The 56,832-nt window shown below is 58.5% G+C and carries 55 protein-coding genes and 2 tRNA genes (2 of these 57 only partly in view); 30 read left to right on the top strand and 27 right to left on the bottom strand.

Features of this window, described 5'->3' with window-relative positions:
- The 7 genes from HMPREF3169_RS04250 to HMPREF3169_RS04220 all read right to left on the bottom strand — a co-directional run.
- A protein-coding gene (locus HMPREF3169_RS04250) for an NAD-dependent succinate-semialdehyde dehydrogenase (RefSeq protein WP_062036580.1) crosses the window boundary here: on the bottom strand, window positions 1-1,160 show its 5' portion. The gene continues 316 nt to the left of window position 1, outside the view; only the first 1,160 of its 1,476 coding nucleotides appear in the window; its start codon is at window positions 1,158-1,160; its stop codon lies beyond the left edge, outside the window.
- Between the two features lie 8 nt (window positions 1,161-1,168).
- Window positions 1,169-1,948, bottom strand: a complete 780-nt coding sequence (locus tag HMPREF3169_RS04245) for an HpcH/HpaI aldolase family protein (RefSeq protein ID WP_062036578.1) — start codon at window positions 1,946-1,948, stop codon at window positions 1,169-1,171.
- On the bottom strand, window positions 1,933-2,718 hold the full coding sequence (gene hpaH / locus HMPREF3169_RS04240) for a 2-oxo-hept-4-ene-1,7-dioate hydratase (RefSeq protein ID WP_062036576.1): 786 nt from the start codon (window positions 2,716-2,718) through the stop codon (window positions 1,933-1,935). Before hpaH ends, HMPREF3169_RS04245 begins: the two co-directional genes overlap by 16 nt.
- A gap of 107 nt (window positions 2,719-2,825) precedes the next feature.
- Window positions 2,826-3,902 carry a 3,4-dihydroxyphenylacetate 2,3-dioxygenase gene (gene hpaD / locus HMPREF3169_RS04235; RefSeq protein WP_062036574.1) on the bottom strand — a complete coding sequence of 359 codons (1,077 nt, stop codon included), beginning with the start codon at window positions 3,900-3,902 and terminating at the stop codon, window positions 2,826-2,828.
- 41 nt (window positions 3,903-3,943) lie between these two features.
- Entirely contained in the window at window positions 3,944-5,458 is a 1,515-nt protein-coding gene (hpaE, locus tag HMPREF3169_RS04230; RefSeq protein ID WP_062036572.1) for a 5-carboxymethyl-2-hydroxymuconate semialdehyde dehydrogenase, read from the bottom strand.
- A gap of 31 nt (window positions 5,459-5,489) precedes the next feature.
- The gene (locus tag HMPREF3169_RS04225; RefSeq protein WP_062036570.1) at window positions 5,490-6,161 is read right to left on the bottom strand and encodes a GntR family transcriptional regulator; all 672 of its coding nucleotides are present in this window, start codon (window positions 6,159-6,161) and stop codon (window positions 5,490-5,492) included.
- Complete coding sequence (locus HMPREF3169_RS04220) at window positions 6,158-7,636, bottom strand: fumarylacetoacetate hydrolase family protein (RefSeq protein WP_062036568.1); 1,479 nt, start codon at window positions 7,634-7,636, stop codon at window positions 6,158-6,160. Before HMPREF3169_RS04220 ends, HMPREF3169_RS04225 begins: the two co-directional genes overlap by 4 nt.
- 124 nt (window positions 7,637-7,760) lie before the next feature.
- On the opposite strand from HMPREF3169_RS04220, the gene HMPREF3169_RS04215 reads away from it, so the two are divergent.
- Window positions 7,761-9,122 (top strand): MFS transporter, encoded by a 1,362-nt coding sequence (locus HMPREF3169_RS04215; RefSeq protein ID WP_062036566.1) that lies wholly within the window; start codon window positions 7,761-7,763, stop codon window positions 9,120-9,122.
- A 156-nt stretch (window positions 9,123-9,278) separates the two neighbouring features.
- Window positions 9,279-11,129: an FAD-dependent monooxygenase gene (locus HMPREF3169_RS04210; RefSeq protein WP_062036565.1), complete on the top strand. Its 1,851-nt coding sequence runs from the start codon at window positions 9,279-9,281 to the stop codon at window positions 11,127-11,129.
- Window positions 11,130-11,216: 87 nt separating this feature from the next.
- On the opposite strand, the gene HMPREF3169_RS04205 is transcribed toward HMPREF3169_RS04210, so the two are convergent.
- Window positions 11,217-11,858, bottom strand: coding sequence for a hypothetical protein (locus tag HMPREF3169_RS04205; RefSeq protein ID WP_062036563.1), 642 nt, complete (start codon window positions 11,856-11,858; stop codon window positions 11,217-11,219).
- 295 nt (window positions 11,859-12,153) lie between these two features.
- Between HMPREF3169_RS04205 and HMPREF3169_RS04200 the strand changes: the two genes are divergently transcribed.
- From HMPREF3169_RS04200 to trpA, 6 genes are read left to right on the top strand one after another with little or no spacing between them, the layout of a single operon-like run.
- Window positions 12,154-13,689, top strand: a complete 1,536-nt coding sequence (locus HMPREF3169_RS04200; protein WP_070455778.1) for an anthranilate synthase component 1 — start codon at window positions 12,154-12,156, stop codon at window positions 13,687-13,689.
- Window positions 13,686-14,336 (top strand): anthranilate synthase component II, encoded by a 651-nt coding sequence (locus HMPREF3169_RS04195; protein ID WP_062036559.1) that lies wholly within the window; start codon window positions 13,686-13,688, stop codon window positions 14,334-14,336. Before HMPREF3169_RS04200 ends, HMPREF3169_RS04195 begins: the two co-directional genes overlap by 4 nt.
- Window positions 14,337-15,359 (top strand): anthranilate phosphoribosyltransferase, encoded by a 1,023-nt coding sequence (trpD, locus tag HMPREF3169_RS04190; RefSeq protein WP_062036557.1) that lies wholly within the window; start codon window positions 14,337-14,339, stop codon window positions 15,357-15,359.
- The gene (trpCF, locus tag HMPREF3169_RS04185) at window positions 15,352-16,728 is read left to right on the top strand and encodes a bifunctional indole-3-glycerol-phosphate synthase TrpC/phosphoribosylanthranilate isomerase TrpF (protein WP_062036555.1); all 1,377 of its coding nucleotides are present in this window, start codon (window positions 15,352-15,354) and stop codon (window positions 16,726-16,728) included. Before trpD ends, trpCF begins: the two co-directional genes overlap by 8 nt.
- Window positions 16,729-16,765: 37 nt before the next feature.
- Complete coding sequence (gene trpB / locus HMPREF3169_RS04180) at window positions 16,766-17,980, top strand: tryptophan synthase subunit beta (protein ID WP_070455776.1); 1,215 nt, start codon at window positions 16,766-16,768, stop codon at window positions 17,978-17,980.
- On the top strand, window positions 17,980-18,798 hold the full coding sequence (trpA, locus tag HMPREF3169_RS04175; RefSeq protein ID WP_070455774.1) for a tryptophan synthase subunit alpha: 819 nt from the start codon (window positions 17,980-17,982) through the stop codon (window positions 18,796-18,798). Before trpB ends, trpA begins: the two co-directional genes overlap by 1 nt.
- Before the next feature lie 118 nt (window positions 18,799-18,916).
- Here the strand turns inward: trpA and HMPREF3169_RS04170 are convergent, their stop codons facing one another.
- Window positions 18,917-20,134 carry a dicarboxylate/amino acid:cation symporter gene (locus HMPREF3169_RS04170; RefSeq protein WP_062036549.1) on the bottom strand — a complete coding sequence of 406 codons (1,218 nt, stop codon included), beginning with the start codon at window positions 20,132-20,134 and terminating at the stop codon, window positions 18,917-18,919.
- Between the two features lie 167 nt (window positions 20,135-20,301).
- On the opposite strand from HMPREF3169_RS04170, the gene HMPREF3169_RS04165 reads away from it, so the two are divergent.
- Window positions 20,302-20,757: an SdpI family protein gene (locus tag HMPREF3169_RS04165; protein WP_062036547.1), complete on the top strand. Its 456-nt coding sequence runs from the start codon at window positions 20,302-20,304 to the stop codon at window positions 20,755-20,757.
- Window positions 20,758-20,993: 236 nt separating this feature from the next.
- Window positions 20,994-21,365 carry a Rieske (2Fe-2S) protein gene (locus HMPREF3169_RS04160; RefSeq protein ID WP_062036545.1) on the top strand — a complete coding sequence of 124 codons (372 nt, stop codon included), beginning with the start codon at window positions 20,994-20,996 and terminating at the stop codon, window positions 21,363-21,365.
- 86 nt (window positions 21,366-21,451) lie between these two features.
- Here HMPREF3169_RS04160 and HMPREF3169_RS04155 read toward each other — a convergent pair whose 3' ends face one another.
- The gene (locus tag HMPREF3169_RS04155; protein WP_062036543.1) at window positions 21,452-21,814 is read right to left on the bottom strand and encodes an oxidoreductase; all 363 of its coding nucleotides are present in this window, start codon (window positions 21,812-21,814) and stop codon (window positions 21,452-21,454) included.
- An 84-nt stretch (window positions 21,815-21,898) separates the two neighbouring features.
- Between HMPREF3169_RS04155 and HMPREF3169_RS04150 the strand changes: the two genes are divergently transcribed.
- Both HMPREF3169_RS04150 and HMPREF3169_RS04145 read left to right on the top strand, forming a co-directional pair.
- Complete coding sequence (locus HMPREF3169_RS04150; RefSeq protein WP_062036541.1) at window positions 21,899-22,858, top strand: bile acid:sodium symporter family protein; 960 nt, start codon at window positions 21,899-21,901, stop codon at window positions 22,856-22,858.
- The gene (locus HMPREF3169_RS04145; RefSeq protein ID WP_061925465.1) at window positions 22,855-23,166 is read left to right on the top strand and encodes a hypothetical protein; all 312 of its coding nucleotides are present in this window, start codon (window positions 22,855-22,857) and stop codon (window positions 23,164-23,166) included. Before HMPREF3169_RS04150 ends, HMPREF3169_RS04145 begins: the two co-directional genes overlap by 4 nt.
- A gap of 20 nt (window positions 23,167-23,186) precedes the next feature.
- On the opposite strand, the gene HMPREF3169_RS04140 is transcribed toward HMPREF3169_RS04145, so the two are convergent.
- Genes HMPREF3169_RS04140 through HMPREF3169_RS04125 form a run of 4 tightly spaced genes read right to left on the bottom strand, consistent with a single transcriptional unit; the run spans window position 23,187 to window position 26,244 of the window.
- On the bottom strand, window positions 23,187-23,519 hold the full coding sequence (locus tag HMPREF3169_RS04140) for a branched-chain amino acid transporter permease (RefSeq protein WP_062036539.1): 333 nt from the start codon (window positions 23,517-23,519) through the stop codon (window positions 23,187-23,189).
- The gene (locus HMPREF3169_RS04135) at window positions 23,519-24,223 is read right to left on the bottom strand and encodes an AzlC family ABC transporter permease (protein ID WP_062036537.1); all 705 of its coding nucleotides are present in this window, start codon (window positions 24,221-24,223) and stop codon (window positions 23,519-23,521) included. Before HMPREF3169_RS04135 ends, HMPREF3169_RS04140 begins: the two co-directional genes overlap by 1 nt.
- 17 nt (window positions 24,224-24,240) lie before the next feature.
- Window positions 24,241-24,837, bottom strand: a complete 597-nt coding sequence (locus tag HMPREF3169_RS04130; RefSeq protein WP_062036535.1) for a YqgE/AlgH family protein — start codon at window positions 24,835-24,837, stop codon at window positions 24,241-24,243.
- Between the two features lie 3 nt (window positions 24,838-24,840).
- Window positions 24,841-26,244, bottom strand: a complete 1,404-nt coding sequence (locus HMPREF3169_RS04125; RefSeq protein WP_070455773.1) for a CCA tRNA nucleotidyltransferase — start codon at window positions 26,242-26,244, stop codon at window positions 24,841-24,843.
- Between the two features lie 28 nt (window positions 26,245-26,272).
- On the opposite strand from HMPREF3169_RS04125, the gene HMPREF3169_RS04120 reads away from it, so the two are divergent.
- From HMPREF3169_RS04120 to HMPREF3169_RS04080, 9 genes are all read left to right on the top strand, one after another.
- On the top strand, window positions 26,273-26,857 hold the full coding sequence (locus HMPREF3169_RS04120) for an NUDIX hydrolase (RefSeq protein WP_061925480.1): 585 nt from the start codon (window positions 26,273-26,275) through the stop codon (window positions 26,855-26,857).
- Window positions 26,854-28,860 (top strand): DUF6049 family protein, encoded by a 2,007-nt coding sequence (locus HMPREF3169_RS04115; protein WP_062036531.1) that lies wholly within the window; start codon window positions 26,854-26,856, stop codon window positions 28,858-28,860. The genes HMPREF3169_RS04120 and HMPREF3169_RS04115 overlap by 4 nt, the downstream gene beginning before the upstream one ends.
- 12 nt (window positions 28,861-28,872) lie before the next feature.
- Entirely contained in the window at window positions 28,873-32,049 is a 3,177-nt protein-coding gene (gene murJ, locus HMPREF3169_RS04110; protein WP_070455771.1) for a murein biosynthesis integral membrane protein MurJ, read from the top strand.
- Window positions 32,050-32,206: 157 nt separating this feature from the next.
- Window positions 32,207-32,734, top strand: a complete 528-nt coding sequence (locus HMPREF3169_RS04105; RefSeq protein WP_070432476.1) for a YceI family protein — start codon at window positions 32,207-32,209, stop codon at window positions 32,732-32,734.
- 227 nt (window positions 32,735-32,961) lie between these two features.
- Complete coding sequence (gene pepN / locus HMPREF3169_RS04100) at window positions 32,962-35,445, top strand: aminopeptidase N (RefSeq protein ID WP_070455770.1); 2,484 nt, start codon at window positions 32,962-32,964, stop codon at window positions 35,443-35,445.
- 81 nt (window positions 35,446-35,526) lie between these two features.
- Window positions 35,527-36,066: a sigma-70 family RNA polymerase sigma factor gene (locus HMPREF3169_RS04095; protein ID WP_070455768.1), complete on the top strand. Its 540-nt coding sequence runs from the start codon at window positions 35,527-35,529 to the stop codon at window positions 36,064-36,066.
- Between the two features lie 142 nt (window positions 36,067-36,208).
- A complete protein-coding gene (gene trxB, locus HMPREF3169_RS04090; RefSeq protein ID WP_070455766.1) occupies window positions 36,209-37,138 on the top strand; it encodes a thioredoxin-disulfide reductase in 930 nt (309 codons plus the stop codon).
- Between the two features lie 2 nt (window positions 37,139-37,140).
- A complete protein-coding gene (gene trxA / locus HMPREF3169_RS04085) occupies window positions 37,141-37,470 on the top strand; it encodes a thioredoxin (protein WP_061925502.1) in 330 nt (109 codons plus the stop codon).
- Between the two features lie 62 nt (window positions 37,471-37,532).
- A complete protein-coding gene (locus HMPREF3169_RS04080; RefSeq protein WP_070455765.1) occupies window positions 37,533-38,714 on the top strand; it encodes an N-acetylmuramoyl-L-alanine amidase in 1,182 nt (393 codons plus the stop codon).
- Here HMPREF3169_RS04080 and HMPREF3169_RS04075 read toward each other — a convergent pair.
- The 8 genes from HMPREF3169_RS04075 to rpmH are packed head-to-tail and all read right to left on the bottom strand — an operon-like array spanning window position 38,711 to window position 43,552.
- Entirely contained in the window at window positions 38,711-39,286 is a 576-nt protein-coding gene (locus HMPREF3169_RS04075) for a hypothetical protein (RefSeq protein ID WP_061925507.1), read from the bottom strand. The two genes, HMPREF3169_RS04080 and HMPREF3169_RS04075, sit on opposite strands and share 4 nt — an antisense overlap.
- A complete protein-coding gene (locus tag HMPREF3169_RS04070; RefSeq protein ID WP_070432480.1) occupies window positions 39,286-40,296 on the bottom strand; it encodes a ParB/RepB/Spo0J family partition protein in 1,011 nt (336 codons plus the stop codon). The genes HMPREF3169_RS04075 and HMPREF3169_RS04070 overlap by 1 nt, the downstream gene beginning before the upstream one ends.
- 8 nt (window positions 40,297-40,304) lie before the next feature.
- On the bottom strand, window positions 40,305-41,153 hold the full coding sequence (locus HMPREF3169_RS04065; RefSeq protein WP_061925513.1) for a ParA family protein: 849 nt from the start codon (window positions 41,151-41,153) through the stop codon (window positions 40,305-40,307).
- A 10-nt stretch (window positions 41,154-41,163) separates the two neighbouring features.
- On the bottom strand, window positions 41,164-41,772 hold the full coding sequence (gene rsmG, locus HMPREF3169_RS04060) for a 16S rRNA (guanine(527)-N(7))-methyltransferase RsmG (RefSeq protein WP_070432481.1): 609 nt from the start codon (window positions 41,770-41,772) through the stop codon (window positions 41,164-41,166).
- A 15-nt stretch (window positions 41,773-41,787) separates the two neighbouring features.
- The gene (gene yidC, locus HMPREF3169_RS04055) at window positions 41,788-42,774 is read right to left on the bottom strand and encodes a membrane protein insertase YidC (protein ID WP_082787647.1); all 987 of its coding nucleotides are present in this window, start codon (window positions 42,772-42,774) and stop codon (window positions 41,788-41,790) included.
- A gap of 9 nt (window positions 42,775-42,783) precedes the next feature.
- Entirely contained in the window at window positions 42,784-43,059 is a 276-nt protein-coding gene (yidD, locus tag HMPREF3169_RS12630) for a membrane protein insertion efficiency factor YidD (protein ID WP_201057347.1), read from the bottom strand.
- Window positions 43,047-43,406, bottom strand: a complete 360-nt coding sequence (rnpA, locus tag HMPREF3169_RS04050; protein WP_062036513.1) for a ribonuclease P protein component — start codon at window positions 43,404-43,406, stop codon at window positions 43,047-43,049. The genes yidD and rnpA overlap by 13 nt, the downstream gene beginning before the upstream one ends.
- Before the next feature lie 2 nt (window positions 43,407-43,408).
- Window positions 43,409-43,552 (bottom strand): 50S ribosomal protein L34, encoded by a 144-nt coding sequence (gene rpmH, locus HMPREF3169_RS04045; protein ID WP_005530694.1) that lies wholly within the window; start codon window positions 43,550-43,552, stop codon window positions 43,409-43,411.
- Window positions 43,553-44,169: 617 nt separating this feature from the next.
- On the opposite strand from rpmH, the gene dnaA reads away from it, so the two are divergent.
- From dnaA to gyrB, 5 genes are all read left to right on the top strand, one after another.
- Entirely contained in the window at window positions 44,170-45,714 is a 1,545-nt protein-coding gene (gene dnaA, locus HMPREF3169_RS04040) for a chromosomal replication initiator protein DnaA (RefSeq protein ID WP_062036511.1), read from the top strand.
- Window positions 45,715-46,259: 545 nt separating this feature from the next.
- Window positions 46,260-47,441 (top strand): DNA polymerase III subunit beta, encoded by a 1,182-nt coding sequence (gene dnaN, locus HMPREF3169_RS04035; protein ID WP_082778674.1) that lies wholly within the window; start codon window positions 46,260-46,262, stop codon window positions 47,439-47,441.
- On the top strand, window positions 47,441-48,607 hold the full coding sequence (gene recF, locus HMPREF3169_RS04030) for a DNA replication/repair protein RecF (protein ID WP_070455763.1): 1,167 nt from the start codon (window positions 47,441-47,443) through the stop codon (window positions 48,605-48,607). Before dnaN ends, recF begins: the two co-directional genes overlap by 1 nt.
- Window positions 48,600-49,121, top strand: a complete 522-nt coding sequence (locus tag HMPREF3169_RS04025; RefSeq protein ID WP_062036507.1) for a DciA family protein — start codon at window positions 48,600-48,602, stop codon at window positions 49,119-49,121. Before recF ends, HMPREF3169_RS04025 begins: the two co-directional genes overlap by 8 nt.
- 143 nt (window positions 49,122-49,264) lie before the next feature.
- A complete protein-coding gene (gene gyrB / locus HMPREF3169_RS04020; RefSeq protein ID WP_070432485.1) occupies window positions 49,265-51,319 on the top strand; it encodes a DNA topoisomerase (ATP-hydrolyzing) subunit B in 2,055 nt (684 codons plus the stop codon).
- An 85-nt stretch (window positions 51,320-51,404) separates the two neighbouring features.
- Here gyrB and HMPREF3169_RS04015 read toward each other — a convergent pair whose 3' ends face one another.
- The 5 genes from HMPREF3169_RS04015 to HMPREF3169_RS03995 form a co-directional block, all read right to left on the bottom strand.
- A complete protein-coding gene (locus HMPREF3169_RS04015; RefSeq protein WP_082787646.1) occupies window positions 51,405-52,091 on the bottom strand; it encodes a nitroreductase in 687 nt (228 codons plus the stop codon).
- A gap of 32 nt (window positions 52,092-52,123) precedes the next feature.
- Window positions 52,124-52,561 carry a DUF6918 family protein gene (locus HMPREF3169_RS04010; RefSeq protein ID WP_062036503.1) on the bottom strand — a complete coding sequence of 146 codons (438 nt, stop codon included), beginning with the start codon at window positions 52,559-52,561 and terminating at the stop codon, window positions 52,124-52,126.
- A gap of 33 nt (window positions 52,562-52,594) precedes the next feature.
- Window positions 52,595-52,951, bottom strand: a complete 357-nt coding sequence (locus HMPREF3169_RS04005; protein WP_062036501.1) for a hypothetical protein — start codon at window positions 52,949-52,951, stop codon at window positions 52,595-52,597.
- Window positions 52,952-53,077: 126 nt separating this feature from the next.
- The gene (locus HMPREF3169_RS04000; protein ID WP_062036499.1) at window positions 53,078-53,347 is read right to left on the bottom strand and encodes a hypothetical protein; all 270 of its coding nucleotides are present in this window, start codon (window positions 53,345-53,347) and stop codon (window positions 53,078-53,080) included.
- A complete protein-coding gene (locus HMPREF3169_RS03995) occupies window positions 53,344-53,556 on the bottom strand; it encodes a hypothetical protein (protein WP_062036497.1) in 213 nt (70 codons plus the stop codon). The genes HMPREF3169_RS04000 and HMPREF3169_RS03995 overlap by 4 nt, the downstream gene beginning before the upstream one ends.
- A gap of 78 nt (window positions 53,557-53,634) precedes the next feature.
- On the opposite strand from HMPREF3169_RS03995, the gene gyrA reads away from it, so the two are divergent.
- From gyrA to HMPREF3169_RS03975, 4 genes are all read left to right on the top strand, one after another.
- Complete coding sequence (gene gyrA / locus HMPREF3169_RS03990; RefSeq protein WP_062036489.1) at window positions 53,635-56,199, top strand: DNA gyrase subunit A; 2,565 nt, start codon at window positions 53,635-53,637, stop codon at window positions 56,197-56,199.
- 3 nt (window positions 56,200-56,202) lie between these two features.
- Window positions 56,203-56,547: a DUF3566 domain-containing protein gene (locus HMPREF3169_RS03985; protein ID WP_062036487.1), complete on the top strand. Its 345-nt coding sequence runs from the start codon at window positions 56,203-56,205 to the stop codon at window positions 56,545-56,547.
- A gap of 166 nt (window positions 56,548-56,713) precedes the next feature.
- Window positions 56,714-56,790: transfer RNA gene (locus HMPREF3169_RS03980), tRNA-Ile, on the top strand.
- Between the two features lie 9 nt (window positions 56,791-56,799).
- A tRNA-OTHER gene (locus HMPREF3169_RS03975) sits at window positions 56,800-56,832 on the top strand; it runs 50 nt beyond the window's last position.

Here is a 56,832-nt window from a genome sequence, read left to right as displayed (position 1 = left end):
GCCACGCGTGATTCACGTGAAACATTGGTCAGGACGGTCGGCTCGTAGAAGTAGCCAGCACCCTCACCACGGCTGCCGCCGACGAGAACTTTGGCACCCTTGGCGACGGCGTCTTCGACGAGCGCGGCGACGTTGTCCTGGGCCTTTTTCTCAATGAGCGGCCCACAGGTAACGCCCTCGTCCATACCGTTGCCCACCTTGAGCTCAGAGATCTTGGCTGCAAACTTCTGTGCGAACTCTTCGGCCACGGACTCGTGCACAATAAAGCGGTTAGCTGCGGTGCAGGCCTCACCAATGTTGCGCATCTTCGCGCCCATCGCACCCGCTACAGCTTGATCCAAGTCTGCGTCCTCGAAAACAATGAACGGCGCGTTGCCGCCGAGCTCCATGGAGGTGCGCAGAACGTTGTCCGCAGCAGCCTTCAACAAGGTCTTACCCACCGGAGTAGAGCCAGTGAAAGACACCTTGCGGAGGCGCGAGTCAGCCATGACCGGCTCAGAAATGGCGGAAGCGGACTTGCCCGCCACGACGTTCAGAACGCCCTCCGGAAGACCCGCGTCAATCATGGTCTGGGCGAAGTACTGAGCGGTCAGCGGAGTCAGCTTCGCTGGCTTGAGCACCATGGTGCAGCCCGCAGCAACCGCCGGCGCAACCTTGCGGGTGGCCATGGCGAGTGGGAAGTTCCACGGGGTGATAAGCAGGCACGGGCCCACCGGCTTACGGCGGGTCACCATCTGAAGGGTGCCCTCCGGTGCGGGCAAGCTGCGGCCATAGTCACGCACGGCTTCCTCAGAGAACCAGCGCAGGTACTCCGCACCATAAGTGACCTCACCGTAGGCCTCAGCCAGAGGCTTGCCCATTTCCAAGGTCATCAACGCAGCGAATTCATCCTTGCGCTCGGTAACAAGCTCGAAGGCACGACGCAGGATGTTAGAACGCTCGCGCGGGGTTGTGCGCGCCCACTCGTCCTGGACGGCACAGGCGGCATCCAGTGCGGCCACGGCATCCTCCGAGTTACCCGAAGCCAATGTGGCTAGTACCTCGCCGGTGGCGGGATTCTCCACGTCGAAGGTCTCACCTGACGCAGCATCGCGCCACTGCCCGTTAATCAGCAGGCCGGTCGGAACCTTGGCCAACAGTTGCTCAACATTGATAGTCATAAAAGTTGCTAACCTTTCTTCGAGAATTTGTCCGCCAGCGTACGCGCCGCACCGGACAACAGCTGGACATCAGCTCCTACCAGTGCAAACGACGCACCTGCGTCAAGATAACGCTGCGCCTGCTCCAGATTGAAAGCGTTGACGCCCACCGGCTTGCCCGCGGCACGGACCGCATCGAAAGTACGCTGCACTGCGTCCAGCACGTCTGGGTGAGTCTGCTGTCCCAGCAGCCCCATTGAGGCCGCCAAATCCGATGGGCCGACAAATACTTGGTCAACACCATCGACTGCCGCGATCTCCGCCGCGTTCTCCACAGCGGTGAAGGACTCAATCTGCACGGTCAGGCTGACGGTCTCAGCGGCCTTCTGCAAATACCCCTCCACACCATTCCAGCGGGAAGAACGAGCCAACGCACTGCCGACGCCGCGCACACCGCGCGGTGGGTAATACATTGCCGCTACAGCCTTCTCGGCCTCGGCTGCAGTATCGACCATAGGCACCATCAGATTCTGGGCACCAACATCTAGGTATTGCTTGATAAGTGCGGTATCATTAACCGGAACACGCACCATGCGGGTTGGCCCATACACATCTGTGGCCCGAAGCAATTCTGCGATGGTCTCCAAGCTATAAGGGGAGTGCTCGCCATCAATGAGCAGCCAATCGAAACCGGCGGAAGCAACAATCTCCGCCGCCACCTGGGAGCCGGAGCAGATCCAGGCGCCGATCAAGGGGGCGTCGTCAAGCGCGCGCGTGAAGGTTGGCGGAAGTTCTACTGGAATCGGCATGTGATTGCTCCCAACTTTCCGTAATCGGCGTGGACGGCATCGCCCGGCTCCACCCACATCGGCTTGGTGAAGGAGCCGGCGAGGATGATGTCGCCCTTCTTCAAAGTGTCGCCGTGGGCATGCAGCTTGTTCGCCAGCCAGGCGACGCCCATCGCCGGATGGTTGAGCACCGCCGCGGCGACGCCGGTGTCTTCGATGGATTCATTGCGATAGAGGAGGGCGGAGACCCAACGGAGGTCAACGTCTTCGGGACGGACTGGGTTGCCGCCATAAACCATCGCACCGAGCGCCGCGTTGTCAGAGATGGTGTCCACGATGGTGCGGCCCTTCATCTCAATGCGGGAGGAGAGGATCTCCAAGGCTGGCACCACGTAATCGGTCGCGCGGAGCACGTCAAAGATGCTGCAGTTAGGCCCCGCCAGGTCCTCCTTGAGAACAAAGGCGAGCTCCACCTCGATGCGCACGTTCGAGAACTGCGCGTGCTCGATAGCGGATCCGTTCTCATAGACCTGGTCCGCAAAGATGGCACCGTAGTCCGGTTCGGTAATACCGGTTGCCTCCTGCATCACCTTGGAGGTCAGACCAATCTTGCGGCCAACGAGGCGCCGCCCACCGGCGATGCCGCGCTTTACCCACTCACCCTGGATGGCATAAGAATCCTCCACACCCATGTCCGGGAAACGAGTGCTCAGCAGAGGAATCATCGTGCGGTCGCGCTCGGCCTGCGCCAGCTCATCCGCGATGGCTATATGTTGCTTGCTATCTAACATTGTCGAATTCCTTAGTTCGTTGTTTCACGTGAAACATGCAGAAAAGCTGGACCGCATTTCTGGGTTTTAATCAACCTTGAAATCACAGTCCAGCATCCATGAGAGCTTTAGAGCTGGTTGCCGAGCTTGAACTCGCCCTGCTTCCACTCCGGCATCTCCTCGGAATCTTCCTTGCGGGTGTAGGAGAAGCCATCCGCGCCGATGGTCTGCGCCATCTCGGACTCATCGGTGCGCTCGACCAGCGGAACCGGATTGCCATCGAGGTCGAGGACGGTGGAGCCGTCGCGGTACCAAGAAGGAACAACCGGGGTACCCCACCAGTCGCGACGCTGGTTGTCGTGGACGTCCCAGGTGACAACCGGGTTGTCTGGGTCGCCGGTGTAGTAATCCTGGGTGTAGATCTCCACGCGGTGACCATCCGGGTCGCGCAAGTAGAGGTAGTAGGCATTGGAAACACCGTGACGGCCTGGGCCGCGCTCGATAGCGTCAGACTCGCGGAGAGCGCCAAGCTTGTCGCAGATGGCGATGATGTTGTGCTTCTCGTGGGTAGCGAACGCGATGTGGTGCATGCGCGGGCCGTCACCACCGGTCATTGCGGTGTCGTGGACGGTCGGCTTACGGCGCATCCATGCGGCATAGACGGTGCCCTGTTCATCGCGGATATCCTCAGTGATACGGAAGCCAAGATCCTCCATGTAATCCACGGCCTTCGGAACATCCGGGGTGATCTGATTGAAGTGATCCAAGCGAACCAACGCGCCCGGGATATGAGCGTCATAGCTCCACGCCAGACGCTCGCGGTGCTCTACCTCGTAGAAGAACTCGTACGGGAAACCGAGCGGATCCTGCACACGAACGGAATCGCCGATGCCCTTGACAAAGCCGTCCTTGTTGCGACGAACCTCGCAGCCGCGGGCCTTGTAAAACTCCTCAGCACGGTCCAGATCTTCGGGGCTACGCACGCGGTAGGAGAAGGCCGCCACTGCCGGAACAGGGCCCTTGCGCAGCACCAGGTTATGGTGGATGAACTCCTCGTAGGTGCGCAGGTAGATTGCGTTGTCATCTTCCTCGGTCACGACGAGGCCTAAGGTATCCACGTAGAACTTACGGGAAGCCTCAAGATCGGTGACAACGATCTCCATGTAGGCGCAACGCAGGATATCCGGTGCTTGAACGTTGGTCATGATGTGCTCCTTGGGTGAAAAGTAGGTGAGAGAAAAAGGATTTAGTCCTGCTTGCCGAAGACCGGGTTGTGAACCTTATCGAGGTTGATGTGGACTGCCTGCTGGTCGGTGTAGAAGTCGATGGAACGGTAGCCACCCTCATGGCCCAGGCCGGAAGCCTTCACGCCGCCGAATGGGGTACGTAGGTCGCGGACGTTATTCGAGTTCAGCCAGACCATGCCAGCCTCAACGTTCTGTGCGAAGTTGTGCGCACGCTTGAGGTCGGAGGTCCAGACATATGCGGCCAGACCGTACTTGGTGTTGTTGGCCAGCTCGAGCGCTTCCTCGTCGGTGTCGAACGGGGTGATGGCAACGACTGGGCCGAAGATTTCTTCCTGGAAGATGCGGGCGGATGGGTCGACGTCAACGAAGACGGTCGGTTGCACAAAGTTGCCCTCTTCGAAGCCCTCTGGGCGCTCGCCGCCGGCTGCCAGCTTTGCTTCCTGCTTGCCGATCTCGATGTAGGAGGTGACCTTCTCGTAGTGCTCTGGGTGAACCAGGGCGCCAACCTCGGTCTTCGGATCGGAAGGCAGGCCCACCTTTACGCGCTTGGCGACGGCCGTGTAACGCTCAACGAATTCATCGTAAATGTCGCGCTGGACGAGGATGCGCGAGCCGGCGGTGCAGCGCTCGCCATTCAGGGAGAACACGCCGAAGATACAGGCGTCGATTGCGGTGTCGAGGTCCGCGTCGGAGAAGACAATGGCAGGGGACTTGCCGCCCAGCTCCATCGACAGACCCTTCAGGTGCGGTGCCGCGTTTCCGAAAATAATCTGACCGGTGCGGGACTCGCCGGTAAAGGAGATCAGCGGGACGTCTGGGTGCTTGACCAGTGGGTCGCCCGCGTAGCCTTCCTCGCCGAAGCCGTTGACTAGGTTGAAGACGCCCTTCGGGAGGCCAGCCTCCTCAAAGATGCCTGCCCACAGCTGTGCGGAAAGCGGGGTGAACTCAGCCGGCTTCAGGACAACGGAGTTACCAGTGGCGATAGCAGGGGCGAGCTTCCAGGACTCCAGCATGAAAGGAGTGTTCCACGGGGTGATAAGACCTGCGACGCCGATTGGCTTGCGGTTGACGTAGTTGATCTGGCGGCCCGGAACCTTGTAGGCGTCGTCGGCCTGCGCAACGATGAGGTCAGCGAAGAAGCGGAAGTTCTCCGCCGCGCGCTTGGCCTGGCCATTGGCCTGGGTGATTGGCAGGCCGGAGTCGAAGGACTCCCAAGCAGCCAGCTTGTCTGCGCGGGTCTCGACGATGTCTGCGATTTTGTTGAGGACGCGAGCGCGCTCGCGGGGGAGAGCCTTGGACCACTCGCCGCGCTCAAAGGCAGCCTTGGCGGCAGCAACGGCTTTGTCGATGTCGGCCGGCTTGCCGGAGGCGGCCTTGATGTAGTTCTGGTTGGTTACCGGATCGAGTACCTCGAACTCGTCGCCATCAATAGAGGCAACGAATTCACCATCGATGTAGTGGAGGATCTTCTCTGGCAGGTCGTTTGGCTTCGCGGCGTCGTTGTTGATGCTCATGGCTTTAGGGTTCTCCTTTAAGTCTGGGTATCTAGGTTGCGTTTGCAGTGTCTGTTTCGGCGTTTTTTGCCCGATAGCTCCGGGAGGTTTGCAAGCGGTGTTCCCGTGCAACCTTTTCCACGTATGCTTCCTCGGCGCCGATCTCAATGAGGGTGATTAGCTTTTCGTGTTCTTCCACCGAGTCCAACGCCCGCTCCGGGATGTAGCGGAAGGTCGAAACGCGGTGATATTCCAGTTGGTCCCATTGCTCGTAAACCAGCTTTACAAGCCTTTCGTTGGGACACTTGGCAAAGAGCACGCTATGAAATTCTTTGTTGAGCTTGGTGAACTCGTCTGGGTCGTGGGTGACAACAAGCTCGCGCATCTGCTGATTAAGCTCTCGCGCCTTGGCGACGTCCGCGGCTTCGAGGAAGGGAGCGGACTGGGCGGTTGCCCGGGCCTCGAGTGTGGCCACGATCTCCATGGATTCGTAGTAGGCCTCGCGGTTGTGGGTGGTTACTCGCGCGCCCACATTGCGTTCGTAGGTAACCAGCCCTTCGGCTTCGAGCTGCCTGATGGCCTCGCGCACCGGCACGACGCTGACATCGAGTTCTTCTGCAATTGTTGTAAGAACCAAGCGGTGGCCTGGCTCGTATCCGCGGGTGCGGATCTGCTGGCTTATCCAGTTATAGGCCTGTTGGGATTTGCTCTCCGCGAGGCTCATTGACCACCCCCATTCTTGAAGGCGAGGTAGGCCTCCTTGTTGGCGCCCTTTGGCGGGAACATGCCGTCGAGGCTTGCACCGGCCTTGACCTGCTCGGCCACCCACTCATCCTCGTGCTCCTTGGCAAGCGCAGCGTCTGCTACCTCCTCAGCCAGCTCGCGCGGGATGACGATGACGCCGTCGTCATCGCCGACGATGATGTCTCCCGGGATAACGGTGGCGTTGCCACAGGAAACAGCAATGTCGCTATCCCACGGAACGTGCTTGCGGCCGAGCACGCATGGGTGTGCGCCTTGGGTGAAGACGGGCAGGCCGATCTCACGGACCGCCTCGTAGTCGCGCACACCACCATCAGTGACAACACCGGCCGCGCCGCGGGTCTTCGCGCGCAGTGCAAGGATGTCGCCCAAGGTGCCAGACCCCGGCTCTTGGCGAGCCTCGATAACGATTACTTCGCCTTCCTTTACGGTGTCGAAGACTTTCTTCTGCTCGTTGAAGCCGCCGCCGTGGCTCTTGAAGAGATCTTCGCGCCCGGCAACGAAGCGCAGGGTGCGGGCGACGCCCACCATTTTGGTGCCCGGAGTCTGTGGATAGACGCCTTCGATAACGGATTGGTTGATGCCGCGATTTCGTAACTGTGCCGAAAGTCCGGCGGTGGGCGCCTCCTCCAATTTCCGTTTCAATTCCGCGGAAAGTTCGGAAGAGGAGGAAGAGGGAAGCGGCGGAAGCCCAGCGGACTCACGGTCGCCGTAGGCATCCTCGCGCTGCTTGTCATCAACATTCGGCAGGTTGCCCAGAGCTGAATCGAAGGAAGCCGGGATTTCTACGACTGCCGTCTTAAGACGTCCGGAGGTCTCGCCACCCGGTACGTCAACCTCGACCTCGACGACATCGCCGGGCTTGATCACGGTGGAGCCCGCCGGGGTGCCCGTCAGGATGATATCGCCAGTCTCCAGAGTCATGTGCTGGGAGAGGTCCGCGACAAATTGCGCGAGAGGGAAGATGAGGTCCTTCTCAGACGAGGTACCCTCCTGCGCCAGCTCGCCATTAACCCAGGTGCGCAGGCGCAACGAGGCGGGGTCGATCTTCTGGGCGTCGATAAGCATGGGCCCAATCGGCGTATAACCATCGCGGGACTTGGAACGGGTATTAGATCCCTTATCCTGCGCGCGATAATCATAAAGCCCCAGGTCATTGGACGCAGTTACATAGGCAACATGACCCCAAGCCTCATCCAAGGTGACATTGCGAGCCGGCTTGCCAATGATGAGCGCAATCTCGCCCTCAAACGCCAACAGCTCAGTGCCCGCCGGACGCTCGACGACGCCGCCGGATTCCGCCAGGGTACTGGTCGCCTTCAGGAAGTAACTCGGGGTCTTGGGCCAGCGACCACGTTGAGCGGCACGGGACTCAAAAGCCACGTGCACGGCAATAATCTTGCCCGGTTTCTCAGGCAGAAATTGGGGTACAGCCATGAAAAATCCTTCTTTTCTCTCAAATGTTTGCCCAAATCGTATATTATCCCTACCAACGCCGCAAGTGGTTCAACTCACAATAAGTGGTTAGGTATACGACAAGCCACAACTAGAAAGGGAAAACATGTCGCAAGCAACTGCCGCCCCGACAATCACGACGGCCGAACGCCGCCGTGTTGTCGCCGCGACCACCATCGGTACCGCCATCGAGTGGTACGACTACTTCCTCTACGCCGCAGTAGCTGGCCTCGTATTCAACAAGCTCATGTTCGGCCCGCTGGAAGGCGGCCTGGCCACCATCATCTCCTTCCTTACGGTTGGCCTTTCCTTCCTCTTCCGCCCAATCGGCGCTTTCCTCGCCGGCCACTTCGCCGACCGCCTTGGCCGTCGCGTGGTTCTCATGGTCACCCTCTTTGCCATGGGCGGCGCCACCACGCTAATCGGCGTCCTGCCCACCTTCGATAGCGCTGGCGTTTGGGCGCCGATCCTGCTCATTGCCCTGCGCATCATCCAAGGAATTTCCGCAGGCGGCGAGTGGGGCAGTGCGGTGCTGATGGCGGTGGAGCACGCACCCGTCGATAAGCGCGGGCTCTATGGCGCCGGACCCCAGGTGGGCGTGCCGGCTGGCCTGCTGCTTTCTTCCGGAGTTCTTTCAATCATGAACACCATCGCGCCTGGCGACGCCTTCATGGCCTGGGGTTGGCGTGTACCGTTCCTGCTTTCCTTCGTTCTGGTTTTGGTGGGTTACCTAATCCGCATGGGCGTTGACGAATCCCCAGTCTTCGAGGAAATCGCCGAGCGCCAAGAGGAAGAAACGCCACATCCTTTCGCCGTTCTGTTCAAGAAGTTTTTCCCACTAGTCTTCACCGCAGCACTGGTTTTCGCAGGCAATGGCACCGTGGGCTACATGACCACGGGCGGCTACATCCAGAAGTACGCGACCGACCCGGACGGTCCGGTTGCGCTCGCGCGCGGCGACGTCCTGAATGCCGTCACGCTTTCCGCGTTTACCTGGGCACTTTTTACGTTGTTTGCCGGTGCCATCTCCGATCGAATTGGTCGCCGCGCGACTTATCTCATCGGCTTTATCGCTCAGACGCTCGGCGCCGCAGCGCTTTTCCCTCTGGTCAACACTGGCGATCTCAAGCTGCTCTATCTGGCACTGACCTCGCTAACCTTTGGCCTGGGCCTGACCTACGGCGCCCAGTCCGCCATGTATGCCGAGCTTTTCCCGGCATCCATTCGCGCCACGGGCGTTTCCATCACCTACGCCCTCGGCTCGGTCCTAGGCGGAGCTTTCGCCCCGATGATTGCGGCTTCCCTGGTCGAAGCAACGGGCACCACCTTCGCGGTATCCGGCTATCTAGTCACGGCTTCGCTGGTTGGCCTCGTGTGCACCTTCATCCTCCGTGAGCGCAAGGGAATCCCTCTTGGCCCAGAGCACGAAGCCGCGCAAGCGCGCGGGCACTTCATCTTCAGCAAGTAAATCCCCAGCGTTTCCACGCAAATCTGAATGCTCATTGTAGAAAACTGCGGCATCATATATGATTCCGCACATAGGACTTAGATCACACTCCCTAAATGCATTGAGTTAAGTCACCTGCATCCCATCCACTTCATCTTGGCCAACAAGGAGATCACAGTGCAGTTCCACCACAATGGTTATGTTTCCCAAGACCCCCGCGTCCTCGAGCCCGCAGGTTACGGCGTCGACCGCGCCAGCGAACTGCCAGACACCATGGACGTCCTCATCGTAGGCTCCGGGCCGGCGGGCATGATCACGGCTGCACAGCTGGCAATGTTCCCGAGCGTCAACACTCGCATCATCGAGCGCCGCCCGCACCGCCTCATCCTGGGCCAGGCAGACGGCATCCAGTCCCGTTCCGTGGAGACTTTCCAGGCTTTCGGCTTTGCCAAGGAAATCACCGAAGAAGCCTACGAGATCACCGAGATGTCCTTCTGGAACCCGGATCCAGAAAACCGCGAGCACATTATCCGCGGCGCCCGCCCCGTCGATGACGAGGGTGGCATCTCCGAGTTCCCACACCTCATCGTCAACCAGGCCCGCGTTCTGGATTACTTCGCCCGCTTTGCCCACCGCGCCCCGGGCCGCATCGAACCGGACTATGGCTGGAAGTTCATCGAGCTCGAGGTAGGGGAGGGCGAATACCCCGTTGCCGTCAAGCTCGAAGATGAGAACGGCAATCCCCGCACGGTCCACGCCAAGTACGTCGTTGGCTCGGACGGCGCCAAGTCCCGCGTGCGCAAGTCTATTGGCCGTTGCTTAAACGGCGATCAGGCCAACCACGCGTGGGGTGTCATGGACGTCGTGGTCGATACCGACTTCCCAGATTGGCGCACCAAGTGTGCCATCCACTCCAAGGCTGGCTCGATCCTCCACATCCCGCGCGAGGGCGGCTACCTCTGCCGCATCTACGTCGACTTGGGCGTCGTCCCAGAAGGTGACAACGGCAAGATCCGCGAGACGCCAATCGAGAAGATCATTGAGAAGGCCAACGAGATCTACTCTCCTTACTTCATCGATGTGAAGATGGTGGCTTGGCACTCCGTCTACGAAGTAGGCCACCGCCTAGTCGATGCCTTTGATGACAACAACGATTCCCCGCGCGTCTTCCTCACCGGCGATGCTTGCCACACCCACTCCGCGAAGGCGGGCCAGGGTATGAACGTTTCCATGCAGGATGGTTTCAACATCGGCTGGAAGCTTGGTCACGTCTTGGATGGCCGCGCGCCGGAGGAGCTGCTGAGCACCTACCATGGCGAGCGCCAGCCAGCCGCACAGAACCTCATCAACTTCGATAAGGAATGGTCCACCCTTATGGCCACCCCGCCGGAGGAACTCGAGGATCCATGCGCGGTGGAGAAGTACTACGTCGCCGCCGAGGAATTCGCCGCCGGCATGATGACCCAGTACGAGGAGAACATCATCGTCGGCGACACCCAGCATCAAGAACTGGCCACTGGCTTCCCGGTGGGCAAGCGTTTTAAGTCCTTTGAGGTTCTCCGCCGCTGCGACGCAGTTCAGCAGCACCTGGGCCACCAGCACTTCGCAGACGGCCGCTACCGCATCTACGCTTTTGCCGACGCCCCGAAGGCCGGCGAGGAATCCAAGTTCAGCGCCTGGGCCGAGCGGATGAAAGAGGTTCTGGCCAAGTTCACTCCCGCTGACGCCGACGAGAACACCTACTTCGACGTCAAGGCCATCTACCAGCAGACCAACCACCACGATTACGAGATCTTGGACGCCCCGCGTCTCTTCCGCCCGTTCAACGGCAAGTTCCATATCCCCAATTGGGAGAACGTATTCAACGCCCTGCCCGAAGAGCGCGACATCTTCCAGGCCCGCGGAATCTCCCGCGACGGCGCCGTTATCATCGTCCGCCCAGACCAATACGTCGGCGCGGTCCTGCCGCTTGACGACGCCGCGGCTGTCGAGGCTTACTTCAACAAGGCGCTGTTGCCAACCAAGTAAGCAACAGCTCTAAATAGTAGCCACAAACAACGCCCCGCGTAGTGTTTCACGTGAAACACTACGCGGGGCGTTAAGCGTTAGCAGCGCCTAGGAGTGCTTAGCCAGGAGCGCTTCCAGACGCTCCGCGAGCGGCTGGCGGTTCAGCTCCGCTCCCTTCTCGCGGAGATCGGCAGCTTCAAATTCTGGAAGGACCTTATCCAAGACCTCGCTAGAAGATTCTTCTGGGTGCTTCAACGCGCGATAGAAAGCGGCACTCAATACGATTTGTTCCATCACCGCTATGGGCTTGCCCGGAGCATATTCCGGAGCATCCGGCTCAAAGTCCCAGACCTGGACCCAGTCGAGGCCGAAGAACTTGGGACAATTTCCTTCCACGATTTCGCGGGCGTAGTTGCGGGGAACGGCAGCGCTACGGCGGCCCGGATCGAAGATAGCGAGGACTGGCTCGCCATCGTCCTCTCCAACCACGAGCCAATCGCTGCCGTGGTATTCCACCAGCGATTGGCCGAGCACGAGCTCAACCTCATCGACACTGAGCTTCGGAGCGACCTCATGGGCGAAGGCGTCGACATATGGCGCTTGCCATGTCTTGTGCTTCTTCAGCTTCTCATCGTCGCCGTGAACTTCCATGAAACGCTTGAAGGTCTCGGCCGCTTCCTCACGGCGCTTGGCTAGTTGTTCCGAGTACTGTTCCTGAAGTGGTGCGAGTTTGGATTCAAGTGTGCCCATGGTCGCAACCGTACATCGGAGCATTCATTTTGTTCGTGCATAAAATGTGCTCGAAACCACACACGTAGCACACACTCATGCTAAGGTGTGTCTCATGCAACTTCTGACCAATAAATCCCAGAACTGGTGGTGGCTCGCGTAACTGCGGGCCGGTTCACTCGAACCCAGAAGATTTAGGCTCGCGCTATGCGGGCCTTTCGTGGTTTTATAACCACCACGGCGCACGCGGCGCGAATCTAAAGCTTCAAAACTTTAAAAGCTACAGACAACATTTAGCCGCGAAAGGCCACCACGAATGCCACCAACCCCTACCTCCGGAACGGTCTTCCATACCGCCTCCCGAGCGATACCTTATGAGCAGGATGCATCCCTGCTTTTCCAACGGCTCGCGCAGCCGAAGGATAGCCTCCTCCTTGAAGCCGCCGACATCGAGTCGAAAAAGAACCTCAATTGCATCGCAATTCTCCAGGCCGCACTGAAAGTTACCTGCCGGGGACAGCGTGTCACAGCCACGCCACTAACTAAAGTGGGCGAGGCAATGATGGAGCGCCTCAAGGATCAGCTTGGCGAGTACTTCGATGGCGAGGCGTTCGTCTTTAGCCTTTCCGCGAAGAGCGACGAGCGCGAGCGCCTCCGCGACGTTTCGACCGCCGCCGTACTTCGTGCCCTTCAATTAGATGCCGGATACTCCACGCCGGATGGCGCCCTTCCATTCGTCGGAGGCGGCTTTGCTTATGACTATCTCGAGACCTTCGAGAAGCTCCCGGCCGTAGGGGAGGGGCCGAACGATTATCCGGATTATGAGTTCGTCGTCGCACAGACTCTCCTCACCATCGACCACGCCGCAGAGACCGCCGCGTTGCATGCGGTCGATCTGAGTGAGGACGCGGCGTCGGCAAGCTTGGCAGAGCTCGCATCCATCGAGCCGCAAGCGATAGAACCCGCGCCGGACCGAGATCGCCTCGTTGCGGAAGCTTCGATGCCCAACTCCAAGTTCCGCGCAATTGTGTCACAGTTACAAAATAACGTGACTGCGGGGGACATCTACCAAGTGGTGCCATCCCGCGCATTTTCCCTCGATTGCCCCGACGCCTTCGCCGCCTACCGCCAACTGCGCGAGACGAACCCTTCGCCATATATGTTCTACGTGCGCGGCGCGGACTACGAACTTTTCGGCGCCTCACCAGAATCCAACCTAAAGTTCGACGCCGCCAGCCGTGAGGTTCAGCTTTATCCCATCGCCGGCACTCGGCCGCGCGGGCTCAACAAGGATGGCAGCATCAACCACGAACTCGACATCCGCAATGAGCTCGAAATGCGCACGGATAACAAGGAAGTTGCCGAGCACACGATGCTCGTGGATCTGGCCCGCAACGATCTCGCGCGCGTGGCCGTCCCACAGACCCGCAAGGTCGCCGAGCTCCTCCAGGTGGATCGCTACTCCCGCGTGATGCACTTGGTTTCACGTGTAACCGCCACCCTCCACGAGGACTACGACGCCCTCGACGCCTATCGCGCATGCATGAACATGGGCACTCTCACCGGCGCCCCGAAGCTTCGCGCGATGGAACTCATCCGCGAAACCGAGAAAACGCGCCGCGGTTCCTACGGCGGGGCAGTGGGATACCTGAAGGGCGATGGCTCCATGGATAACTGCATCGTCATCCGCTCCGCCTACGTGAAAGGCGGGGTAGCGGTGGTTCAGGCTGGCGCCGGCGTTGTCCGCGATTCCGTGCCGCAGGCCGAAGCCGATGAAACCTTGCACAAGGCCTATGCCGTGCTGCACGCCATCGCACTCGCTCATAACGCAAAACTGGAGGTTGTCCGGTGACTCATTCCCCGCACGTGGTGCTCATCGATAACCACGATTCCTTCGTCTACAACTTGGTCGACGCACTCGCCGGCTACCGCACGACCATCTTCCGCAATACCGTCTCGGTTGAAGAAATCCTGGCTGCGGAACCCGACATCGTCTGTCTCTCCCCAGGCCCGGGCCACCCGCGCGAGGCCGGCTGCATGGCGGAACTCATCGATAGCGTGCTGGGGAAGATCCCGTTGTTTGGCATCTGCCTCGGCTTCCAAGCGCTGCTGGATCACCACGGCGGCACCGTCGAGCCCTGCGGCCCGGTTCACGGCAAGTCGGTCCGGATGACCCTCACTAAAGCTGGCGCGAAACATCCCATCTTCACCGGGCTCGCCGTCGACTCCGAGCCGGACAATCCGGATTACGTCGGCACCCAAGTCCCAGTGGCGCGCTATCACTCCCTGGGCTGCAAGAAAATCCCTACAGAAATGCGGGCGCTGGCTACCACCGAGACCGCCATCGGAGACGTCGTCATGGCGGCCGAGACCGAGGACCAGATGGCCTTTGGGGTCCAATTCCACCCAGAGTCCGTACTTAGTCCCACCGGGCCCATCATGCTGGAACGCTGCATCGAGTATTTGTCCGCGAAGTACATATTTGGAAAGGCCAACTAAATGGAAGACGAGAACGCACTGAAGCTCCTCCAGGAGTACTTGAACACCGCCGAACCCACCCTCGAACAGGCCGGGAAGGTCTTTACTTCGCTGACCGTCGGCGAGTACGACGACATTCACATCGCCGCTTTGCTCATCCACATCCGCACCAGGGGCGAGACGCTTGCCGACGTCGCCGGTGCCGCCCATGCCTTCCTGAAGGCCGGCCGTCCTTTCCCGATCACCGGCGAGGGCCTGATGGACACCGCGGGCACTGGTGGTGACGGTGCGAATACCATCAACATCACCACCGCGGCGTCGCTAGTCGCAGCCTCCGATGGGGTGAAGATGATTAAACACGGCAACCGCTCGGTTTCTTCCAAGTCGGGCTCGGCCGACGTCCTTGAGGCACTGAACATTCCGCTAGACCTCAATCCAGAGCGCGCCGTGCGCCAATTTGAGGAGTCCAACTTCACCTTACTCTTCGCCCCGGCCTATAACCCGGCGGTGGCACACGTGCAGCCGGTGCGCAAAACACTCGGCATCTCCACCATCTTCAACACCCTCGGTCCACTGCTTTCCCCGGGTCGCCCGGAGTTTCAGATCATGGGCATCGCCAAACCCGCGCAGGGACGCCTCATCGCGGAAGTCTTCAAGGAGCTAGGCCGCACTCGCGCGTTAGTGGTCCACGGTGCGGGCACCGATGAGATTGCTGTCCACGGCACCACCCACGTGTGGGAGCTAAAGGATGGCGAGATCACCGAATATGACGTCACGCCAGAAAGCCTCGGCATTGAACGCCACGAGCTCGCGGACCTCGTCGGCGGTGACGGCGCGGAGAATGCGCAGCTGCTTCGCGACGTCTTCGCGGGGGAGGGCAAGCCCGCACACCGCGATGCCATCGTCGCCGCGGCGGGTGCGATGTTCTATCTCTACGGCAAAACCGCAACCATCGCCGAGGGCGTCGCCCACGCGAAGGAAATCATCGACTCCGGCCAGGTGGCCGATTGGTTGCGCACCCACGAGGAGGCGAACTATGCCTAAGCTGCCAACGGTGCTGGAGGGGATCGTCGCGGGGCGTCGCACCCACCTCGCGGAGATCCGTGAGCGCATCGCCCACGTGGATCTGGCGAACCTGCCGAAGTCGGAGCATTCGCTTTACGACGCCCTGAATGGCACCAATCGTTTCATCATGGAGTGCAAGTCTTCTTCGCCTTCACTCGGCCTTATTCGCGAGCACTACGAGCCGGGTGCCATCGCGCGCATCTACTCCCGCTATGCCTCGGCAATTTCGGTACTGTGCGAGCCCGATAAGTTCGGCGGCGATTATGATCATCTGCAGACCGTCGCGATGTCCACACATCTGCCGGTGCTGTGCAAGGACTTCATCGTCGACCCGATTCAAGTTTATGCCGCACGCTACTACGGCGCCGACGCCATCTTGTTAATGATGTCCATCGTCGACGACGAGACCTACGCGGAGCTGAAGACGCTCGCCGATTCCTTAGGACTGGACGTACTGACGGAGGCGATTACCAAGGAGGAGGTCGACCGCGCCGTCGCCTTCGGCGTCGACATCATCGGCATCAATAATCGGAACCTCCACGATCTGAGCATCGACCTGACGCGTTCGGAAAAGCTCGCGGAATATGTTCCGCAAGGCAAGATCATTGTCTCCGAGTCAGGCATCCGCGATAACCAGACGGTGCGCCGCATCGGCGGCCACGCCAACGCTTTCCTCGTCGGCTCTCAACTGACGAGCCAGCCGGACATTGACCTAGCCGCGCGCCGCCTCGTCTACGGCGACAACAAGGTCTGCGGACTCAGTACTCCTTCCGCGGCACAGGCAGCCCGCGCGGCCGGTGCCATCTACGGTGGACTCATCTTCGAGGAGGACTCTCCGCGCAATGTTTCACGTGAAACTGCGGAACAGATCATCAGCCACGAGCCGGGGCTGCGTTACATCGCCGTCTCTCGCCGCACGTCCAACTTCGCGAAGATTGCATTCGACGGCATCCAGGCAATCCAGTTGCATGCCCCATATCAGGGGAGCGTCGAGGCCGAGCGCGCTCTCATCGCGGAGGCCCGCAAGCATTCGAACTTTGTCTGGCGTGCCATCGACATGACGGCGCCGGATGCCCCGGACTTGGCACGGGCGCTTGCCGAAGACGCGGATCTCCTCATCCTCGACACCGGCCGCGGCGGCACGGGGCAGACCTTCGATTGGTCCACGGTTCCACGTGATGTCCCGGCCCTCCTCGCTGGGGGACTCAACCTCGAAAATCTGAAAGAAGCGCTCGCCGTCGGCACCGCCGGCCTCGACCTCAACTCCGGATTGGAGACCTCCCGCGGCAAGGACTCTGGCCTTATCGCCCGCGCCTTCCAAACCATCCGCAACTACACAAATCCTTAAATTGACTTCTTCACAACACCCCAACACAGGAAAGAACATGACTGAAACACAAGAAACCAGGGAAACCTTGCTCCCAGCCTACTTCGGTGAATTCGGCGGGCAATTCGTGCCAGAATCCCTCATCCCAGCTCTCGATCAGCTTGAGCAAGCCTTCGTAGATGCCCAGAACGATCCCTCCTTCCGTGAGGATCTCGCCGGCTACCTGAAGGATTACCTCGGCCGCCCGACTCCGCTGACTGAGGCAACCAAGCTAGGCGGCAAGGCCCGCATCTTCCTCAAACGTGAGGACTTGGTGCACGGTGGTGCACACAAGACGAACCAAGTAATCGGCCAAGCTCTGCTGGCCAAGCGCATGGGCAAGACCCGCATCATCGCAGAGACCGGCGCCGGCCAGCATGGCACCGCCACCGCACTGGCTTGCGCGCTGCTCGACCTTGAGTGCGTGGTCTACATGGGAGCCAAGGATGTCGAGCGCCAGCAGCCCAACGTCTACCGCATGGAACTCATGGGCGCCAAAGTCGTCCCAGTCGACACCGGTTCCGGCACCCTCAAGGACGCCGTTAACGAAGCACTGCGTGATTGGACCGCAACCTTCCACGAGTCCCACTATCTCCTCGGTACTGCCGCCGGCCCACACCCGTTCCCAACCATCGTGCGCGAGTTCCACAAGGTGATTTCCGAAGAGGCAAAGGCGCAGATGATTGAACAAACCGGCGAACTGCCGGACCTCGTCGTCGCCTGTGTCGGCGGCGGCTCCAACGCCATCGGCATGTTCGCCGATTTCATCGAGGACGAGGGAGTCGAGTTAGTTGGCGCTGAGCCAGGAGGCGAGGGCCTCGACTCCGGTAAGCACGGTGCCACCATCAACAACGGAACGGTGGGCATCCTCCACGGCGCGCGCTCCTATCTGATGCGCAATGCTGACGGCCAAGTAGAGGAGTCTTACTCCATCTCCGCCGGCCTGGATTACCCGGGTGTCGGCCCACAACACGCACACCTGTCTAAGACCGGCCGCGCTAAGTACGTCGGCATCACCGATGCCGAGGCACTCGAAGCCTTTCAGCTACTGAGCAAGAAGGAGGGCATCATCCCGGCCCTCGAATCTTCCCACGCCCTCGCCTATGCGTTGAAGCGTAAAGAAGAAGACATCACCATCCTCGTATCACTTTCTGGCCGCGGCGATAAAGACATCGACCATGTCCGTCGCACCCTCGAGCAGAACCCACAGCTGCGCCTCAAGGAGGAAAACTAATGAGCCGCTACGACACCCTGTTTGCCACCCTCAAGGACGAGGGAGCATTCGTTCCTTTCATCATGCTGAGCGATCCCTCTCCGGAAGTAGCTCTGGAGATCGTCCGCGCGGCCGTCGCCGGCGGTGCCGACGCCCTCGAGTTGGGCGTTCCTTTCTCTGACCCAGTTGCCGATGGCCCGACGATTCAGGCCTCGCACATCCGCGCGCTGGCCAACGGCGCGACCGTCGATGCCGCAATTGAGCAGATCAAGCAGATTCGCTCCGAGTTTCCGAAGCTTCCCATCGGCATGCTGATCTACGGCAACGTCCCATTCACCCGCGGCATCGAGAACTTCTATCAGGAGTTCCGCGATGCGGGTGCAGATAGCATCCTGCTTCCCGACGTCCCGGTGCGCGAAGGCGCCCCATTCGTCGCGGCCGCGGAAAAGGCTGGTGTCGACCCAATCTTCATCGCCCCGGCACAGGCGAGCGAGAAGACCTTGGCAGGCGTGGCTAAGTACTCCAAGGGTTACATTTATGCCATCTCCCGCGACGGCGTGACTGGTACGGAGAAAGCCTCGGAGACCCGCGGCCTCGACGAGGTGGTTGCCAACGTAAAGCGCTTCGAAGGCGCTCCGGTTCTCCTCGGCTTCGGCATCTCCACCCCAGAACACGTTGCCGATGCCATCGCTGCCGGCGCAGCGGGCGCTATCACCGGCTCCGCAATCACCAAGATCATTGAGAAGCACGTTTCACGTGAAACCGACATTGATATCGATGCCCTTAAGCAAGACATCACCGACTTCGTCGCATCCATGAAGGCCGCAACCAAGCGGTAACAGCGCAACGTAGCTAGGTTCTTAGAACGTAAGCAAAACGAAAAGGACCCGAGGGAAAGTTCTCACCTGAACTATCCTCGGGCCCTAGTTTTGGATTAAGCGCCTATAAAACCAACTCTTACTGTTGTTCGGCTGGGGAAGCGGATTGCTCGTCAAGGCCCTCAATTTCGCCGCGCGCGAAGCGATCCACAATCATCGCGATTGCACCGTCGCCCGTGACATTCGCTGCGGTTCCGACAGAGTCGATGGCAATGTATGCCGCAATCATAAGCGCCACGAGGGAATCATCGAAGCCCATGTTTGCCTGCAGAAGACCCACCGCAACCATCACCGCACCGCCTGGGACGCCAGGCGCAGCAACCATCATGATGGCCAGAAGAAAGATGAACCCTGCCGCCTCGCCAAAGGAAACATCCATGCCCGTCATCGTGACGATGGCGAAAGCGTACAGGGTCAGCTTGATCATCGAGCCCGAGATGTGGATGGTTGCACCGAGCGGAATGACGAAACCAGCCACCGGACGGGAGATGCCATTCTTGAGCGCGGACTCTAGGGAGACCGGAATCGTGGCAGCCGAGGATGAGGTACCCAGCGCGGTGAAATAGGCCGGTGCCATATTCTTTAGCGCGACGAAGGGATTCTTCCGCGCGATTGCACCAGCGACCAGGTACTGGAAGAGGAGGTACACGATGGTCATGACGACGGCGAGGATAAGCACCTTCGAGAAGGCAACGAGGACGTCGCCAAGATTGCCATTCATTCCCAGCGACAAGAACATGCCGAAGATGTAGATCGGCAGAAGCGGAACGACGAATCCCCAGATGATCTTGACTACGACGGCTTCCAGCTCTTTGGTCACCGCGTAGAGAGTGTCGGATTTCACCGCAGTCATCGCGACGCCGATACAGAAGGACAAAAGCAACGCCGACATTACTTCAAATGGCGGCGGCATATCCACGGTGAAGTAGGGCTGCAGCGCGCCTTCCTCAATATCGGACACGTTGGTATCGATGTTCTGGCCCGCAAGCATCGTTGGATAAAGCGCGACTGACAATCCATAGGCAATGAAGCCCGCGAGAATTGTGGAGCCATACGCGAGTGCGACCGTCATTCCGAGCCACTTGCCGGCGCCGCGACCAAGCCCCGCAATCGCAGGCGCCACGAGGGCGAAAATCAGAACTGGGATGAAAAAGCCCAGGAAATTTCCGAAGAGCCCATTGAACGTGGCGAAGATGCGCGCGGCCCATTCCGGCAGAATGAAGCTGGCAGCAATGCCCAATATGATCGCGGCGACGATCTTAAAGAGCAAAGAGCCAGTAATACTCTTGAGGTTCATTTAGCTTTCTTTTCATTGTTATGTGGTGCGTGTGACGACTGTTTTCTTTGGCACAACACGAGCAGAATGTTACCAAACGAGCGGCTTTTCACACTCATCGTAAAATCGCCGCGAACCCACGAAGAGCTGGATTTTCTTCTGGCAAATTCAGGGATAAACTAGGGGACATGCTCGCGATAGCCATCATCTTCTTTACCCTCGCCGCCATATTCCTCATCGTGGGCGGCCTCGCCACCGCGCGTAAGCTCCCCGGTAATAGTGTCGTGGGCCTCCGCCTGGTAGAGATCCGCAAGACTAAGGAAGCTTGGGACAATGCTCATGCAATCGCTGGCCCATTCTGGATGCTGGCTGGTGTCTCTTTGCTCTTCGGCGGAGTCGTGGCGATCTCCGCACGCGGCTGGATGTGGACCATCCCGGCCCTGACTTTTGTTATTTCCATCCTGGCACTGTCCATCGGATCCAACATGGGTTCCCGCGCAGCCTTCCTGTGGGATGAAGCCCACAAGGCAGAAGAGGGCTGCGGCGACAGCTGCAACTGTGGCGACGATGGATGCGGCTCCACCGAACCCGAGGTAGATCTCGGCGCGCTCCGCAAGGCAGCCGAGCAAGCAGATCGCGCCTAGCAAGCCTTCAGCCCTCGCGCCGCGGGGGCTATTTTCATGGCGTTTCATAAAGACACAGTGATGTTAATTAACAAATCAGATAGTCTAAAGACTTATCGTCATAGGTGACTTTAACATTGGCAACTTATGTCAGCCGAAAATGGGGAGTGTAAAGAATTTGTTTACTCCAAGACTTGGCCTCACCCGTCGAAAGGAAACTTGACCGAATGTCCAAAAGAATGCGATAGGGTAGACACATGACTCAGTGTTCACGTCGCATCTTCCTTCTTGGCTCCGCAACCACCTTCGCGGGCGCCTACCTTGCCGCATGCGGTAAGGAACCAAGCGCAGAAATCGCAGCCACCGAGGTTCCGGTCGGCTCGGCCATCATCGTAGACAAGGTCATCTTCGCGCAACCCAAGAAGGGTGAGTTTAAAGCATACTCGCAGACTTGCCCACACCAGGGCAGCCTAATCACCCAGATCGAGGAGATGACGGCAACCTGCACCACACATTTCACTTCTTACAACTTGGAAGACGGTTCCGTCATTGATGGTCCGGGCAGTAAGCCACTGACCGAGTACGGCGTTGAGACCGAAGGCGACAAGGTTAAGAACGTCTCGGCTTAACACCAAAAACAGCGAGTGTTTCACGTGAAACACTCGCTCTTTTGCTTAATAACGCCGAAACACTAAGACGCAATCACCGAGCGCGGCTATAGGAGGGGAGCGCCTCCAACGGTGAACCGAGTTCTTCGGCAGCGCGTCGCGGCCAATAGGGGGTCCTTTAATGCGGCACGGCCAACCTCAATGACATCGGCTCGATCGGCAGCAAGAATTTCTTCGGCGTGCTGCGGCTCAGTAATGAGGCCAACCGCCGAAACCGGCAGGCCCGCTTCACGGACCTTAGTGGCATAGTCCACCTGATATTCAGGTCCAACCGGAATATCGGCATGCGCGTTGCCGCCGGTAGATACGTCAATCAGGTCGACCCCACGTTCACGCAGCTGCACGGCAAGGCTGACGGTCTCCTCGACATTCCAAGCTGGACGATCAAAGATCCAATCGGCGGCATCCACACGCGGTTGGGAAACTCGACGCCGCGCAAGGTCAGCGGAGTAAATAGCTTAGTCATGCTCACATGCTACCGATAAGATTTGCTCATGACTTCGCGCCTCAAGAAGATAGATCCGCTCATCTTGCTCATCGTCTCCGCGGTAATAGTCGCTATTATTTTCCCGGCCAGAGGAGAATTTGCCGCAGTCTTCGACTCGTTAACGAACATCGCTATTGCGCTGCTGTTCTTCCTCTACGGTGCTCGTCTTTCTACTGCGGAAGCACTGGCAGGGCTGAAAAATTGGCGCTTACATTTAACGATCTTGGCTTTTACTTTCGTGGCCTATCCGTTGCTGGGATTAGCACTTCGCCCACTTACGGCATTCATTTCACAGGACATGTATCTGGGAATCCTGTTCCTAACGCTGGTGCCATCAACAGTGCAATCCTCGGTGGCCTTTACCTCGGTGGCGAAAGGAAATGTCGCGGGAGCCATCGTGTCTGCCTCGGCCTCAAACCTAGTCGGAGTCGTCCTAACTCCTTTGTTAGTCATGGCGCTGATGGGCGCGGGAGATGGCATATCGGTAGACGGGGGAGTCTTCCTGGAGATCAGTCTGCTTCTGCTTGCACCTTTCGTTTTAGGTCAACTCACGCGTCGCTGGGTAAAGGACTTTGCCGCTAACAAAGGCACAAAGATCGTCGACCGTGGTTCGATCGCGATGGTGGTTTATGGCGCCTTCTCCAAGGGAGTGGTCGACGGCATCTGGGGCTCAATCAAGATCTGGGAGCTGGTGTCCCTCGTGGCGCTTTCCATCGCTATGGTGGCCTTCATGCTGTGGCTAACGCGCATCATTAGCTCCCACATCGGGTTCGGGCGCGAGGACGTCATCGCCATCGAATTCTGTGGTTCCAAGAAGTCTCTCGCCACCGGGCTGCCCATGGCGTCAGTTATCTTCGCGGCGGGTGGGACCTCATTGGGGCTTTTAATCCTGCCGCTGATGATTTACCACCAGGTTCAGCTAATGATCTGCTCCTGGCTGGCCGCCCGGTATGCTGGGCAGTCATGAGCACCCTGATGTACATCCGCACTACCATGGAGGTCCCGGGCGTCGGTTCCGCCATTCACGTAGCGGAAATGGAAGAAGTAGACGCCGAGACCTGCACCATGCTGCGCATGATTGCGCTCGCGCCAAACGACGCCGTGGCAGGCGCCGCCACCCCAAATAAATCGGTGGGAAACGCCGACATCCCGCAATCCACGGTGCCGCATCCAAACACCTACGACAATTACCCGAATATCAGCGCGGAGCATGTCTCCGAAGAGGATTTCACGGCACTGTGGACCGAGGCTTTGGCGCTCTACGGAGATCTATAAGACGCTTCGAGGTAGAAGCGTTAGAAGACGAAGTTAACTAAAAGCACATAGGCGACAGTCCCGCCGAAGATCGAGAAAGCGGAGCTCTTTCGCCACCAGTGCAGCCCGGCAGTAATCACCACACCAATCAAGGCGGCGAGGATTCCGCCGGGCGCTTCTTTTTGTCCATAGACGGTATAAACCACCAGGACGGTCATAACGCCCACCGGCATCGTCATGCCGAGCAGGCCGATGAACTGGCTGCCTTTCAGCGCCTTGATGAAGGAAAAGGGCAGCTCACGCAACAGCAGAGTAACAACGCAGATTGGCAGCAACACCGCCGCTACCATGGACAGACTTACGCCAGCTGGCATTAACGCTCACCCCTTCGCAAAATCATTGCGGTATCAAGACGTGGAGAGAAGTGACGCATCAACAGCAGCAAGAAATAGGCTGCCAGTGCGACCATGAGAACCTGCCCCGGAAACAGCACCGCGGAAAGAATGCCACACACTGCTGCGGAAAGCGGCAGAGAGTAATCCTTGTTGTTTTGGAAGGCATCCATGGTCAGGACAACGAAGAGCGCCACGAGGGCGAATTCGAGGCCCTTGATATCCGCGGGGATAACCTGGCCAGCAAGAGCGCCGACGATTCCGCTGCACACCCAGGAGGACTGAATCAGACCCTGAATAGTAAGGATGCGTGGGCCGCTAACTTCCTCATCCTTAGGCTTGGAGGAAACGATGGCATAGGCCTCGTCGGTTAGCGCATAAGTGGCATAAGCGCGGCCCAGACGGCCGTGGATGTTATCTCGTGGGAATGTAAGCCCGTAGAAAATATGGCGGAAGTTAACCATGAAACCAGTGACCAACGAGGCAATTGCACTGGTGCCTGCCGTAACCATATTGATGGCGAGGAACTCCATCGAACCCGCATAAATAACGGTGGAAAAGATGGGCGCCCACCACCAGTCGTAGCCGGTTTGCACAATCAGGATTCCGAACGCGAGTCCAAGCGGTACGAGTCCTAAGGCTACCGGCGCAGTATCTTTCAGACCTTTAAGAATCTCCTCACGCATGCGCAAATACTAGATCATTAGTTGTCATTAATATTCGCTGGGTATGTGGAATACAAAGGCAACGGCATAGGCTGACGCTTCATAACATCGCCCCACAGGTCAGCGGCACCGGGAGTGAGCACGTCTTGCGCAAGCGCCGGAGCAACGTACCAGTCGCCGCGATCAATTTCTTCCGATAATTGGCCAGGGCCCCACTCCGCATAGCCGGCGAAGAAACGCGCGCCGGCGACAAGCTCAGCGATCTCCTCGGGCTCAGCACGCAGATCCACGTGCACCAGGCGCGGGGCAAGCTTATTGAGCTGTGGCTCCTGCTCGATGCGCACGCCCTGCTTAGTCATGCCAAGCGCTATGACGGATTGCTGATTCATCGGGCCACCGATGTAGAGCGCCTGCGGCTTAGCCACGAGGGGCAGCCACTCAGGAAGCACGTTGAACACGGCCACTTCGGAGCGCTTGGTCAGATCGACGCCGAAGGTCATCACGTCGTTGTGCTCGATCACCAAGATCACCGAGCGAGCGAATTCAGGAGAAAGCATGCCCGGTGCAGCGATCAAAAGCTGGCCGGGGGCGGGCTCGTTGCGCTCTAGGGCGTTGAAAAGTCTATCGGCATACATTACTTACCTAGACTCCCACCACTGACGCAGCTTCGCAATAGCAACCTCGCGCCCCAGCGGGCCTTCCTCCAAGCGCAATTCCTTAAGATAAGACCAAGCTTGGCCAACCTCCGGCCCGGGCTGCAGGCCGAGGATCTCCATGATCTCGTTGCCGTCGAGATCCGGACGCACCTTGGCCAGATCTTCCTTCTTAGCGATCTCCGCGATGCGTTCTTCCAAGTGATCGTAAGTGCGCTGCAGGCGGCGAGCCTTCTTTTCGTTGCGGGTAGTGCAATCGGCGCGCACGATCTTGTGCAGGCGAGGAAGGAGATCGCCCGCGTCGGTGACGTAGCGGCGCACGGCGGAGTCGGTCCATTGGCCTTCACCAAAGCCATGGAAGCGCATGTGCAGGTAGACCAGCTGGCCGATGGCCTCGGTGGTGGCCTTGGGGTACTTCAACTTGCGCAGGCGCTTGCGCACCAGCTTCGCGCCGACGACCTCGTGGTGATGGAAGGTCACCTTGCCGTTGGTGGTATCTCGGGTATCGGGCTTGCCGACGTCGTGAAGCAAGGCTGCCCAGCGCAGGATAAGGTCCGGCTCTTCCTCCTGATCGATGGCCTGCCGCAGCACGGTCAGCGAGTGGACATAGACGTCCTTGTGCTGTGCATGCTCATCGGGCGCCATACGCAACGCCGGGATCTCGGGGAAAACATGATCTAGGATTCCGGTATCAACGAGCAGGTCAATGCCCGTTTCCGGGCGCTTGCCCAGGATCAGCTTATCCAGCTCGACCTGCACGCGCTCGACGGTGATACGGCGGATCTCGCCAGCCATTTCTTCCATCGCGGCCTTGACGCGATCTGCCACCTGGAATTCCAGCTGCGAGGCAAAGCGCGCAGCACGCAGCATCCGCAGCGGGTCATCGTGGAAAGAGATCTCCGGTTTATCAGGAGTATCGAGGATCTTGTTTTGCAGATCGCTTAGGCCACCCATCGGGTCGTGGAACTCAAACCCATCTTCCTTAAGCTCGATGGCCATGGCGTTGACCTTGAAGTCGCGGCGGACCAGATCACCTTCGAGGGTGTCGCCGAAGACTACCTCGGGGTTACGGGAATCCCCATCATAGGAATCGGAGCGGAAAGTGGTGATCTCGATCTGCTGGCCTTTATAGACGGCCGATACAGTGCCGAAGTCGATGCCGGTATCCCAGACCTTTTCGGCCCAGCCTTCCAAAATCTCCTGGACCACCTCGGGACGCGCATCCGTGGTGAAGTCAAGATCGTGGCCGAGGCGCGACAACAACGCGTCACGCACAGAGCCGCCGACTAGATAGAGCCGGTTTCCGCGAGCACGAAATTGCTCTGCGAGGCCACTGAGCGAGGCTAGAGTCTTTTCAACGCCGTTTAGCTGAGTGTCCTGAAAATTCACGGATGTGAGTCTACTACGATTAACCAGGATGACTAAGCACGAACAAGGTTCCGGCAGACGGCGTCGCCGCCGCCGTCCGGAAAGACGCCCCCAGCGCAGCTCCGCCACGCACATGACCACGCGTGACGAGACTTCCGCAGGCGGACTTGTCGTGTCCGGACTCGCCGAAGCCGTCGATGGGGACCAGGTAGATCTGTCCCGTATCTATGTAGCGCTCATCGGGCGCCTCGACCGCCGCGGCCGCCTGCTGTGGTCCATGCCGAAAGGGCACGTGGAAAACGGTGAGGACAAAAACGTCACCGCTGAGCGTGAGGTCTGGGAAGAAACGGGTATTCACGGCAAGGTCTTCGCGGATCTTGGAATGATTGATTACTGGTTCGTCTCTGAGGGCGTGCGCATCCACAAGACGGTGCATCACCACCTGCTGCGCTTCGTCGACGGCGTCTTGAACGACGAGGACCCAGAAGTCACCGAGGTCTCCTGGATCCCGGTCTCGGAGCTCATCGAGCACCTGGCTTATGCCGATGAACGCAAGCTGGCGCGCATCGCGCACGATCTGCTGCCGGATCTGGCCCGAAAGGAAGCCGCCGCAGGAAAGGCGACCCCACGGTGAAGCGGCTGGCAGCACTGATCCTCGCGGGAGCATTGGCTGCCCCGATTCCTGCGCAGGCGCAGACCACGCAGACCACGTCGTCGGGCACGCTCGACTTCGACATGCTCACCGAGTCAACCGAAGACGGCGTCATGTCCGCGACCTTCCGGATCCATAATCCGACGGAAGAAGAGATCGAGGATCTGCAGATTACGAGTCGGCGCAGCGATGCCATTTCGACCACTGCGCAGGCCCAGGAAGAGCTGGCGGCGGGCACCTACCCGTACTACGGGGCGTCGACAAGCGCAGGCAGCCTTGCCCCAGGGGATACCAAGGAAGTGACGATCAAAGCGCCGCTTTCTTTGGGGCAGGAGCCCACGCTCGCAATGACGGAGCCGGGCAATTACCCGCTGCTTTTCACGCTGACGGGTACCCAGAATGGGCAGGCCAATAGCTTTGCCGAGGAGCGCATGATCTTTGATTTCAATGCGCAGGTGGAAAATCGTCACGCCCTGACGCTGATCTACCCGATCACCGCGGACATAAACATCGTGCCTGGTGAGACCGGGGGAGAGTCCCTCATCTTGAGCGATGATCGTCTGGCCGGGGAGCTGCGTGAGGGCGGCCGGCTGGATAAGTTGCTGGACTCCTACCTGGATCATGATTTAAAGGGCGCGGGCTGCGTGGCTTTGGATCCTGCGCTGGTGGATACGGTGGACCGCATGGCCGATGGTTATACGGTCAATTCCACGCGTCCTTCAATTGCGGAGCGTCCAAAACGCCTGCGCGACTCTTGGTTTAGGGATGAATCCGAGGAGCGCGGCGAGAAGGGCAGCGGTTCCGCGGATGCGAGGGCGTGGATTGAGCGCCTCAAGCAGATCGATTGCACAATGGCGCTGCCGTGGGGCAACACCGATATCAATGCGGTGGCCCACATTAATAATCAGTTCTTGACTCATGAGGCGATCGACCGCCACTTCGATGATCTGCTGGGCAAGCCGACGTCGACGCTGCTGCTTCCCGACGCCGGGTATGTCACCCAGGAGTTTTCACGCCCGGCTCTGGTGGCCGATAACACCGGCTGGTCTGGTAAAGCTGCAACTTTCGACGCCTCGCTGGGAGCGCTTCTGGATCCGAAGGCGGGCTACGGTAACCCGTATCTGCGCCACGATGAGGCAGAGAACTCTGCGCTGGCTGAGGCGCTGAGCAGCGCGGCATCGCTAAGCATTGCGGCAACTGAAGAAGATGTGGTGGCCAAGCTGCCCAATAACCTGAGCCCGGAAAAAGGCCAGAAGGTGCTCGAGACCGCGGCGCGGCTCATCGAGCATGACAAGGTGCAGCCGCGCCCAGTGACGCAGCTGCCGTTGGAGGAGACTGAACGCCCGTTGGGCTCGCCTTATGAAGATGAAAATGCCTACAGCGACACGGATATCGTGCGCGTGGAGCAGCAGGCGCGTTATACGGATGAGCTGACCAACATCATGGTCAACGACCCGGCGATTGCAATGACGCGCTATGGGTTTACGCTGCCGCTGCGCCGCGACCTGCTGTTGGCGCTGACCCGGGACTTTGATTACCGCCTGTCCAAGCAATCTGAGATGCTGCGCACTCTGCGTTCTTCGGTGTCGCTGATCCCACCGGGCAACGTCTATACCCGCGTCTCGGATTCATCGCCGCTGCTCATCGTGGCGGAAAATGGACTGCCGCTGCCTGTCGACGCCTCGCTTATCTATGAGTCCGACGACGCATCGCTCAACACTCCGTCGCGCGTGCGCATCCCAGCAAAGGGTTCCATTACGGTAACCATGACCGCAGATATGCCGGACGTCGACCGAACAGACATCAGCTTGTGGTTGGCCACGCCTAACCAGCAGACCATCTCCGAGCCGATAAATATCGCTGTTCAGACTCGTGCCGGTATCGTAAGCGTGTACGGAGTCGGCACCATTGCCGCTCTTGCTCTCATTTTAACCCTGCTCTTCCGGCTGGGCCGTAGAGAAAAGAAAAGTTCGAAAAAGAGATAGTTAGTTCCTTTTATGACTAATGAATATGGCTCCCGCCGTCGCATCGTGACGCCGACGCCACCGGCACCTGTCCCGGAGAAACGGATCGAACCCGTCCAGGTCGTTCCAGAAGAAGACAAGTCGACACTGCGTGGCTCTCACCACGAGCAGGAGACAGACTCCAATAGCTCGATTGTCCGCGCGACAGGCACCATGGCGATTGCCACGCTATTTTCGCGCATCACTGGCTTCCTACGTCAGATGCTCATTGGCGCAACCCTCGGCGAAGTAGTCGGAACTGCCTTCGGTACGGCAAACCAGATCCCTAACCTCATTACTGAGATTGTCCTGGGCGCCGTGCTGACTTCTTTGGTGGTTCCAGTTTTGGTTCGTGCCGAAAAGGAAGATTCGGATAACGGCAGAACCTTCGTGAGAAGGCTGTTTACCCTGGCGATGTCGATACTTGCGGTGGTGACGATTTTGTCGATCGTTTTCGCGCCACTGATTACCAGATTGATGGTCCCGGAAGACAGTAAAGTTAATGCCTTCCAGGCCACATCGATGGCGTATCTGTTGCTTCCACAGATCCTCTTCTATGGTCTATTCGCGCTCTTCCAGGCGATCCTGAATACGAAGAATGTATTCGGGCCGGGCGCTTGGGCACCGGTTATCAACAACGTCATTTCCATTACAGTGCTGTTGATGTACCGCTTGCTGCCGGGTGAGCTGGATCCGACGGCAGCTTCCCCCGTGACAGATAAGCACGTCATCTTGCTTGGCTTGGGCACCACGTTGGGCGTGGTAGTCCAGTGCCTCATCTTGGTTCCCTATCTGGTTAAGGCCAAGATCGATCTGCGCCCGAAGTGGGGAATCGATCACCGCATCAAGCAGTTCGGCGGAATGGCGTTGGCGATTATTGTCTACGTTGCCATTTCCCAGGCCGGCTACATTGTCACTTCCCAGGTAGCTTCCTACGCCGACCGCGGCGCGATGTTGGTCTATCAGAACGCATGGCTAATGCTGCAGGTGCCTTATGGCGTCATCGGCGTCACGCTGCTGACCGCCATCATGCCGCGACTTTCGCGCAACGCAGCAGACGGCGATGTCGAAGCCGTGGTTCGCGATCTCACGCTGGGTTCGAAGCTGACGCTTATCGCTCTTATTCCGATCGTCATCTTCATGACCGGCTTCGGTATTCCAATCGCCCGCGCGCTGTTCCAATACGGCGCTTATGGCGCATCGAGCGCAGAGCAGCTCGGCCTGACTATTAGCTTCTCCGCGTTCACGCTCATTCCTTATGCGCTCGTACTGTTGCACCTGCGCGTCTTCTACGCCCGTGAGGAAACCTGGACGCCGACCTTCATCATCGCCGGCATTACGGCCACCAAGATCGCGCTGACCCTGCTTGCTCCGATGGTCGCTGATTCCACCGACCGCGTAGTAATCCTGCTGGGTACTGCGAACGGCTTCGGCTTCCTCTCCGGTGCGGTCATCGGCGGCTTCCTGCTTAAGCGCAAGCTGGGCAGCCTGGGCGGCCGCGAACTGCGCACCACCGTCATCTGGTCCACCCTGGCCGGTGGCATTGGCTTGCTCGCAGCAACCGCCCTCCACTGGTGCTTCAACCGCGTCTTGCCGGACAGCATTCCTTCCATCGTCTACTTGCTCGAAGTAGCGTTTCTGGGCGTTGTATTCGTGGTCGTGGCCGGCATCGTGCTTTCGCGTTCCGGCTTGCCAGAAGTCATCAACTTGGGCCGCCAGCTGCAGCGCATTCCGGGCATGTCGAAGATCATCAAGATCGAGCACGCCGAAGCCATCGAGATCGAAGAACCGGAGGTGCGAGAGATTCAGCCGGTCTACACGGCAGACGCATTCAACTCCTCGCCGGTTCCGCCACCGATGTCTGCTGGCATTGTCCGCGGCCCGAGCTTGGTGCCGGGCGCTCCGGTCTCTGATGGCCGCTTCCGCTTGTTGAAAGACTACGGCTCCGTCCCCGGTGCCCGCTTCTGGAAGGCCCGCGAACAGTCCTCTGGCAGGCTCGTCTCTCTGACTTTCGTGGACACCACTGGTGAGGCTCCGCTGGCACCGGCCACCCCGGCGGTAGCTGCCCGCCGCTCGGCTGAGATCTCCCGCAATACCCGCAAGCTCAGCGAGCTTCATCTTTCGGCGATTGCATCAAACATCAAGATCCTGTCCTATCGTCAGGGCTGCCTCGTAGTGGCTGACTGGATTGAGGGCACGCCGTTGAAGACGGTTGCAGAAGACCACAACCTGGATCCAAAGGCCGTCGCACGTGCTCTGGCTCCGCTGGTTGCTGATATCGCTACGGCCCACGAAAACGGCTTGGTGTTGGGTCTGGATAACCGCAGCCGCGTGCAGATCGGTACCGACGGCGTCGCAAAGCTGGCTTTCCCCGCTGTGCTGGAGCGCAACACGGAAGAAACCGACCTCGATGGAATCAACTCCACGATCACGTTGTTGACCGAGGCCGCGGGTTCCAGCGAGCTGCAAGAAATTGCCGATTCCGAAGACGGACTGGCCGAGCGCGCGCAGAAGCTTGAGGAGTTCGCCAAGGAGGACGCGGAGCTCGAAGGCGAGGGCGAAGCACCTGAGGTCCACAAGCTCGACGTTCCGGAAGAAAAGGTTGAACAACCAGAGGCCATCCCAGGCTTCGGCGGCCGCGGCTACTCGGGATCGGGCGCGATTGTGCTGGGCGTCTTTGCCACGGTCTTCGTGGTGTTGATGGCGGCGCTGACGGCGTGGATCATGTCCCTGGTGGGCGATGACTCGCCAGTGTCGAAGCCTTCGACTTCGGTAACGAGCTTCCCGAATACGCCGCCCGTGTTGCTGAAGGAAAAGGAAGCCTTCACGGTTCCGGATAATAAGCCGCAGAAGGCGCTCATTGATGGCAAGACAGCTGACCGCGTCAACGTGGAGGAAGGCGCGCTGGTCACCCTTGAGAAGAAAACGCAGTTGCACGTGCTGCAGCTGAGCCAGTACGGCGCCACGGGAAACAAGTTCACGATTTATGGCGTCGACATGGCCGACTTCGATCCGCAGGACCCGGAGGGCACCGAGCTGGCCGAAGGTAAGCTGAGCTCTTCCAAGCAGGACATCGAATTAGAGAAGGTCCAGGAGGGCTTCGACGGCGTGCTCATCATGTTTGACGGCAAGACGGCCGTCTCAGAGATGCAAGTCGTTGGATTGCCATAATTCTATTCACGATTCAATAGCGCCATCATGCCTGCTTAGGCATGGTGGCGTTTGTCTTTGAAAATAGTAGTTTTACTTAAACCGTTGACTATTTCAAGACGACAACTAGAATCAATGTTGTCACATCAACAAAAGCGAAACTTTTTAGGAGAACACCATGTTCGCAGGCACTTACGCAATCGACCCAGCACACTCCACCATCGGCTTCGTAGCTCGCCACGCAATGGTCACCAAGACCTGCGGCAAGTTCGACGAGTTCGAGGGCACCATCACCGTCGCTGAGAACATCGCTGATTCCAAGGCGGAGGCCACCATCAAGGCCGCTTCCATCAACACCGGCAACGAGGACCGCGACGCACACGTTAAGGGCGATGACTTCTTCAGCGCCGAGCAGTACCCAGAGCTGACCTTTAGCGCTACCTCCTTTGACGTTGACGAAACTGGCAACGGCACCGTTACAGGTGACCTCACCATCAAGGGCACCACCAAGCCGGTCACCCTGAACGTCGAGGCAGAGGGCCTGGCAGAGGATCCATTCGGCAACACCCGCTTCGGCTTCGAGGCAACCACCAAGATCAACCGCACCGACTTCGGCATCGACTTCAACGCACCGCTGAAGACCGGCGGCGTGCTGGTCTCCGAGGAGATCAAGATCGAGCTCGAGATCTCCGCCATCAAGCAGTAAGAAATTTGCGGCCAAATTTGGCCCGGCTAGCAGCCATAAACCCCATCACCGATAACGCGCCCAAAGTGCGGTCGATGTTGGGGTTTAGTCATGCGCCCACAATGCTCTCCCGCAAGGTTCTCCCACAAAGTTCTCCCACAAGGTCCTTGCACCCGCCAAGCCGAAACAATCAGACCAAGCAGATAAAAACGGCGTCGCGGGGCACAGCAATCCCTAAAATAAGCGACATGGCTAACACGACTTCCCGCAAAACCGCGAACCTCACACAGGCTGAAGCACAGGCCCGCAGTGCGGCGCTGCAGATTTCCGCTTATCACTTGCACCTTGATGTCAACAGCGCGCCTACCTCGGCGGAGACATTTGAGGTAACTTCCCGCATCACCTTTACTACTAACGCACCTGAGACCTTCGTGGACTACTTAGGCGAAAAGGTCCATTCCGTGCGGCTAAACGGCACGGAGGTGGAAAATACCTTTGATGGTGGGCGCATCTACCTGCGCGATCTTCCGGTAGGCGAGGAGATCAGCGTGGAGATCGCGGGCTCCTCACGCTATTCGCGCACCGGACAGGGCCTGCACCGCATGCAGGATCAGGCCGATGGGAATACCTACCTTTACTCGCACCTTGAGCCTTCCGACGCCCGCCGCATCTTCCCATGCTTCGATCAGCCGGATCTCAAGGCGAATTTCACGGTAACGTTGAGCGGCCCAACAGGCTGGCAGCTGCTTTCGAACCAGCCGGAGGAAAACCGCAGCGAGTCCGGCGATTCCGTGAGCGTCACCTTCGCATCCACTCCGCTGCTTTCTACCTACCTGACCTCCTTTGCCGCTGGGCCCTACGTGTCCAAGCAGCGCACCTGGAACGCGCCGGATGGCACCCTAAGCGCGCAGCTGCGCGCCTTCGCACGTGCGTCGATGGAACAGTACCTCGACGATGAGATCCTAGAAATCACTGCACAAGGCATGGATTTCTTCCACCAGGCGTACAAGTTCCCGTATCCGTGGGGCAAGTACGATTCCATCTTTGTGCCGGAGTACAACCTGGGTGCGATGGAGAACCCGGGCCTGGTGACCTTCACCGAGACCTACCTCTTCCGCTCCCAGGCCACCCGTGCCCAGCAAGCGGGTCGCACCAACACGATCCTGCACGAGATGTCGCACATGTGGTTCGGCGATCTCGTGACACCGAAGTGGTGGGATGATCTCTGGCTCAAAGAGTCATTCGCGGAATTCATGGGCGCGGATTCCTCCGTCGAGGCCACCGAGTACACCGAGGCGTGGGCGAACTTCGCAGGCCAGCGCAAGAACTGGGCTTACCTGCAGGATCAGCTGCCCACCACGCACCCCATCAAGGCCGATATCCCAGACGTGGATGCCGCGCGCCAGAACTTCGACGGCATCACCTATGCCAAGGGCGCTTCCGTACTCAAGCAATTGGTGCACTACGTCGGCCGTGAGAACTTCTATGCGGGCGCGCAGGACTACTTCCAGGCCCATGCTTTCGGCGCTGCGACCTTCGATGATCTCCTGGACGGGCTGAAAAACCACACCGAGCGCGATCTCGACGCGTGGTCTGCAGCATGGCTCAAGACCTGGGGTCCAGATACCCTGACCCCGCAGCTGCACGTAGAAGGAGAAAAGATCACGAAGTTGGCCGTGCTCGCCGAGGCCGAGGATGAGACACGCCCGCACCGCCTCAACGCCGCGCTTTTCGACGCCGATCTCAACAAGTACGGGGTCCTCGACGTCGATGTCGCCGGCCCGCGCACGATTGTCGATGCCGCCTCTGGCCTGGCAGCGCCCGCATTGCTACTGCTTAACGATGGCGACCACACCTATGCCAAGGTGCGCTTCGACGAAACCTCACTTGCCACCATCCAAGACAAGCTCTCTGCGATTGAGGATGAGCTTTCCCGCGCCGTCATCTGGACCTCCCTGTGGAACCTCACGCGCGATGGCGAATGGCCGGCTCAAAACTACGTCGATACCGTACTGCGGCACGCAGTAGGGGAGTCGCCGTCACTGCTAGCCACGGCCCTGAACAATGCGCAATACGCCGTTAGCCATTATCTGCCGGAATCACCCGACTTTGCCAACCAGATTTGGCAGCTGCTGCAAGACGCAGAAAAAGGTACCGATACCCACCTGCTGCTCACGCGTGCGGCCATCGCGGCGCTCGGTGACAGCCCGGAGGACACCAACGGGCGCCTGCGTGCAGTGCTTGACGACGCCACGGATCCCGATATTCGCTGGGCCGCGCTGCGTGCGCTCGCAGCCCGTGAGGCAGTGACGAAGGAGGAGCTGGAAGCAGAAAAGCAGCGCGATAACACGCTGACCGGTGCAGCGGCGTACCTCGGCGTATCCCGTTCCTTCCCAGGGGACAAGCGCGAGGTCTTTGATATGGTCCTGCGACCTGGCGCTTACTCGAATGCCGAGGTCGATTCGCTGCTGGCCGCTTTCAACGCGCCACGTTCGAAGCAGCTCACCGAGCCTTTCGCCGAAGAGTTCTTCACGGTCTTGGACAAGATCTGGCAGGAGCATCCGATCGAAATCGCCAACCGTCTCGTCCGCGGGCTCTACCCAGAGCTGCCTATGGCAGACGGCGCGACGGACGAGTTCCTGCGCATTGAGCGCCCACGTGCCCTGCGCCGCGTGCTGCTCGAATGCCAGGATCACCTGCGCCGCACGCTGCGGGTCAAAAGTGGTCAATAGGAAAGACACAGTTCGCTAGCGCGACTAGATTCCCCTCGGTTAAAACAGGTTCACATACTTGTTGATCCGGGGGGAATCTACATGTCTGAACGCAGTGATCATGAATTGGTTGAGGCTTTCATCGAGGGGGATAACAAAGCCTTTTCCGTCATAGTAGAAAGGCACCGCGCCCGCCTTACAACTGTGGCGCGCCGTTATACGCGCAACGACACCGATGCGCAGGACGTCGTCCAGGAAGCCCTGCTTCGCGCCAGCTGCAATCTGCACAAGTACCGGCGCAAGTCAGCGCTTTCTACGTGGCTGCATCGGCTGGTCATGAATTGTGGTTATGACTACGTTAAGCATCGCTCCAACCAGCAAAATTCTTCTCTCGATGTGGACTTCATCGATGATGACCGCAACCACCTGCTTGCGCATAACCCGAACGAGTTCTTGGATGACAAACTGGCAGTCCGCGAAGCCCTAGAGCTGCTGCGCCAAGACCAACGCGACGCCCTGTATTGGACCGACATTGAAGGCTATGGCATCGCCGAAGTCGCCGCAGCGCAGGGAGTAGCGCCAGGTACTATCAAATCCCGTAGAGCCCGCGCACGCAGCGTATTACGCAAGGCCATGGCCTAATTAAGGAAATAAGCTTGCGGTATTTAGCGTTGCAGGACAGGTCACGTTTAAGCATCAACCCCGTTTCTGATACCCGAATTTAACCATGGCGCGGGTAGGATTTGTGGGGTTAATCCAGCAAAACATTGCAAGGGAGTTTTTAATGACCGTCCACGATGTCGCCATCGTAGGCTCCGGCCCTGCCGGTTACACCGCGGCGCTTTACGCCGCACGCGCTGAACTGAAGCCGATCGTCTTCGAGGGCTTCGAGTACGGCGGCGAACTCATGAACACCACCGAGGTGGAGAACTACCCAGGCTTCCAGAAGGGCATCATGGGCCCAGAGCTCATGGAAGAAATGCGTTCCCAGGCCATCCGCTTCGGCGCAGACCTGCGCATGGAAGTTGTTGACTCTGTCGAGCTGGCAGGGGATATCAAGAAGCTGCACGTTGGAGACGAGGTCTTCGAAGCTCGAACCGTCATTCTTGCCACCGGCGCAGCACCGCGTTACCTGGGCATCCCGGGTGAAGCCGAGCTGGCTGGCCGCGGCGTTTCTGCTTGCGCTACTTGTGACGGCTTCTTCTTCAAGGGCCACAACATCGCCGTCGTTGGCGGTGGTGACTCTGCGATGGAAGAGGCAACTTTCCTCACCAAGTTCGCAGAGACCGTCACCATCATTCACCGCTCCGAGAACTTCCGAGCTTCCAAGATCATGCTGGAGCGCGCAAAGGCCAATCCACAGATCAAGTGGGCTACCAACAAGACCGTAGAGCGCGTTCTCGAGGGCGAGGGCAAGGTTGCCGGCCTGGAGATCAAGGACGCCATCACCGGTGAGGTCTCCACACTGGACGTCACCGCGATGTTCGTTGCCATCGGCCACGATCCGCGCTCCGCCTTCCTGGAAGGCCAGGTTGAGCTCAACGAGGGCGGCTACGTCGTCGTTGAGCAGCCTTCCACCAAGACCAACCTGCCGGGCGTCTTCGCCTGCGGCGACTTGGTTGATGACCATTACCAGCAGGCTATTACTGCGGCAGGCTCCGGCTGCCGCGCAGCAATCGATGCGGAGCACTTCCTCGCAGAAAGCGTTAAATAATCATGAGCAACGTAAAAAGCGTAACCACGGATACTTTCCGTACTGACGTCGTTGAGGCTTCGGCTTCCAAGCCTGTCGTCGTGGACTTCTGGGCTGAATGGTGTGGTCCATGCAAGAAGCTTTCCCCGATTTTGGATGAAGTTGCCAGCGAGTTGGGCGAGGATGTTTCCGTCGTAAAGGTTAATGTCGACGAGGAGCGCACTCTGGGCGGCATGTTCCAGATCATGTCGATTCCTTCTGTGCTGATCTTCCGCAACGGCGAGAAGGTCGACGAATTTGTCGGCCTGCGTTCCAAGTCAGACATCGTGGCACAAATTCAAAAGCAGCTTTAACTGGTAGCCTTATTCACATGCGTCACAGGGCGCACAGTTTTAACACGAGAAAAGGGGTAGGTGTGAATCGCGTTCTGCAGGTCGGTGACCAAAGTGTCCGCGTCGCCGAAGCACGTGCAACCCTCGCCCGTCTCGGCCTCATGAAGGATTACCGAGGCGCACTGTCCGATTGGAAGCAACAAAAGTATTCCGAGACGGAAAAAGTATTCGACGCCGAACTCTCTGAGGTCATCAAGGCCTTTCAGCAGTCTCGCGGAATTGTTCCCACCGGCGTAATCGATGACCTTACCCTTCGTGAGCTGCGCCAGGCTTCTTATAGCTTGGGCGCGCGCGTACTCACGTACGAGCCGGGCAACGTTTTAGTTGGCGACGATGTCGCACAACTTCAGCAGCAACTTCAAGAACTCGGTTTCTACCAGAACCGAGTGGATGGCCACTTCGGTCCCGATACTCACGCCGCACTCATGGAATACCAACTCAACAGCGGTCTCCAGAAGGATGGCGTGTGTGGTCCGACCACGATCAACGCTCTTAATCTGCTGGGCCGCCGGATCACCGGCGGTTCCGCACACAACATCCAAGAGCGCGAGCGTGTCCGCAACGCCGGCCCACAGCTTGCAGGCAAGCGCGTCGTCATCGACCCTGCCTTAGGCGGTGCCGACAAGGGCATCAAGGTCAAGGGCCGCTTTGGTGACGTCACCGAAGAAGAGCTTCTGTGGGACTTGGCAGAGCGCGTGGCCGGACGCATGATTGCAGCGGGCATGGAAACCATCATCTCGCGTCCACGTACCGATAATCCTTCTGTCAAGGACCGTGCGGATCTGGCAAACGCCTTCGACGCCGATCTGGTTATTTCTTTGGCTTGTGACCGCTATCCAAACGAGAAGGCCAATGGCATTGCCACCTTCTACTTTGGTTCAGAGATCGGCAGCTCCTCGCTCATTGGTGAAACTCTTTCTGGTTTCATCCAGCGCGAGATCGTGGCTCGCACGCCACTGCAAAACTGCTGGAACCACGGCCGCACCTGGGATCTTTTGCGCCTGACGCAGATGCCAGTTGTCCAGGTTGTCTTGGGCTATCTCACCAACCCTGGTGACGTAGAAGTGCTTACTACGCCAGCCAAGCGCGATGATATTGCAGAAGCAATCGTGGTTTCTGTAAAGCGCCTCTACCTGCTCGATGATGACGATGCTGTCACCGGCACCTATAAGTTCTCGGAGTTGCTGCGCGCCGAGGAGGCTTAAGCCAAAGCTTTTGCTAGCAGATCTTCTACCGCAGCGGCCGAGAGCAGGTCGAAGGCTGGTGGGAGATCCAGGCGCAGCCGTGGAGTAACGGGGTGGTCTTGGACCACCATAAAACCCGCCGATTCTAAGGTTTCTACTGACAGAAGCCCGATGAAGGCGGGTTTTTCGCGTAATAGGAACTCTGCCTCTTTTGCGTCGCGGTAGCCAAAAGCTTCTACCGCGCTGAACTCACGCGAGGAAAGGTTCATAATCGCGGCGTCGAGAAGCACCGCTTCCAAGCCACGTGCCGCGCGATGGGATTTCACAAACAATGAGGACAGCAAAGCTGCGTCCTGGCTTACGGGTGCGGTAGGCAGCTTGGACGCCCCAGGCGCATAATCAGCGGGGCAGAAGAAGACCGTAGCCTCGTTGCCCACCGTTAGGCCACAGTCGCCGGCGCTTAGGAGCACAGCGGAAATCCACGCCTCTTTCTCGAAGGCGGGATCAGTTACCTCAGTATCAAGCTCCCAAAAGATGGAACGAGCCGCCAAGGGGTTGATTTCCACCCCTTCCTTGACTGACTCGACGAGCATTACTTGCCCTCGATGAGACCAAGGATGCGCTCGAAATCTTCCTGATCGCCAAATTCGACGACCATCTTGCCCTTGCGCTTGCCCATGGTGACGGTGACCTTGGTGTCGAAGCGGTCAGACAGGCGCTCTGCGGAATCGGTGAAGTACTGTGGCTGCGGGGCAGCAGGCTTCTTCTCCTGTGGCTTATCGCCCCTCTTGTACAGCGTAACCGCTTCCTCGGTGGCACGGACGGACAGGCCTTCTGCGATGATGCGGTTGGCGATGAGCTCCATGGCCTCAGCATCGGGCAGGCCCAGCAGGGCACGCGCATGGCCGCCGGATAAGGTGCCAGCAGCGACGCGCTTTTGCACGTTCACCGGGAGCTTGAGCAGGCGAATCATGTTGGTCACCTGCGGGCGGGAACGGCCGAGGCGATCAGCCAGCTCGTTCTGGGTGACGCCGAATTCCTCCAGCAACTGCTGGTAGGCGTGTGCCTCTTCCAATGGATTAAGCTGCACGCGGTGAATGTTTTCCAGCAAGGCATCGCGCAGGAGGTTGTCATCCTTGGTATCGCGGACGATGGCCGGAATGGTGGCAAGTCCCGCCTTGGAGGAAGCACGCCAACGACGTTCACCCATGATGAGCTCAAAGCCGCCCTCATCTGCCGGGCGCACGACGACCGGCTGGAGCAGACCGAACTCCTTGATGGAATGAACGAGTTCTGCGAGGCCTTCTTCGTCGAAGACGGTACGCGGCTGCTTTGGGTTAGGAATGATGTCACCGACCGCGATCTCGCGGTAGGTAGCGCCGATCACGGAAGGCTTTGCCTGACGCTTCTTATTAGCGCCCTGTGGAATAGTTGGCGCGCCCTTCACGCGGGGCTTATCACCAGCTGGACCGCCGGTAGCAGCGCCAAGGATGATATCTGCTGCATCATTACCAAGGCGCGGCTTGCGGGATGGGGCGTCGGGGCCAGAAGGGATAAGTGCTGCAAGACCCTTGCCGAGGCCACCTTGCTTTTGTTCCGTCATGCTAAAACTTATCCTTCCAATTCAGCGAAAATCTCTGGGCTAACACCGATGGCGCCAGTGGTGGGGTGCGGACGGTAGTCACCGCGCGAATCGAGCTCGCGGGCCGCCGCCGAATAAGCCCTAGCACCGGTGGAAGAAGGATCATAGGAGATAACAGTCTTGCCGTAACCCGGCGCCTCAGACACGCGCACCGAACGCGGAATTACATTACCAAGAACTACGGCGCCGAATTGTTCGCGCACTTCATGGGCAACTTGCTCTGCCAATTTGGTGCGGGCGTCATACATGGTGAGCAAAACGGCGGAAATATGTAGTTCCTCGTTGAGGTGCTCACGAATCATAGAGATGTTGCCCAGCAGCTGACCCACGCCCTCCAGTGCGTAGTACTCGCACTGGATAGGAATGATGACCTCTTCGGCACAGGTCATGGCATTGATGGTCAAAAGGCCCAGCGAAGGCGGGCAATCAATGAAGACGTACTCGAAGCCGTGCTCTTCAAGGAAGCCGTTATGGAGTGCGTCATAAAGGCGGAACTCACGGCGTACCAGCGAGACCATTTCGATCTCCGCGCCAGCCAGATCAATGGTGGCGGGAATACAGAAGAGATTGGCGCTAGAAGGAGACGGCTGCATTGCTTGCTCCGCAGTGCGGTCTCCCAGCAAGACCTCGTAGCTCGAATCAGTGCCCGAGGTATGGGCAGCGCCCACCGCAGTTGAGGCATTGCCCTGCGGGTCCAGGTCGATCACCAACACCTTTTTGCCGGCCTCAGCGAGCGCCGCGGCTAGATTGACAGCCGACGTGGTCTTGCCGACGCCGCCTTTCTGGTTCGCGATGGTGATAAGACGTGGATTAGTCATGCCGTCTACTCTAGTTCACGCGCGGGACACGGATGATAGTCGTGCCCTTGATGGTGGTGACCTCGGCTTTACCTGCGCCAGCACGCTTTAGCTCAGCTGCGTCGCGCTCCAGCTCTTCATACACGGACTCGCCCTTCAAAGCGATCATCTCGCCGCCCACCTTGACCAATGGCAGCGACCACTTGGCAAGCTTGCCCAAGGGCGCGACGGCGCGAGAAGTCACGATGTCTGCACCCTTCACGGCCTTTTTCACTGGGCCTTCTTCGGCGCGGCCGCGGATGACGGTGACGTTATCTAGGCCCAGCAGCTCCTTGACCTCAGACAGGTAATTAGAGCGCTTTAGAAGCGGTTCGATCAGGGTGATATCAAGATCTGGACGCGCAATGGCCAGCGGGATGCCTGGGAGGCCTGCGCCACTGCCGACGTCGATTACGCGGGCGCCTTCCGGCATGACATCGCCGATCACGGCACAGTTGAGAAGATGGCGCTCCCACAGGCGCGGGACTTCGCGCGGGCCTATAAAACCACGAATGGACCCGTCTGTAGCGAGCGAATCGTGGTAAGCCTGCGCGAGTGGCAGACGGGAGCCAAATACTTCAGACGGGTCCAAATCGGACACTAGAAACTCCTGTTTTTAGTTGTTGTTTTTACGCTGTTTCTTGGTGCGGTTGTCCTTCTTGCGCACGCCTGGCTTCGGTGCGGAAGTGCGCTTGAGTTCTGCCTTGGCGGCTGCCTCTCGCTCCTCTTCCTCATCCATCTTCTTGTACACGATGCGAGTCTGGAAGAAGGTCCAGACGGTGTTGGCCAACATGTAGAACAGCAAGCCAATAGGCCAAATAGCACCGGAGAAGACCAGCATGCCTGGCATGACCCACAGCATCATCTTGTTCATGATTGCCATCTGCTGCTGCATCATCTCAGCGTTCTGGCCTTGCGGGGTCGGAGTCTTCCCGGAAGCACGGCGTGCCTCCTGGCGGTTGAGCGACATACGGGCATTGAAGTGGGTCAAAACCGCAATGATGGCAATCAACGGAACGATGATGACCGCTGCCTGCGACGTCGTGATGCCCTGCTGATCCAGAATCGGCGAGTTCACGCGCAAGTTGGTAATCAGCGGAACGCCAAAGATCTTGGCGTCTAGGAACTGCTGCACCAATTCCGGCTTGAAGATGTAGTTCGCAGTGTTCGCGTTAGCCTCCACCGACATTGGCTCATCAGCTGGGTGACCGAAGCCACCCGCAGTGTGAATGGTGCGGTCGAAGGCGCGCAGAACATGGAACAGACCAATAAACATTGGGATCTGAGCGAAGATCGGCAGGCAGCCTGCCATCGGGCGAACGCCAGATTCCTTGTAGATGCGCTGCATCTCTTGCGCAGCCTTGGTTTGGTCATTCGCGTACTTGGTACGCAGCTCTTGGATTTGCGGCTGGATCTCCTGCATCTTGCGGGATGAGCGCAGCTGAGTGATGGTCGGCTTGACCATGATGGCCTTGAGCGTCCACGTCAGCAGGACAATCGAGAGAATCCACGTGATTCCCAAAGAAGGATCCATCACGAAGCTCAAAAGCCAGTGCCAGAACCACAAGACGGCCGAGATCGGCCAATAGATGATATTAAGCAAGGATAGTCCTCAGTTGTTGTTCGTGCCGGGTACGGGATCAAACCCGCCCGGATGCCAAGGGCCGCATTTGCAAACCCTAGCGATGGCCATGCCGGCGCCTTTGATAGCTCCGTGAACGGAGAGTGCTTCGAGGGCGTAGGCACTGCAAGTCGGTTCAAAACGACAGGTGGAAACCATCTTAAGGGGTGAGAAATACTTTTGGTAGAAGCGCACCGCTTTTACCATCGGTTTTGCCGCACCCTTAGCTTCCGGGATTTCGGCACCGGAAGAATTTACATACCGCATTTACGCAGAGCCTTGCGGATGTCTTTTTCTAATTGCTCACTGCTCGCTGTGGCGCTTGCGGGAAGCGCGCGGATAACCAGATCTGCGGTCGGTGGAAGATCCGGAAAGAGGGACCTGCACACATGCCGAAGCCGCCGGGAGGTGCGGTGGCGAACCACTGCATTCCCGACGGCTTTTGAAACAACCAATCCGAACCTTGGGCCGGCGGCCGCAATATCGAATTTGGTGTCTTGGCTGGCGTTGTTACGAAAGTGCACAACAACCGTACGTGTACCGGCCCGCTTGCCGCCCTTGATCGTCCTGCGGAATTCCGCTGGCGAAGTGAGCTTATGCTGGGCTGGAAGCACGATTATGCCGACAGCTTTGCGCGGCCCTTCTTACGACGAGCTGCGACGATAGCGCGACCTGCACGGGTGCTCATGCGGGTGCGGAAGCCGTGCTTACGAGCGCGACGACGGTTGTTGGGCTGGAAGGTACGCTTACCCTTTGCCACGATTATCTCCTTGAAGTTGTGCGCGGAGCCCAGGGAAAGTCATTCCCCCAGCTCCACTGATGAATGGATATGTGAGTAGTTAGCAACCCTTGGGAGTGGGTTCACACTCACGCGCAACGTCTTCTGTTGCGATAGACCATGACAGATTACGTGACGAATGCAGCCTTGAACAAATCGACACCCGGGTGTACCCAAAATTACAAAGATGTTTTTATCTGCAGCTAAAAGGCTACTTTGCGGGGTCAGAGCACATACGGCGGCTTGCATTTTAGGTTCACGCCATGCAAGCGCCGAAAAGCGTTAGACAGCCCCGCTAACTCGGCGGTAAAACTAAAGAATCGAATTCCACAGCCGTCCACAAGGTGTGAATAACTCTAAATCTCAGCTTTAGACTTTTTGTATTCCAGCAGGTAAATAGCCTAAAGTACCCGATTGATAGTTATCCACAGCCATCGACTAGGCTGTGGATAAACATTTGTTCCACATCTGTGGATAACTCTGTGGAGATCAAGGTCGTGCCGCAATTTTCGATGTGGATACGTCCGTGAAATTCACTGTAAATTTTTCTCCGTCCGAACTAGGGCCTTCTTCTGGGAAGGCCGCACAAGGTAGGCGCGTTGACTGATCAACAAGCGGTACTTAACGCCAACTGGCGAGCAGTAGTGGAAGATCTGCTCGCCCAATCTGAGAAACCCAACTCAGAGGTACCCAACTTCAACCACACGCAGCGACTGTATCTGCAGCTCGCGCGACCCATCATGATGATGGATGGCTACGCACTACTGGCAGCACACAATGAAAAGGCCAAGGCAGTCATCGAAACCGATCTCGGCTCACACATCTCGCGTGCCCTTACCCGGCACCTGGGCAGGCCTTGCACGCTTGCTGTAACTCTGGCCAATCCGGTGGAAGAAGAAGCACCGCTTAACGACGCCCCGGCTCAAGCACCGCAGGCGCCGTCACCGCAGCAGTACCAGCCGCCACAGCAGGCTTGGCAGACCAGCCATGCCCCGGCGAGCTTGGATGAACTGGCTGATCATTACAACCAGCAACAGCAGCAATACCAGCCCCAGCACAATGCAGATGCCCGCATTCCGCGTGAGCAGCCGGCGCACGATCCCAATAGGGAAGAGTCGCTGAACCCAAAGCACACGTTTGAAAACTTCGTTATCGGTTCCTCCAACCGCTTTGCCAACGGCGCGGCGGTGGCCGTAGCGGAAAATCCAGCGCGTGCTTATAACCCACTGTTTATTTGGGGCGGCTCCGGCCTAGGCAAAACCCACCTGTTGCACGCCGCGGGCAACTACGCGCAGGTTCTGCATCCGGGTCTGCGCGTGAAGTACGTTTCTTCCGAGGAATTTACTAACGACTACATCAATTCTTTGCGCGATGACCGCCAGGAGTCCTTCAAGCGGCGTTATCGCAATCTGGACATCTTGATGGTTGATGACATTCAGTTCTTGGAGGGTAAGGAATCGACTCAGGAGGAGTTCTTCCATACCTTTAATGCACTGCATCAAGCCAATAAGCAAATCATTTTATCTTCTGACCGTCCGCCGAAGCAGCTGACCACCTTGGAGGATCGCCTGCGCACTCGCTTCGAAGGTGGTTTGATCACGGATATTCAGCCGCCAGATCTCGAGACCCGCATAGCCATCTTGATGAAGAAGGCAGCTGCGGACGGCACCGAAGTAGATCGATCTGTTCTAGAGCTCATCGCTTCGCGCTTCGAGTCTTCTATTCGCGAGCTTGAAGGCGCGCTGATTCGCGTTTCTGCTTATTCCTCTTTGGTTAACGAACCGATCAGCTTAGAGATGGCGGAGATCGCATTGCACGATCTCGCGCCCGATGCAGCGGGACGTGAAATTACGGCAACCGCGATCATGGAAGTAACAGCAGAGTTCTTCGACATCGACGTCGAGACCCTGCGTGGTGCGGGCAAGAAGCGCGCCGTCGCTCATGCCCGCCAGTTGGCTATGTATCTCTGCCGCGAGCTGACTGAGCTTTCCTTGCCGAAGATTGGTGATCAGTTCGGAGGCAAGGATCATACGACTGTCATTTATGCCGATCGCAAGATCCGTAAGGAAATGACAGAAAACCGCAATACCTACGATGAGATCCAGGCGCTGACGCAAAGGATCAAGAACCACAGCCGTTCTTAAAACGCTTTCTGCAGCTAGAAATATAACCCGCCACCTGCACTTAGGTGGCGGGTTATTTTTATCCACAGCGTTATTCACATCTGTGTAATTTCATTGTTGTAATTCATAGATCTTCGACACATTTTTGTTTTTCACAAAGCATTCGCCCTGATCAGGAGCTTGTGATCAATGCTGTGATCAAATTCCACAATCCTGGGGATAGATTGTGGATAAAACCGGCACCCCTCCGGTTACTCACAATTTATGTAATTTGATCACACTGATCCCACAGCCACGATCACAGCGCGGATCGGGCCCGTCACCTTGCCTTTTAGGGCGTTATCCACAGATCTCACAACGGTTATTACTACTACTAACTATTTTTCCTGATCCCTTAAGTAAAAAGGGGATGTGTGTAATTCTCGCCCTCGCCTCGGCCCGAGGCGCCAAGCCGCGAGTAAATTACAAAAGTCTGTCGCACGGCGCCTATGCGGTAAGTTGGAAACAGCTTTTGTTACTTACAAAAATCAACCCAGCTAGAACCCAGCAAGGAGCTCATCGAGACCATGGACCAATCTGTGTCATTTCGTGTTGCCAAAGATGATCTGGCCAACGCAGTTGCTTGGGTAGCCCGTAGTCTGCCTTCCAAGGTGACGCAGCCTGTTCTTCGCGCGATGCTTATCACCGCCGATGACAATGGTTTGGAATTCACCGGCTTCGACTACGAAGTTTCTACTCGCGTACGCATCGCGGCAATGATCGACGAACCAGGCCGCATCGCCGTCGCCGGTAAGCTGCTCGCAGACATCGTTGCCACCCTTCCGAACAAGGAAGTCGAGATGACCCAGCAGGATTCCAAGGTCCTGCTCACCTGCGGTTCTTCCCGCTTCGAGCTGCCTATCATTCCACTCGATGATTACCCGCAGCTGCCGGTTCTGCCGGAGGTCACCGGCACCATCAACCCACAGCTTTTCGTTGAGGCCATCAGCCAGGTCGCATCCGCTGCCGGCAAGGATGACACTCTGCCGATGCTGACCGGCGTGCATATGGAAATCAACGGTTCCCACGTCGAAATGACTGCTACCGACCGTTTCCGCCTGGCCATGCGCACTTTCGAGTGGGATCCGGTATCCCCTGACGTAAAGGCAAAGCTGCTGGTTCCTGCGAAAACCTTGCAAGACACCGGCCGCTCCCTTGATACTCACCTCAACATCCCAGTGGAGATCGCGGTAGGCACCGGCGAAAACATTGGCGCAGAGGGCCTGTTTGGTCTGCACGCGGATAACCGCGAGACCACCACCCGCATGCTGGATGCAGACTTCCCAAACGTCTCTCCGCTGCTGCCAAAGACGCATACCGCAATGGCCAGCATCGAGGTTGCTCCGCTGCAGGAAGCCATCCGCCGCGTTTCCCTGCTGACTGATCGCAACGCCCAGATCCGCATGGACTTTTCTGAAGGTCAGGTCACCCTGGCAGCTGGCGCGGATTCCGGTAAGGCAGACGAGACTTTGCCTTGTGCATTTACCGGCCGCGATGAATTCACCATCGCCTTTAACCCGGGCTACCTCAAGGATGGCCTGGCCGTGGTCCATACTGACCGCGTGGTCTTCGGCTTCACTGAGCCTTCCCGCCCAGCAATTATGATTCCGGAGCCAGAGGAGATGCCGATGGCAGATGAGGATGGAGTCTTCCCAACCCCGGAGACCAACTTCACCTACCTTCTGATGCCGGTCCGTCTGCCAGGTTAATGTTCATACGCGAACTCGACGTCCGGGATTTTCGCTCGTGGCTTGAGCTACATATTGAGCTCGGCCCGGGGATCACTTTGTTCGTCGGACGCAACGGTTTTGGCAAGACCAACATCGTCGAGGCGATCGGGTACGTGGCCCACCTGTCCTCGCACCGTGTTAGCCACGACGCGCCGTTGGTACGTCAAAGTGCCGCTAATGCCAGAATCTCCACCACTGCCGTCAATCAGGGCCGCGAGCTTACCGCGCATCTGCTCATCAAACCGCACGCGGCTAACCAAGCCCAGATCAATCGCACGCGGCTGAAAAGCCCGCGCGAGTTATTGGGTGTAGTCAAAAGCGTGTTGTTCTCGCCTGAGGATCTCGCGCTCGTGCGTGGTGAGCCGGCTGAGCGGCGCACCTACATGGATGACATCATCGCCTCGCGTACCCCGCGCTTAGCTGGGGTAAAGGCGGATTATGACAAGGTCTTAAAGCAGCGCAATGCGCTTTTAAAGTCGGCGTCGTCAAGCCTGCGCCGCGGCTACGATGACGCCGATGGTGCCTCGGCTTTGGCCACGTTGGATGTTTGGGACGCCCAGCTCGCACATCTAGGCGCGCAGGTGATTCAGGCACGCCTCGCGCTTGTCGACGCCTTAAGCGAGCTGATCCCATCCGCCTATTCAGGCCTGGCCCCGGAATCGCGGCCAGCCCACATCGAGTACAAATCTACGATCGACGTCTCTGACCGCGACGTACTGGAAGCCGTGATGCTCACCGAGCTTGCCGCTAAGCGGCAGCGCGAGATCGAGCGTGGCATCTCCCTGGTGGGCCCGCACCGCGATGATCTCGTGCTCAACCTCGGAACGCAGCCGGCAAAAGGCTTTGCAAGTCACGGCGAGACCTGGTCATATGCCATTTCATTGCGCCTTGCCGAGTTCAACCTCTTGCGCGAGGAAGGCACCGATCCAATTTTGATCCTCGACGATGTTTTCGCCGAACTCGATGCTAAGCGCCGGGAGAAGCTTGTGCACCTAGCCATGGAAGCTGAGCAAGTGCTGATCACCGCCGCCGTGGATGAGGACCTGCCCGGCAACCTAGAACCGATCGTTCGCTACGAAGTCTCCGTTCGGGATACTCAAGAGGGGCGAATTTCTGAAATTACAAAGGTGCGCGAAGATGACTGATCCTATTCAGGATTTCTTTGAGCGTGTGCGTTCAAATTCCAAGAATGCTCCCAAATTGGATAAGCCAGCGCCGAAGATGAAGATCAGTCACGATGCACCGGCGAAGAAATACCGCGTGGGCAGGCCCACCGGCCCCGATGGTAGGCGGCAGCGCCGCAGCCTGGATATCCCTAGCCTCGGTGCCACGCTGAACAAGGAGATTGTGAGCCGCGGGTGGGAAAACGAGCTGGCTGATGGTTGGGTCATGGGCAATTGGACCAACCTGGTGGGCGAGCGCATCGCCGCACACACGAAGCCCGAGCGCATTAAGGATAAGGTCGTCTATATTTCTTGCGATGCCTCTGTGTGGGCTACGGAGCTGCGCTATCTGCAACGCCAGATCTTGCGCAAGATCGCCGACCGCCTTGGCCCCGACGTCATCGTTGAACTGCGTATTCAAGGCCCTAAGCAACACCGCAATTATCAGGGCCGGCAGTGGGTGAAACCGCAAGGCTCGCAAGATACCTACGGATAGCCGCTTCGGGACAAAAATCTGGATCGAAAAATCGGGCTAAATTCCGCCCTCTCACTGGTGTGGAGTGCTCTCTAGTAGGGGGACACCGTGTAGAATAGCTAAAGTCTTAGATTTTGCTATAGCCAAAAGGAGTACACGTTTCCGTGGCTGAAGAACACGCATATGGTGCTAGTTCCATTACCATCCTGGAGGGCCTTGAGGCCGTCCGCAAGCGTCCGGGTATGTACATCGGTTCCACCGGCGTACGCGGTCTCCACCACCTGATTTGGGAGGTCGTGGATAACTCGGTCGATGAGGCCATGGCTGGTTATGCCTCCAAGGTCGTCGTCAAGCTGCTCGCCGACGGCGGCGTTGAGGTCATCGATGATGGCCGCGGCATCCCTGTGGAGATGCACGCCTCCGGTGCGCCGACCGTCCAGGTTGTCATGACCCAGCTGCACGCCGGTGGTAAGTTCGATTCCGATTCCTACGCAGTCTCCGGTGGTCTGCACGGCGTCGGCATCTCCGTTGTGAATGCTTTGTCTACTCGCGTTGAGGCAGAGATCAAGCGCAACGGCAAGCACTGGTATCAGAACTTCTCTAACGCCATCCCAGATGAGTTGGTGGAAGGCGGCAATGCGCGCGGTACCGGTACCACGATCCGTTTCTGGGCCGATCCAGAGATCTTCGAGACCACGGATTATGACTACCAGACCATCGCACGCCGCTTGCAGGAGATGGCCTTCCTGAACAAGGGCCTGACCATCGAGCTTATCGACGAGCGCGTTACCGAGGAGCAGCTTGAGCTCGAGGCAATTGCCGACGCCGAATCCGGCGAGACCGCCCTGGACGCTGAGTCCTTTGACGACGTCGACGTCGATTCCGAAGCAGACGGCCCGAGCGAGGACAAGCCGGCAAAGAAACTGCAGAAGAAGGTTGTCTACCACTACCCAGACGGCCTGATTGACTACGTCAAGCACCTCAACAAGACCAAGACCGCCATCCACCCCACCATCGTCGCTTTCGACGTCAAGGGCGAGGATCACGAAGTCGAGGTCGCTCTGCAGTGGAACCAGGGCTATAAGGAGTCCGTCCACACCTTCGCCAACACCATCAACACCCATGAGGGCGGTACCCACGAAGAGGGTTTCCGCGCCGCGCTGACCTCCTTGATGAACCGCTACGCCAAGGAGCACAAGCTGGTCAAGGAGAAGGACGGCAACCTCTCCGGCGATGACTGCCGTGAGGGCCTTTCTGCCGTCATTTCCGTCAAGGTCAGTGACCCACAGTTCGAGGGTCAGACCAAGACCAAGCTCGGCAACTCTGAGATTAAGGGCTTCGTCCAGCGCGCCGTCAACGAGCACGTCAACGACTGGTTCGATGCCAACCCGGCAGAGGCAAAAGCGATTATCAACAAGGCCGTTTCCTCCGCGCACGCACGCGTCGCAGCGCGTAAGGCCCGCGAGATGGTGCGCCGTAAGTCCGCCACCGACTTGGGCGGCCTGCCCGGCAAGCTTGCCGATTGCCGTTCTAAGGATCCGAAGATCTCCGAGCTTTACATCGTGGAGGGTGACTCCGCAGGCGGCTCCGCAAAGGCCGGCCGTGACTCCATGTTCCAGGCAATCCTGCCGCTGCGCGGCAAGATCCTGAACGTGGAGAAGGCACGCATGGATAAGGTTCTAAAAAACGCCGAGGTCCAGGCGATCATCACCGCTTTGGGCACCGGTATCCACGAAGAATTCGACATCTCCAAGCTGCGCTACAACAAGATCGTGCTGATGGCCGACGCTGACGTTGACGGCCAGCACATCGCGACGTTGCTGTTGACCCTGCTCTTCCGCTTCATGCCGCAGCTGGTTGAGGATGGCCACGTCTACCTGGCTAATCCGCCGCTGTACAAGCTCAAGTGGGCAAAGGGCCAGCCGGGCTATGCCTTCTCCGACGCCGAGCGCGACAAGCTGCTGGCAGAAGGCCTCGAAGCTAATCGCAAGATCAACAAGGACGATGGCATCCAGCGCTACAAGGGCCTGGGTGAGATGAACGCATCCGAGCTGTGGGAGACCACACTCGACCCAACCACCCGTATCCTGCGCCGCGTGGATCTGGAAGACGCACAGCGCGCCGACGAGCTCTTCTCCATCCTGATGGGTGACGATGTCTCGGCTCGCCGCTCCTTCATTACCCGCCGCGCGAAGGACGTTCGCTTCCTGGACGTGTAAAGCCAAAGGCTTTACACGAGCCAGAAGAAACTTGCGCCCTGCACTTCCTCGAATGGGAGAGCAGGGCGCTTTCTGTAATTTGGCCTTAGATGTCCAAATCGATGCCGTGCAGGGTGACCGTCTCAGAAAGATCGGCGCGGCCCGGCTCTACGTTGAACACGGGGCTGTCTTCGTCCGCCTTACCGAAGGCGATGGCGACGACCATCTTCTGCTCCTCATCGATGCCGAGGAACTCGCGGGTGGTCGGCGCCATGAGCGAAATCATGCCCAAAGGGGTTCCGTAATAACCGTGGGCACGCAGGGAAAGCAAGAAGTTTTCTGCATAAGTGCCCTGATCGAAGGCAGCACGAATGCGATCGCCCATTGGTGGGATATAAAGAAGTGCTGCGTGCGGGGCGCCAAAGAAGCGGAGGTTTTCGCGCACGAACTCGGTGCGGCCCTCCTTATCCTCACGGGCGATTCCTAGGATGCCGTACATTTTCTTTGCCAGCTCAATGGAACGGGAAGGGTGCACGCCCTCGCCGTAGTCCAAGGTGAAATCCGGGTTGATGCCGTTTTCATTGAACTCGGAGATGAGCGCATCAGAAAGCTCGCGGAGCTTCTCACCGCTAACCACGTGCACGTCCCATGGCTGCGTATTGGAATTAGACGGTGCAGACTGGGCGTCGATAAGCACCTGCTTAATAACCTCTGCCGGAACTGGTTCTGGCAGGTAGGCGCGGGCGGAGTGGCGGCTGCGGATGAATTCAGAATAGTTATTGCTTGAAGTCATGCGCGCCAGACTACACCTTCTTACATATGGGGTTACATATGCTTTTGCAAAATGCGCGCGAGCTCCGGAATCTGGGGCTCAATAATTTTGGCGATCTTGCTGCGTAGGGAGTTATAGGTCTTCACCAGCGCCGGATTATTTACCTGGTCTGCATTACGATCAGCCACACCCAAGATGGAATCTGCCACCTCTTTGTCGTTTCCGGCCAGGTAGGTGCCGAAATCCTCCTGCGGGGAGGTCTCGAACTCCTGCCAGTAGGATTCCATCTCGCCGAGGAGATCCGGCAGGGCGCGGTTGATCCCTTTTGAGACGATGTCGGCGTCGACCTTCTTCGCCGCGGCCACCGCGCCCTTGATGGCCATGCCGGTGATGCCGGATTGTTCGGAGACAGTGTTATCGACCAAGGAAACAAGCGCGGTGACAACGCTGGTGCGGGTTGGCTCTTCCAGGAGCTGGGAAAGATTAGACATGGCAGTAATCTTACTGAAACCCGAATGCGGCAATTAGCCCTTCAGAGCAGCAATCTGATCTGCAAGTTGGGTTAAGCCATTGTCACGAGCAAGACGCTCGAGGTCGAGGTTCGGGACGCCCTGGGTAAGAAGTGCCGGAGCGAAATCGGTCACCAGCTTGAAAATAAGCGCGGCGCCAGCGACGGAACCGCCGATGATGATGCCCAAATCGAGTGGGGAAGAGCCGGTGAGAGAGGAAGTTTCCTTGCCTTGCTTGAAATTAGGATTGACCTGGTTTTCCCAGGTGTTGGTGGTCTCAGGGGTGCTGGAGGCGGCGGTTGCGGCTGGGGTGACAGCGGTGCTTAGGGATACTGCTACTACGCCCGCAGCGATGGCTTTCTTCAGAGACATGTCTTCCTTTCCTACGCGTTGCATTGACGCTTCAGTCATTCCTCAAGGCCAAGCCGCGCGGATATTCGAGGGAATAGTTAAGTGTTACCAGCTATAACTTACATAACTCGGGCAACAAAGGATAGGTCAGCGCAGGCTAAGACGTGATTCCGTCTCCATGAATACTCGGGCGCTAAGTGCTGCGAAGGCGCGGTTGTGCTTATTAAGGGCTGGATAAGCCACCAATATCTGCTGCATCGCATGAGCTGCTTGCTGCCGGTTTGCGTGGACGGGGATGCCATCAATTTGGGCATTTGAGACGCTCGCGGCGGCAACTAAAGCGCCAAAGTTAGTCACCGTGGTTTTGTGTTGCGCGCAGAATTCGCGCGCGATGAGAAGGAGCTGCTCTGCAGTCATGGGCGAGCCCTGCGGATTTCTGCCTCGAGCTCGGCGCGGCCGGGCAGGAGCTGGCGTGCGGCGTCTTGGACCGCGGCGTCGGAAAGCGTGCGCGCCGCAGCCGCCACAACTGCACGCACCACCGCCTCGTGCTTGGAGGTGCCTTGCGCGGAGGCCAGGAGGGTCAGCGCATGATCCTGTTCCGCTGTAAGACGAAGAGTCATAGCCATGGCCCGATGGTATCACCGTGGTATCACTAGCGCGGCGCAGGCGGCGGGAGAGGGGCGCAGAGGGTAGAATTTGCCGTTATGAGTGACCAAAATGACGATCTCTTTGATCGTATTCAACCGATTGATATCAACGAGGAGATGGAGTCGAGTTACATCGACTACGCCATGTCCGTCATCGTCGGCCGTGCTCTGCCAGAGGTACGCGACGGCCTGAAGCCGGTGCACCGCCGCATCCTGTACGCGATGTTCGACTCCGGCTACCGCCCCGAGCGCGGCTACGTGAAGTCCGCTCGCCCGGTCTCGGACACCATGGGTCAATTCCACCCGCACGGTGACTCCGCAATCTATGACACGTTGGTGCGCTTGGCGCAGTCCTGGAACATGCGCTACCCGCTGGTCGACGGCCAGGGTAACTTCGGTTCCCGCGGCAACGACGGCCCAGCGGCAATGCGTTACACCGAGTGCCGCATGACCCCGCTGGCCATGGAGATGGTCCGTGACATTCGCGAAAACACCGTCGACTTCTCCCCGAACTACGACGGTAAGACCCAGGAACCGGACATCCTGCCTTCCCGCGTTCCGAACCTGCTGATGAACGGCTCCGGCGGTATCGCCGTCGGCATGGCCACGAACATCCCGCCGCACAACCTCAACGAGCTGGCTGAGGCTATCTTCTGGCTGCTGGATAACCCAGAGGCTTCCGACGAAGAGGCGCTGGCAGCCTGCATGGAACGCGTGAAGGGTCCGGACTTTCCAACCGCCGGCCTCATCGTTGGTGACCAGGGCATCAAGGATGCCTACACCACCGGCCGCGGCTCTATCCGTATGCGCGGTGTGACCTCCATCGAGGAGTCTGGCTCCCGCCAGACCATCGTTATTACCGAGCTGCCGTACCAGGTCAACCCGGATAACATGATCTCCAACATCGCGGAGTCTGTTGCCAATGGCAAGATCGCTGGCATCTCCAAGATTGAGGACGAGTCCTCTGACCGCGTCGGCATGCGCATCGTGGTCACCCTGAAGCGCGATGCCGTCGCTCGCGTCGTGCTCAACAACCTCTACAAGCACTCCCAGCTGCAGACCTCCTTCGGCGCAAACATGCTCTCCATCGTCGATGGCGTGCCGCGCACCCTGCGCCTGGACCAGATGCTGCGCTACTACGTTGCGCACCAGATCGAGGTCATCGTTCGCCGTACCCAGTACCGCCTGGATGAGGCCGAAAAGCGCGCCCACATCCTGCGTGGTTTGGTTAAGGCCCTCGATATGCTCGACGAGGTCATCGCGCTTATCCGCCGTTCCCCAACGGTCGACGAAGCGCGAGAAGGGTTGAAAGAGCTTCTCGACGTCGATGACGTACAGGCAGACGCCATCCTCGCGATGCAGCTGCGTAAGCTGGCAGCCCTGGAGCGCCAGAAGATCATTGACGAGTTGGCTGAGATCGAAGAGATCATTGCTGACCTCAAGGACATTCTCGCCCGCGAGGAACGCCAGCGTCAGATCGTCCACGACGAGCTCGCTGAGATCGTTGAAAAGTACGGCGATGAGCGCCGTACCCAGATCGTGGCCGCTTCTGGCGACGTCACCGACGAGGATCTTATCGCCCGCGAGAACGTGGTCGTCACGATCACCTCCACTGGCTACGCAAAGCGCACAAAGGTTGATGCCTACAAGGCGCAGAAGCGCGGCGGCAAGGGCGTGCGCGGTGCGGAGCTCAAGCAGGACGACATCGTCAAGAACTTCTTTGTCTGCTCCACACACGACTGGATCCTCTTCTTCACCAACTTTGGCCGTGTTTACCGCCTCAAGGCTTATGAGCTGCCGGAGGCAGGCCGTACCGCACGTGGCCAGCACGTGGCTAACCTGCTGGAGTTCCAGCCGGAGGAGAAGATCGCACAGGTCATTCAGATTCAGTCCTACGAGGACGCTCCTTACCTCGTCTTGGCCACCAAGCAGGGCCGCGTCAAAAAGTCCCGCCTCACCGATTACGAGTCCGCACGTTCTGCCGGTCTAATCGCCATTAACCTCAACGAGGGTGATGCGCTCATCGGCGCGTCCCTCGTCGACGAAGGCGATGACATCCTGCTGACCTCTGAGCAGGGCCAGGCCATCCGCTTCACCGCTGACGACGACCAGCTGCGCCCGATGGGCCGTGCTACCGCCGGTGTGAAGGGCATGCGCTTCCGCGACGATGACCAGCTTTTGTCCATGTCCGTGGTTCACGATGGCGAGTACCTGCTGGTTGCCACCTCCGGCGGCTACGGCAAGCGCACCGCTATCGAGGAGTACACGCCACAGGGCCGCGGTGGCTTGGGCGTTATGACCTTCAAGTACACCCCGAAGCGCGGCAAGCTCATCGGCGCTATCTCCGTCGATGAGGAAGACGAGATCTTCGCTATCACCTCCGCTGGGGGCGTCATCCGCACCGAGGTAGGCCAGATTCGTCCTTCCTCCCGCGCCACCATGGGAGTGCGCCTGGTCAATCTCTCCGACGACGTCGAATTGCTTGCAATCGACCGCAACGTTGAGGACGATGGTGAGGAAGATGCACAGGCTGTGGCCAAGGGTGAGAAATCCGTTGAGGACGTTCAGCAGGAACACCTCAAGGTTGCGGATTCCAAGAACGCAGCAGATAGCGAGGAGTAATCCATGGCAAGACGAGACGTAACCCTTACGCGGATCTCACCGATTTCGGCCTTCCGCGTGGGCTTGGCGATGTCCCTCGTCGGGCTTATCGCATGGCTGCTTGCCGTGTGCCTGCTCTACTTCGGCCTCGATCAGGCAGGAATCTGGGATTCCCTCAACAGCCTTGTCGGCGGAGTGGGCGGCGCCTTCGAAGTGACCTTCGGTGTGGTCTTGTCTATCTCTGCTCTCTTCGGCGCAATCGTGGCGGTGTTCAACATGCTGCTGGCGCCGCTGCTCGCGGTACTTTATAACGCCATCGTGGACGTCTTCGGTGGTTTCAAGCTGGGTATCCAGTCTGGTCATGGCTAAAGCCCGAGCCCGCTAGCCCACATCTAACCGGCATCGTCTTTTAGGTTTAAATTCTTAAGAGACGGTGCCGGTTTCGCTTTTTAAACAACCTTCTAAAACCTTGGCTGCGCTGGCGATTTGTGTATTTGCCGGATCGGTATGTAAAGTTAAATCTCGTTCCGCACAGGGGCCTATAGCTCAGTCGGTTAGAGCGCATCGCTGATAACGATGAGGTCGCAAGTTCGATTCTTGCTAGGCCCACCACGGAACAATGGGGCATTAGCTCAATTGGTAGAGCATCTGCTT

Origin of the sequence: Corynebacterium sp. HMSC08C04 (assembly GCF_001807495.1) — a bacterium.
Classification (GTDB): Bacteria; Actinomycetota; Actinomycetes; order Mycobacteriales; family Mycobacteriaceae; genus Corynebacterium; species Corynebacterium simulans.
This window is presented reverse-complemented; position numbering and strand designations above follow the sequence as displayed.

Excerpts from the sequence above, each read along its gene's own strand:
- HMPREF3169_RS04205 (WP_062036563.1), bottom strand. The coding sequence starts at position 11,858 with ATGGGCACACTTGAATCCAAACTCGCACCACTTCAGGAACAGTACTCG.
- HMPREF3169_RS04025 (WP_062036507.1), top strand. The coding sequence starts at position 48,600 with ATGACTGATCCTATTCAGGATTTCTTTGAGCGTGTGCGTTCAAATTCC.
- HMPREF3169_RS04215 (WP_062036566.1), top strand. The coding sequence starts at position 7,761 with ATGTCGCAAGCAACTGCCGCCCCGACAATCACGACGGCCGAACGCCGC.
- HMPREF3169_RS04010 (WP_062036503.1), bottom strand. The coding sequence starts at position 52,561 with ATGTCTAATCTTTCCCAGCTCCTGGAAGAGCCAACCCGCACCAGCGTT.
- HMPREF3169_RS04105 (WP_070432476.1), top strand. The coding sequence starts at position 32,207 with ATGTTCGCAGGCACTTACGCAATCGACCCAGCACACTCCACCATCGGC.
- HMPREF3169_RS04170 (WP_062036549.1), bottom strand. The coding sequence starts at position 20,134 with ATGAACCTCAAGAGTATTACTGGCTCTTTGCTCTTTAAGATCGTCGCC.
- trxB (WP_070455766.1), top strand. The coding sequence starts at position 36,209 with ATGACCGTCCACGATGTCGCCATCGTAGGCTCCGGCCCTGCCGGTTAC.
- HMPREF3169_RS04160 (WP_062036545.1), top strand. The coding sequence starts at position 20,994 with ATGACTCAGTGTTCACGTCGCATCTTCCTTCTTGGCTCCGCAACCACC.
- HMPREF3169_RS04145 (WP_061925465.1), top strand. The coding sequence starts at position 22,855 with ATGAGCACCCTGATGTACATCCGCACTACCATGGAGGTCCCGGGCGTC.
- HMPREF3169_RS04245 (WP_062036578.1), bottom strand. The coding sequence starts at position 1,948 with ATGCCGATTCCAGTAGAACTTCCGCCAACCTTCACGCGCGCGCTTGAC.
- HMPREF3169_RS04200 (WP_070455778.1), top strand. The coding sequence starts at position 12,154 with ATGCCACCAACCCCTACCTCCGGAACGGTCTTCCATACCGCCTCCCGA.
- yidD (WP_201057347.1), bottom strand. The coding sequence starts at position 43,059 with ATGCGGTATGTAAATTCTTCCGGTGCCGAAATCCCGGAAGCTAAGGGT.
- HMPREF3169_RS04150 (WP_062036541.1), top strand. The coding sequence starts at position 21,899 with ATGACTTCGCGCCTCAAGAAGATAGATCCGCTCATCTTGCTCATCGTC.
- murJ (WP_070455771.1), top strand. The coding sequence starts at position 28,873 with ATGACTAATGAATATGGCTCCCGCCGTCGCATCGTGACGCCGACGCCA.
- HMPREF3169_RS04015 (WP_082787646.1), bottom strand. The coding sequence starts at position 52,091 with ATGACTTCAAGCAATAACTATTCTGAATTCATCCGCAGCCGCCACTCC.
- hpaE (WP_062036572.1), bottom strand. The coding sequence starts at position 5,458 with ATGAGCATCAACAACGACGCCGCGAAGCCAAACGACCTGCCAGAGAAG.
- HMPREF3169_RS04095 (WP_070455768.1), top strand. The coding sequence starts at position 35,527 with ATGTCTGAACGCAGTGATCATGAATTGGTTGAGGCTTTCATCGAGGGG.
- recF (WP_070455763.1), top strand. The coding sequence starts at position 47,441 with ATGTTCATACGCGAACTCGACGTCCGGGATTTTCGCTCGTGGCTTGAG.
- HMPREF3169_RS04120 (WP_061925480.1), top strand. The coding sequence starts at position 26,273 with ATGACTAAGCACGAACAAGGTTCCGGCAGACGGCGTCGCCGCCGCCGT.
- HMPREF3169_RS04130 (WP_062036535.1), bottom strand. The coding sequence starts at position 24,837 with ATGTATGCCGATAGACTTTTCAACGCCCTAGAGCGCAACGAGCCCGCC.
- HMPREF3169_RS04005 (WP_062036501.1), bottom strand. The coding sequence starts at position 52,951 with ATGTCTCTGAAGAAAGCCATCGCTGCGGGCGTAGTAGCAGTATCCCTA.
- HMPREF3169_RS04135 (WP_062036537.1), bottom strand. The coding sequence starts at position 24,223 with ATGCGTGAGGAGATTCTTAAAGGTCTGAAAGATACTGCGCCGGTAGCC.
- HMPREF3169_RS03995 (WP_062036497.1), bottom strand. The coding sequence starts at position 53,556 with ATGGCTATGACTCTTCGTCTTACAGCGGAACAGGATCATGCGCTGACC.
- trxA (WP_061925502.1), top strand. The coding sequence starts at position 37,141 with ATGAGCAACGTAAAAAGCGTAACCACGGATACTTTCCGTACTGACGTC.
- trpB (WP_070455776.1), top strand. The coding sequence starts at position 16,766 with ATGACTGAAACACAAGAAACCAGGGAAACCTTGCTCCCAGCCTACTTC.
- trpCF (WP_062036555.1), top strand. The coding sequence starts at position 15,352 with ATGCCTAAGCTGCCAACGGTGCTGGAGGGGATCGTCGCGGGGCGTCGC.
- HMPREF3169_RS04075 (WP_061925507.1), bottom strand. The coding sequence starts at position 39,286 with ATGCTCGTCGAGTCAGTCAAGGAAGGGGTGGAAATCAACCCCTTGGCG.
- trpD (WP_062036557.1), top strand. The coding sequence starts at position 14,337 with ATGGAAGACGAGAACGCACTGAAGCTCCTCCAGGAGTACTTGAACACC.
- HMPREF3169_RS03985 (WP_062036487.1), top strand. The coding sequence starts at position 56,203 with ATGGCAAGACGAGACGTAACCCTTACGCGGATCTCACCGATTTCGGCC.
- pepN (WP_070455770.1), top strand. The coding sequence starts at position 32,962 with ATGGCTAACACGACTTCCCGCAAAACCGCGAACCTCACACAGGCTGAA.
- dnaN (WP_082778674.1), top strand. The coding sequence starts at position 46,260 with ATGGACCAATCTGTGTCATTTCGTGTTGCCAAAGATGATCTGGCCAAC.
- HMPREF3169_RS04065 (WP_061925513.1), bottom strand. The coding sequence starts at position 41,153 with ATGACTAATCCACGTCTTATCACCATCGCGAACCAGAAAGGCGGCGTC.
- HMPREF3169_RS04070 (WP_070432480.1), bottom strand. The coding sequence starts at position 40,296 with ATGACGGAACAAAAGCAAGGTGGCCTCGGCAAGGGTCTTGCAGCACTT.
- gyrA (WP_062036489.1), top strand. The coding sequence starts at position 53,635 with ATGAGTGACCAAAATGACGATCTCTTTGATCGTATTCAACCGATTGAT.
- HMPREF3169_RS04000 (WP_062036499.1), bottom strand. The coding sequence starts at position 53,347 with ATGACTGCAGAGCAGCTCCTTCTCATCGCGCGCGAATTCTGCGCGCAA.
- HMPREF3169_RS04165 (WP_062036547.1), top strand. The coding sequence starts at position 20,302 with ATGCTCGCGATAGCCATCATCTTCTTTACCCTCGCCGCCATATTCCTC.
- hpaD (WP_062036574.1), bottom strand. The coding sequence starts at position 3,902 with ATGACCAACGTTCAAGCACCGGATATCCTGCGTTGCGCCTACATGGAG.
- HMPREF3169_RS04220 (WP_062036568.1), bottom strand. The coding sequence starts at position 7,636 with ATGGCTGTACCCCAATTTCTGCCTGAGAAACCGGGCAAGATTATTGCC.
- trpA (WP_070455774.1), top strand. The coding sequence starts at position 17,980 with ATGAGCCGCTACGACACCCTGTTTGCCACCCTCAAGGACGAGGGAGCA.
- HMPREF3169_RS04225 (WP_062036570.1), bottom strand. The coding sequence starts at position 6,161 with ATGAGCCTCGCGGAGAGCAAATCCCAACAGGCCTATAACTGGATAAGC.
- hpaH (WP_062036576.1), bottom strand. The coding sequence starts at position 2,718 with ATGTTAGATAGCAAGCAACATATAGCCATCGCGGATGAGCTGGCGCAG.
- HMPREF3169_RS04140 (WP_062036539.1), bottom strand. The coding sequence starts at position 23,519 with ATGCCAGCTGGCGTAAGTCTGTCCATGGTAGCGGCGGTGTTGCTGCCA.